Source organism: Pseudomonas sp. G5001, from assembly GCF_013385475.1.
In the GTDB taxonomy this organism is placed as follows: Bacteria; Pseudomonadota; Gammaproteobacteria; order Pseudomonadales; family Pseudomonadaceae; genus Aquipseudomonas.
In genome coordinates this window covers 678,438-736,108 of sequence record NZ_JACAPZ010000005.1, presented here as the reverse complement: position 1 = coordinate 736,108, position 57,671 = coordinate 678,438, and the positions used below count along the sequence as shown (strand labels likewise).

Genomic DNA, 57,671 nt, shown 5'->3' with positions numbered 1-57,671 from the left:
CAGCGCGATGTTCCACTATCAGCCGGAAGACAACCCGAACAAGGTTATCAACGTCGGCTACCGCTATCGCAACGACCAGGTGGTGTACAACCAGCTGACCGGCAAATGGCAGTTTGGTGGCGACTACGGGCAGCCAGGCGACCCGAACTTCGTGAAGGATTACTACAAAATCCAGCAACACGACTTCTCGATGATGTGGCCGATCGTTCCGCAGTGGAACCTGATCACCCGCTGGCAGTATGACTATGCCCGCAACCGTACCCTGGAGGCCTTCGGTGGTTTCGAGTACGACAACTGCTGCTGGAAACTGCGCGTCATCAACCGTTACTGGGTTTCCAACGACGAATACAGCCAGATCGCCCCGCTGAACGAAAAGGGTGACCACGGGCTCTTCTTCCAAGTTGTCCTCAAAGGACTCGGCGGCCTGACCGGCGCCAAGGTAGAGAGCTTCCTCGACAAAGGCATTGAAGGTTATCGTGAACGTGAAGACCAAGCTTTCTGATTGTCTGCGCCCGCTGATGCTGGGCGCGCTGTTCCTGGGTACCGCCGCAGCTCACGCTGCGGTTCAACCGCTGGACAAGGTAGTGGCCATCGTCGATAACGACGTGATCATGCAGAGCCAACTGGACCAACGGGTCAAGGAAGTTCAGCAAACCATCGCCAAGCGTGGCGGCGGCGTACCGCCGACCAGCGTGCTGGACCAGCAGGTGCTCGAGCGCCTGATCGTTGAAAACCTGCAACTGCAGATCGGCGATCGCTCCGGTATCCGTATCAGCGACGAAGAATTGAACCAGGCTGTCGGCACCATCGCCCAGCGCAACAACATGAGTGTTGATCAGTTCCGCGCAGCCCTGGCTCACGACGGCCTGTCCTATGAGGACGCCCGTGACCAGATTCGCCGGGAAATGATCATCAGCCGTGTACGTCAGCGTCGCGTGGCCGAACGGATTCAGGTGTCCGAGCAGGAAGTGAAGAACTTCCTCGCCTCCGACCTTGGCAAGATGCAGCTTTCCGAAGAACTGCACCTGGCCAACATCCTGGTGCCTACGCCCGACAGCGCCAACGCTGAACAGCTCAATGCTGCCGCAGCGAAAACCCAGGCTATCTATGACCGTCTCAAGCAAGGTGCCGACTTTGCCCAGATGGCCATTGCCCAGTCCGGCAGCGACAACGCCCTCGAAGGCGGTGACATGGGCTGGCGTAAAGCCGCGCAACTGCCACCACCGTTCGACCGCGAGCTGAGCGCCATGGAAGTTGGTGGCATCACCCAGCCTGCCCGTACGCCAGGCGGTTTCATCATCCTCAAGTTGCTCGGCAAGCGCGGTGGCGAAGAAGCGCAGATGAAGGACGAAGTTCACGTTCGTCACATCCTGGTCAAGCCAAGTGAGATCCGTACCGAAGCCCAAACCAAGGAACTGGCCCAGAAGCTCTATGACCGCATCGAAGCGGGCGAAGACTTCGGCGAATTGGCGAAGAGCTATTCCGAAGACCCGGGTTCGGCGCTTAACGGCGGCGATCTGAACTGGATCGATCCGAAGGCACTGGTTCCAGAGTTCCAGGACGTCATGGCCAAGACCCCGCAAGGCGTTCTGTCCAAGCCGTTCAAGACCCAATACGGCTGGCATGTGCTGGAAGTCCTTGGCCGTCGCGCCACTGACAACACCACCCAGGCCCGCGAGCAGCAAGCCCTGACCGTACTGCGTAACCGCAAATACGACGAAGAGCTGCAAACCTGGTTGCGTCAGATCCGTGACGAAGCCTACGTAGAGAACAAGCTTCCTGGTGCCGACCAAACAGGCACCGACCAGGCAGCCCAGTGATACCCAAGCGTTTCGCACTGACACCCGGCGAGCCGGCCGGCATTGGTCCTGACCTGTGCCTGCTGCTCGCCTCGCACCCCCAGCCACACCCCCTGATTGCCATTACCAGCCGCGACCTGCTCATTGAGCGGGCCGCGCAGCTGGGTGTGGTTGTCGATCTGCTGCCGGTGGGCCCGGGCAACTGGCCTGATCTGCCGGCACCGGCCAACAGCCTGTACGTATGGGATACCCCGCTGGCGACCAAGGTCGTGGCCGGGCAACTGGACAAGGCCAACGCTGCCTTCGTCCTGGAAACCCTGACCCGTGCCGGCCAGGGCTGCATCGACGGGGATTTTGCCGGGATGATCACCGCCCCGGTACACAAGGGTGTGATCAACGAATCAGGCATCGCCTTTTCCGGTCATACCGAATTCCTCGCTGAGCTGACCCATACCGAACAAGTGGTGATGATGCTGGCAACGGGCGACCTGCGGGTGGCGCTGGTGACCACTCACCTGCCCCTGCGCGAGATTGCCGACGCCATTACCCCCGAGCGACTGGAGCGTGTGACACGCATCCTGCACGCCGACCTGCAACAGAAATTCGGCATCGCCCAACCACGCATCCTGGTCTGTGGGCTCAACCCCCACGCCGGTGAAGGTGGCCACCTGGGCCATGAAGAAATCGACATCATCGAACCAACCCTGGAGCGTCTGCGCCTTGAAGGCATGGACCTGCGCGGCCCATTGCCTGCCGACACTCTGTTTACCCCCAAATATCTGGAGCACTGCGACGCAGTGCTGGCGATGTACCATGACCAGGGCCTGCCCGTGCTGAAGTACAAAGGCTTTGGCGCCGCGGTCAATGTGACACTGGGCCTGCCGATCATCCGCACCTCCGTCGACCATGGCACCGCCCTGGACCTCGCAGGCAGCGGCAAGATCGATACCGGCAGCCTGCACGTGGCCCTGGAAACCGCCTATCAGATGGCCGAGACCCGTATATGACCGAGCATTACCAACACCGGGCGCGCAAGCGTTTCGGGCAAAACTTCCTGCACGACGCTGGCGTGATCGATCGCATCCTGCGTTCCATCCATGCCAAGCCCGAAGACCGCCTGCTGGAAATCGGCCCGGGCCAGGGCGCCCTGACCCAAGGCCTGCTGAAAAGCGGCGGCCAACTGGACGTGGTTGAGTTGGACAAGGACCTGATCCCGATCCTCAACCAGCAGTTCGCCGGCATGCCCAATTTCAACCTGCACCAGGGTGATGCGCTGAAGTTCGACTTCACCAGCCTCAATGCAGCGCCCAACAGCCTGCGGGTGGTCGGCAACCTGCCGTACAACATCTCCACCCCGCTGATTTTCCACCTGCTGAACAACGCCGGCATCATCCGCGACATGCACTTCATGCTGCAAAAGGAAGTGGTCGAGCGCCTGGCAGCGGGTCCTGGAGGCGGTGACTGGGGTCGCCTGTCGATCATGGTTCAGTACCATTGCCGCGTAGAGCACCTGTTCAACGTCGGACCTGGCGCGTTCAACCCCCCGCCGAAAGTCGACTCCGCCATCGTGCGCCTGGTGCCTCACGCGGTGTTGCCACACCCGGCCAAAGATCACAAGTTGCTGGAGCGCGTGGTGCGCGAAGCCTTCAACCAGCGCCGCAAGACCTTGCGCAATACGCTGAAGGCTTTGCTCAGCAACGCTGAAATCGAGGCCGCCGGCGTCGACGGCAGCCTGCGCCCCGAGCAGTTGGACCTGGCCGCCTTCGTGCGCCTGGCTGACCAGCTCGCCATTCAGCCTGCGCCAGTGGCTGAATAAATAGTAGGAGCCGGCTTGCCGGCGATGGCGCACTCACGATCGCCATCGCTGGCAAGCCAGCGCCTACGGGCCTAGACTGACCGGCATCCGCTGTTCCCCCGCTTTTGCTTTTAAGGCCTCTTGCATGTCCGATCCTCGTTATCAGATCGACGTCAGCGTCGTCACCCGCTTTCTGGCGGAACAATCGCAACCCGAGCAGAACCGCTTTGCGTTCGCCTACACCATTACCGTGCAAAACAACGGCGAGCTGCCTGCCAAGCTGCTGTCGCGCCACTGGGTCATCACCGACGGTGACGGCCAGGTCGAGGAAGTCCGCGGCGCCGGCGTGGTCGGCCAACAACCGCTGATCGCCCCAGGCAAGAGCCACACCTACAGCAGCGGCACTGTGATGACCTCCCGTGTCGGCAACATGCAAGGCAGCTACCAGATGCTCGCCGACGACGGCAAACACTTCGACGCCATCATCGCCCCGTTCCGCCTCGCGGTGCCTGGAGCCCTGCACTGATGGCGACGTATGCCGTCGGCGACCTGCAAGGCTGCCTGGAACCGCTCAAGTGCCTGCTCGAGCGTGTGGCCTTCGACCCGGCCAAGGATCGCCTGTGGCTGGTGGGCGACCTGGTCAACCGTGGCCCGCAATCCCTGGAAACCCTGCGCTTCCTTTATGGCATGCGCGACTCCCTGGTGTGCGTACTGGGCAACCATGACCTGCACTTGCTGGCCGCCGGCAATAACATCGAGCGCCTGAAAAAGGGCGATACCCTGCGGGAAATCCTCGAAGCGCCGGATCGCACCGAGCTGCTTGACTGGCTGCGCCGGCAAAAACTCATGCACTACGACGAGAGCCGCGACACCGCCTTGGTGCATGCCGGCATTCCACCCCAGTGGACGCTGAAGAAAGCCCTCAAGTGCGCGAGTGAAGTCGAAGCAGCCCTGGCCGATGACAACCTGTACACCGCTTACCTGGATGGCATGTACGGCAACGAACCCGTTAAGTGGGACAACGAACTGACCGGCGTCGCGCGGCTGCGGGTGATCACCAACTACTTCACCCGCATGCGTTTCTGCACCGCCGAAGGCAAGCTGGACCTCAAGAGCAAGGAAGGCGCCGACACCGCCCTCCCCGGCTACAAGCCCTGGTTCGCCCACAAGGAGCGCAAGACCCGTGAAACGAAGATCATCTTCGGCCACTGGGCAGCCCTGGAAGGCAAGTGTGATGAACCTGGCGTGTTCGCCCTCGACACCGGCTGCGTATGGGGCGGCGCCATGACCCTGATGAACATCGACACCGGCGAGCGCTCAAGCTGCCAGTGCGACTCCCCCGTTCCCGAACAACTGCAGGCCGCGGCAAAGCGCTGAGCCGCGCTTTCATACAGGCCAAAGGAGCCCGCCATGACTGAATTCAAACGTATCCCTCCCGAGCAAGCCCAAGCCCTGCGCGAGCAAGGCGCGGTGGTTGTAGACATCCGCGACCAGCCGACCTACATCGCCGGCCATATCAGTGGCGCCCAGCACCTGGACAACCACAACATCGCCGACTTCATCCGCGCCGCCGACCTCGACGCGCCGGTCATCGTCGCGTGCTACCACGGCAACTCCAGCCAAAGCGCCGCCGCCTACCTGGTGAGCCAGGGCTTCTCCGACGTCTATAGCCTCGACGGTGGCTTTGAGCTATGGCGTGCGACCTATCCTGCAGAAATTGCCGCAGGCGACGCGCAATAATTTTTTTCAAACCCCGCTATCCCGCGTGACGCTTGGCCTCGCGCCGTTTCTGACGAACGGCGCGGCCAAACTAATTTCGTATCGCGCCTTGACCTCCCCGATTCCGAACTATCCTTAAGCGCAGGCCATCCAAAACAGGGGAGAGCCGGTACACCGGCGTGCGGGTCATCGGTAGCGTTTCAGGGTGTTCTGGGGGGAAAACGGCCATTGGTGTCCACCAATGGCTGCCAGCATCGACTGATTGATCCGGCGTCGGCTCCACGTATCGAGCGAGGTGACGACGTCATGAGTATTTTTAGCCACTTCCAACAACGCTTCGAGTCCACCCGCCAGGAAGAGCTCTCGCTTCAGGAGTATCTCGAACTGTGCAAAAAGGACCGCAGCGCCTACGCGTCTGCCGCTGAACGCCTGCTGTTGGCGATCGGCGAGCCGGAGTTGGTGGACACCGCAGCCAATTCGCGCTTGTCGCGGATTTTCTCGAACAAGGTGATCCGTCGCTACCCGGCCTTTGAAGACTTCCACGGTATGGAAGAATGCATTGACCAGATCGTCTCGTATTTCCGCCATGCCGCCCAAGGCCTGGAAGAGAAGAAACAGATCCTCTACCTGCTCGGCCCCGTCGGCGGCGGTAAGTCGTCCCTGGCCGAGAAGCTCAAACAACTGATCGAGAAGGTGCCGTTCTACGCCATCAAGGGCTCGCCGGTGTTCGAGTCGCCCCTGGGGCTGTTCAACGCCACGGAAGATGGCGCGATCCTCGAAGAAGACTTCGGCATTCCACGGCGCTATCTCAATACCATCATGTCGCCCTGGGCGACCAAGCGCCTGGCCGAGTTCGGCGGCGACATCAGCCAGTTCCGGGTGGTGAAGCTCTATCCCTCGATCCTCAACCAGATTGCCGTGGCCAAGACCGAACCGGGTGACGAGAACAACCAGGACATCTCGGCACTGGTGGGCAAGGTCGATATCCGCAAACTCGAAGAATTCCCGCAGAACGACGCCGATGCCTACAGCTACTCGGGCGCACTGTGCCGGGCCAACCAGGGTCTGATGGAGTTCGTGGAGATGTTCAAGGCACCGATCAAGGTGCTGCACCCACTGCTCACCGCGACACAGGAAGGTAACTACAACAGTACCGAAGGCCTGGGGGCGATTCCGTTTACCGGGATCCTGCTGGCCCACTCCAACGAATCGGAATGGCACACCTTCCGCAACAACAAGAACAACGAAGCCTTCATCGACCGGATCTACATCGTCAAGGTGCCTTACTGCCTGCGGGTCAGCGATGAAATCAAGATTTACGACAAGCTGCTGTTCAACAGCTCCCTGGCCAAGGCCCATTGCGCGCCTGACACCCTGAAGATGCTGGCCCAGTTCACCGTGTTGTCGCGCCTCAAGGAGCCGGAAAACTCCAACATCTACTCGAAGATGCGGGTGTATGACGGCGAAAACCTCAAGGACACCGATCCGAAGGCCAAGTCGATCCAGGAATACCGCGACACCGCCGGCGTGGATGAGGGCATGAACGGCCTGTCGACACGTTTTGCGTTCAAGATCCTGTCCAAGGTCTTCAACTTCGACCCGCACGAAATCGCCGCCAACCCGGTGCACCTGCTCTACGTGCTGGAACAGCAGATCGAACAGGAACAATTCCAGGCTGAAACCCGCGAGCGCTATCTGCGCTTCCTCAAGGAATACCTGGCACCGCGCTACATCGAGTTCATCGGCAAGGAAATCCAGACCGCGTACCTGGAGTCCTACAGCGAATACGGCCAGAACATCTTCGACCGCTATGTGCTGTACGCAGACTTCTGGATCCAGGACCAGGAATACCGCGACCCGGAAACCGGCGAGATTCTCAACCGCGTAGCCCTCAACGAGGAACTGGAAAAGATCGAAAAACCCGCCGGCATCAGCAATCCGAAGGATTTCCGCAACGAAATCGTCAACTTCGTGCTGCGCGCCCGGGCCAACAACAACGGCAAGAACCCTACCTGGCTCAGCTACGAGAAGCTGCGGGTGGTCATCGAGAAGAAAATGTTCTCCAACACCGAGGATCTGCTGCCGGTCATCAGCTTCAACGCCAAGGCCAGCAAGGAGGATCAGCAAAAACACAACGACTTCGTCACTCGCATGGTCGAGCGTGGCTACACCGACAAACAGGTACGACTGCTCTCCGAGTGGTACTTGCGGGTCCGCAAATCGCAGTAAGGCAGCGACAAGCGTGCAATGCCAGGCTCCCGGTACGCCGGACAGCCTGGCAATCGACCGCTTGTCTTTAAGCTTCCAGCTTGCCGCTTGAAGCTTGTAACTTGAAGCTGCCCGGAGGGCTCCTGCATGAGCTATGTGATCGACCGACGTCTCAATGGCAAGAACAAGAGCACGGTAAACCGCCAGCGGTTCCTGCGGCGTTACCGTGACCACATCAAAAAGGCCGTCGAAGAGGCCGTCAGCCGCCGTTCCATCACCGATATGGAGCATGGCGAACAGATCAGCATCCCCGGACGCGACATCGATGAACCGGTGCTGCACCACGGCCGGGGCGGCAAACAGACCGTCGTGCATCCCGGCAACAAGGAATTCACCAGCGGCGAACATATCCAGCGGCCCCAGGGCGGCGCGGGCGGCAAAGGCCCGGGCAAGGCCGGTAACTCCGGCGAAGGCATGGATGAGTTCGTGTTCCAGATCACCCAGGAAGAGTTCCTGGAGTTCATGTTCGAAGACCTGGAACTGCCCAACCTGGTCAAACGCAACCTGACCGGTACCGACACCTTCAAGACCGTGCGTGCCGGGATCAGCAATGAAGGCAACCCGTCACGGATCAACATCATCCGTACCCTGCGCTCGGCCCATGCGCGACGTATCGCCTTGTCTGGCAGCAGCCGGGCAAAACTGCGGGATGCCAAGGCGGAACTGGAACGCCTGAAACGCGAAGAGCCGGACAACTTCGGCGATATCCAGGAAATTGAAGCCGAAATCGCCAAACTCAGCGCGCGAATCCATCGCGTGCCGTTTCTCGACACCTTCGACCTGAAGTACAACCTGCTGGTCAAGCAACCCAATCCCAGTTCCAAAGCGGTGATGTTCTGCCTGATGGACGTGTCCGGCTCCATGACCCAGGCGACCAAGGACATCGCCAAGCGCTTCTTCATCCTGCTGTACCTGTTTCTCAAGCGTAACTACGACAAGATCGATGTGGTGTTCATCCGCCATCACACCAGCGCCAGGGAAGTCGACGAGGAGGAATTCTTCTACTCGCGGGAAACCGGCGGCACCATAGTCTCCAGCGCCTTGAAGCTGATGCAGGAAATCATGGCCGAACGCTATCCGGCCAACGAGTGGAACATCTACGCCGCCCAGGCTTCCGACGGCGACAACTGGAACGACGACTCGCCGATCTGCCGCGACATCCTGATCAACCAGATCATGCCGTTCGTGCAGTACTACACCTACGTCGAAATCACCCCGCGCGAGCATCAGGCCCTGTGGTTCGAATACGAACGCATCAGCGAAGCCTTCGCTGACACCTTCGCCCAGCAACAATTGGTCTCGGCCGGCGATATCTATCCGGTCTTCCGTGAACTCTTCCAGCGCAGGTTAGTGACATGACCGCCAAAGAGCATAAGCGCCAACCCATATCCACGGGGTCCGAATGGACCTTCGAACTCATCCAGGCCTATGACCGGGAAATCAGCCGCATCGCGGCGGGTTATGCCCTGGATACCTACCCCAACCAGATCGAAGTGATCACCGCCGAACAGATGATGGATGCCTATGCGTCCGTGGGCATGCCCCTGGGCTATCACCACTGGTCCTACGGCAAACACTTCCTCAGCACTGAAAAGTCCTACACCCGCGGCCAGATGGGCCTGGCCTACGAAATCGTCATCAACTCCGACCCGTGCATCGCCTACCTGATGGAAGAAAACACCATCTGCATGCAGGCACTGGTGGTGGCCCACGCGTGCTACGGGCATAACAGCTTCTTCAAGGGTAACTACCTGTTCCGCACCTGGACCGATGCCAGCTCGATCATCGATTACCTGGTATTTGCCAAGCAGTACATCATGCAGTGTGAGGAGCGCCACGGCATCGACGCGGTGGAAGACCTGCTGGACTCCTGCCATGCCCTGATGAACTACGGCGTCGACCGCTACAAACGCCCGTATCCGATTTCCGCCGAAGAAGAACGGCTGCGCCAGAAGGACCGTGAAGAGCATCTGCAAAAGCAGATCAACGACCTGTGGCGCACCATTCCCAAACGCGCCGGCAAGAACAACGACAAGGACAATGCGCGCTTCCCCGCCGAACCTCAGGAAAACATCCTGTATTTCATCGAAAAGCACGCGCCGTTGCTGGAGCCCTGGCAGCGGGAAATCGTGCGGATCGTGCGCAAGATCGCCCAGTATTTCTACCCACAACGCCAGACCCAGGTGATGAACGAAGGCTGGGCCACGTTCTGGCACTACACCCTGATGAACGACCTGTATGACGAAGGCCTGGTCACCGACGGTTTCATGATGGAGTTTCTGACGTCCCACACCAGCGTGGTCTTCCAGCCGGGCTTCGACAGCCCCTACTACAGCGGTATCAACCCGTATGCATTGGGCTTTGCGATGTACCGCGATATCCGGCGCATGTGCGAGCACCCCACCGAAGAAGACCGCCGCTGGTTCCCGGAGATTGCCGGCAGCGATTGGTTGTCGACCATCAAGTTCGCCATGAGCAGCTTCAAGGATGAGAGCTTCATCCTGCAGTACCTGTCCCCCCAGGTGATTCGAGACCTCAAGCTGTTCAGCATCATGGACGACGACCTCAAGGACGATCTGCTGGTGCCCGCCATTCATGACGAGCCGGGCTATCGCACCATCCGCGAAACCCTCGCGGCGCAGTACAACCTGGGCAACCGCGAACCCAATGTGCAGATCTACAGCATCGACGTACGCGGCGACCGCTCGCTGACCCTGCGCCACCAGCAGCACGACCGCAAACCGCTGGGAGAGTCCACTGAGGAGGTTCTCAAGCACCTGCACCGGCTGTGGGGGTTCGATATCCACCTGGAGACGCTGCAAGGCGACCAGGTGATGAAAACCCACCATGTTCCGCCCCGCAACGAACACGGCGATAACGATTACGGCCGCCTGGACCTGGCAGTCGTGCATCTGTGAAACGGCAAAGCCTCCATTGGCGGGCCGCAGGCGTTATCCTGTGCCGCTAATGGAGGCTTTTTCATGCAAATCTACAAAGTCGGTGGTGCGGTACGTGATCGCCTGCTGGGCATCCCCGTTACCGATATCGACCGTGTCGTAGTCGGCGCTACCACTGAAGAAATGCTCGCCCTGGGCTACAAGCCTGTGGGTTCGGACTTCCCGGTATTTCTTGACCCGAAAAATGGTGACGAGTACGCCCTCGCCCGCACGGAGCGCAAGAGCGGCCGGGGTTATGGCGGCTTTGTGTTTCACGCCAGCCCCGACGTTACCCTGGAAGAAGACCTGATCCGCCGCGACCTGACCATCAACGCCATGGCCGAGGATGACGCGGGCAACCTGACCGACCCTTATCACGGCCAGCAGGATCTGGACGCACGCATTCTGCGTCACGTTTCCCCGGCGTTTGCCGAAGATCCACTGCGTGTCCTGCGCGTTGCCCGCTTTGCTGCGCGCTATGCCGGCCTCGGCTTTACGGTAGCGCCCGAAACCCTGGAACTGATGCGCGAACTCAGCGCGTCGGGCGAACTGGAAGCCTTGACGCCCGAACGCAGCTGGAAGGAGATTTCCCGCGCATTGATGGAAAACCAGCCACAGGTGTTTACCCAGGTGCTGCGCGATTGCGGCGCCCTGAAAACCCTGATGCCGGAAATCGACGCACTGTTTGGCGTGCCGCAACCCGAGGCCCATCACCCCGAAATCGATACCGGCGTGCACACATTGAGCGTGCTGGAACAGGCGGCCATCCATGCCCAACCGTTGACCGTCCGCTGGGCCTGCCTGCTGCACGATCTGGGCAAGGGCCTCACGCCTGTGGATAAGTTGCCGCAGCACATCGCTCATGAGCAACGCGGCGTGAAGCTGATCAAGGCGATGAACGAACGCTTCAAGGTGCCAAGGGATTGCCAGGAGTTGGCGTTGCTGGTGGGCGAATATCACACCCATGGCCACCGCGCACTGGAGCTGAGGCCCTCGACATTGCTGGAGTTGCTGCAAAGCTTCGACGTTTACCGTCGCCCGCAACGCTTTGAAGAGTTTGTAGTGGCATGCGAGATGGACGCCCGCGGGCGCAAGGGCCTTGAGCAGAGAAGTTATCCACAAGCCGATTATTTGCGCGGTGCGGCGCTGGCGGCCAGAGGTGTGGCCGTCGCACCGCTACTGGAACAAGGCTTCAAAGGCCCCGAACTGGGCGAAGCGCTGAAACGCGAACGGCTCAAGGCGCTAAAAGCCTACAAGAGCGAGTCCGGCGTCAACGGCTGATCCCGCCATTCGAACGCGACCGGCGCCAGTACCTGGTCAATGTGTGCATCCTGCCACAGCGCGGCAAATGACTTGCCCACCTCAGGATGCACACGCTGCGGCGCCATCAACGACAGCGGCCACAGCACAAACGCGTTCTTCAGGATTTCGGCCCGGGGCAGGATCAGGCCATCGAAGTTACCCACCAGCTCGCCATACAGCAGCACGTCGATGTCCAGCGGCAAGCCCTTGCGATCCGGGGCGTAGCGGCCATTGTCGGCCTCGATGAATTTCAGCCGGCGGTCCAGTTCCATCAACGGCAGGTCGGTATACGCCGACACCACCAGATTGAAGAATGGCCCGCTCTTGATGCCCACAGGCTGGCTTTCAAACACCGGCGAACAGCGCATCTGCGTCAGGAAACCCGCCAGCGCATCAAGGCCAGCGTGCAAATGGGCCTCACGCTCGATGTTACTGCCAAGACCAAGGTAAACCTGAGTTAGCGACATCCGCGCTCGATCTCCACGCCCACACCCTTGGCGGCCGGTACGGCGCCGGGCTTGGTCAGTTTGAGGTGCAGCCAGGGAATCTGGAACTCACTCATCAACACTTCAGCCAGGCGCTCGGCGAAGGTTTCCACCAGCTGGAATTGCGCCTGCTCGGCAAAGGCCTGGATCCGCGCGGACACGCTCGCGTAATCCAGCGCCAGGGTCAGGTCATCACCGGCAGCGGCCGGGCGGTTATCCCAGGCGAAGCTCAGGTCCAGACGCAGGCATTGCCGGATACCGCGCTCCCAGTCGTAGGCCCCGATCACGGTGTCGACTTCCAGGCCTTCGATAAACACTCTGTCCAAGCACTCTTCTCCGCTGCACGACAAGGGCGCGATGCCCCGTTAGAATCAGGGCGTCCTCGCCCGGAATAGTTAGCATGTTTTGGTTACTGGCGACTCTCGCCTACCTGCTCGGCTCGCTGTCCTTCGCCATTTTGCTCAGCCGCCTGACGGGAAATCCCGACCCGCGAATGAGTGGCTCAGGCAATGCCGGCGCCACCAATATGTTGCGCCTGGCCGGCAAGAAACTCGCCGTACTCACGCTGTTCGGCGACGTCTGCAAGGGCCTGCTGCCGGTGCTGATCGCCGATCTCGCCGGGCTGTCGCTGCAACAGCAAGCCTGGATCGGCGTCTGCGCGGTGCTCGGCCACCTGTTCCCGCTGTACTTTCGCTTTCGCGGCGGCAAAGGCGTTGCGACGGCGGCCGGCATGCTGCTGGGGATCTACCCACCGGCGGCGCTGCTGGCCATCCTGGCCTGGCTGCTGACGTTCTACCTGACACGCACCAGCTCGCTGGCCGCCCTCATCGCCACGCCCCTGACCCTGCCGTTGCTGGCGTGGCAGGAACCGGAGGCGCTGGTGCCGATGAGCGTGCTCACGCTGCTGATCGTCTGGCGTCACCGGGGCAATTTACGCGACCTGTTTGCCGGGCGCGAACGGCATTTTTAAATACGCCCGGTGAACCCGGCTCACGTTCGCCCGTTACAGCGGCGGCAACTGCTCCATCGGCCAGCGCGCCTGCACGCTGATTGCCAGGCTTTCATGCTGCCCGGCCTGCAAACGCTGGCAACCGGCATAGGCGATCATCGCACCGTTGTCGGTGCAGAATTCGGGACGCGCATAAAACACGTCGCCCTTCATGTCGCCGAGCATTTTCTCCAGGGAGCTGCGCAGCGCCTTGTTCGCGCTGACGCCGCCCGCGATCACCAGGCGCTTCATGCCCGCCTGCTTCAGGGCCCGCTTGCACTTGATGGTCAAAGTCTCCACCACGGCCTGCTGGAACGCCAGCGAGATGTCGCAACGGGCTTGCTCACTGTCGTCTCCGGCGCTGACGCTCTGCTGCCAGGTGTTCAGGGCAGAGGTTTTCAGGCCGCTGAAACTGAACATCAGGCCAGGGCGATCGCACATCGGGCGCGGGAAGGTATAGCGCCCCGGAACGCCTTTTTCTGCCAAGCGGGCGATTTCCGGGCCGCCCGGATAATTGAGGCCCATCATCTTCGCGGTCTTGTCGAAAGCTTCACCGGCAGCGTCGTCCAGGCTTTCGCCCAGCAGCGTGTATTGACCGATCCCGTCGACCTGAACCAGCTGCGTATGGCCGCCTGAAACCAACAAAGCGACGAACGGGAACGCTGGCGGGTTTTCTTCCAGCATCGGTGCCAGTAAATGGCCTTCCATGTGGTGCACACCAAGGGCCGGAATGCCCCAGGCAAATGCCAGCGCCTGGGCGCAAGAGGCCCCAACCAGCAGGGCTCCGACCAATCCGGGGCCGGCGGTATAGGCAATGGCGTCGATCTCGGTCGGCACGCAGCCGGCCTCGTCCAGCACCTGGCGAATCAATGGCAGCATGCGTTTGACATGATCACGGCTGGCCAGCTCCGGCACCACGCCGCCATAGGCGCGATGCAGGTCGATCTGACTGAACAGTGCGTCGGCCAAAAGCCCGCGTTCACTGTCGTAAAGTGCGACACCGGTTTCGTCGCACGAGGTTTCTAATCCCAGAACTAGCATGGGTTTGCGCCTTGTAGAGGCTGAATTCGAAGGCGCGCATAATAGTCGCCACTCCCCCTCCCGACTAGCGGTTTTCGATCAGAGGCTTTGCATTCCGGGCAATGAGGGGTTAACATCCGCAACCCTTAAAAACCGACGACCTCAGCCGCGAATTTTTTGCGACGAGAACGTTGATTCCCGGTAATGAAAGAAGGTAGCTCTGGATGCCAGCCGTCAAAGTAAAAGAGAACGAACCCTTCGACGTAGCTCTGCGTCGTTTCAAGCGCTCCTGCGAAAAAGCCGGTGTTCTGGCTGAAGTTCGTAGCCGCGAATTTTACGAGAAGCCAACTTCTGAGCGTAAGCGTAAAGCAGCAGCCGCTGTTAAGCGTCACGCCAAGAAAGTTCAGCGCGAGCAGCGCCGCGCCGTTCGTCTGTACTAATACACAGACGTTCGTAGCAAGCTTCTGCCAAGCCCGGCCCTCAGCCGGGCTGTTGGCATTTGCGGATATCGCTTGATGCTTCACCGTTGACGCCGCACACGCGACTGAAACGAACTGCTTCACACGTCAGGACTGGCTCTTTTGCCAGCGGTGCACGTCTCTTCTGACGAGCCTAACAAGGCTACTGACGAGCACACTTATTTTTTAACAGGCGATCAACAGGTCGGCTGCGCCCACCGATGAGCTTCCGAGGCCCCCACATGGCCAAGACCGGACTCCCGGGCAACATTTCTACGCCGGGCACTGATCGGAACTAACGTCAGTGAATGTTCGGCAGATACACTTCCTGACAGACCAAGCAGACGACAGTAGATCGAGCCGCACAACACGCGCGCCTTGAGCACTTTGCGGGCCCTCTTTTACACGCAGTGATGACGAGAACGCCATGGCCGGGCTAATTCCCCAGAGCTTTATTGACGACCTTCTGAACCGCACCGACATCGTCGATGTTGTCAGCTCGCGCCTGCAGATGAAAAAGGCCGGTAAGAACTACACCGCCTGCTGCCCGTTCCACAAGGAAAAGACTCCGTCGTTCAGCGTCAGCCCCGACAAGCAGTTCTACTACTGCTTCGGCTGCGGCGCTGGCGGCAACGCCCTCGGCTTCATCATGGACCACGACAACCTGGACTTCCCCCAGGCCGTCGAGGAACTGGCGAAAGCCGCCGGCATGGAAATCCCCCGCGAAGAAAGTGGCCGCCCGCACAAACCGCGGCAACCCACCGATTCGCCGCTGTACCCGCTGCTTACCGCTGCTGCCGACTTTTACCGCCAGGCACTGAAAAGCCACCCGCAGCGCAAAGCCGCCGTCGATTACCTCAAGGGCCGCGGCCTGACCGGTGAAATCGCCCGCGACTTCGGCCTCGGCTTCGCCCCGCCGGGCTGGGACAACCTGTACAAGCACCTGAGCAGCGACACCCTGCAGCAAAAAGCCATGATCGACGCCGGCCTGTTGGTGGAAAACGCCGAGACCGGCAAGCGTTATGACCGTTTCCGCGACCGCGTGATGTTCCCGATCCGCGACAGCCGCGGCCGCATCATCGCGTTCGGCGGCCGGGTGCTGGGGGACGACAAGCCCAAATACCTGAACTCACCGGAAACCCCGGTGTTTCATAAAGGCCAGGAACTCTACGGCCTGTTTGAGGCGCGCAAGAACAACCGCAACCTCGACGAAATCATCGTGGTTGAAGGCTATATGGACGTGATTGCCCTGGCCCAGCAAGGTTTGCGCAACGCCGTGGCGACCCTGGGCACCGCGACCAGCGAAGAGCACTTGAAGCGCCTGTTTCGCGTGGTGCCCAACGTACTGTTCTGCTTCGACGGCGACCAGGCCGGCCGCAACGCAGCGTGGCGTGCCCTTGAGTCGACCCTGTCGAGCCTGCAGGACGGGCGGCGCGCACGCTTCCTGTTCCTGCCCGAAGGCGAAGACCCGGACACCCTGGTCCGCTCCGAAGGCACCGACGCGTTCCGCGCGCGCATCAACCAACACGCACAACCGCTGGCCGATTACTTTTTCCAGCAACTGACCGAAGAGTCCGACCCGCGCTCCCTCGAAGGCAAGGCCCACATGGTCACCCTCGCGGCCCCGCTGATCGACAAGGTTCCGGGCGCCAACCTGCGGACCCTGATGCGCCAGCGCCTGCTGGAAATCACCGGCTTGAGTGGCGAGGCCGTCAGCCAGCTGGCCCGCAGCGCGCCGCAAGAGGCGCCGCCGGCCTACGACCCGGGCATGGATTACGACGCCATGCCGGACTATTCCGACTTCCACCAACCGCAGGAGGCCTACACGCCCCAGCAGGAGTGGACACCGAAGAAACCCGGCGCCGGCGGCAAGAAATGGGACAAGAAACCCTGGGACAAAAACGGCAAACGTGGCGGTGACCGTGACGAACCGCGCGGCCCACGCGTCCCAGCAGCAGTAGAGCCGCCCACCATGGCAGCCCTGCGTACACTTTTGCACCACCCGCAACTGGCACAAAAAGTCGAGGATGCGGGGCACTTTGCGGCCGAAGACCACACCAATACGCAACTGTTGGTGGCCCTGCTCGAAGCCGTACAGAAGAATCCTAAGCTAAACTCATTCCAGCTGATTGCACGCTGGCACGGCACCGAACAGGGCCGTTTGCTGAAGGCATTGGCAGAAAAGGAATGGCTGATTGATGGCGATAACCTTGAACAACAGTTTTTCGACACCATTACTAGCTTGGTAGCTCGTCAACGCGAGCGAAACCTGGAACAACTTCTTCGAAAAGCGCGTCAGAGTGAATTGACCGCCGAAGAGAAAAATCAACTGCGCGACCTTTTAAGTCGCAATGTTTCCGCATCAAACCCGACCTCAGCTGGCGTGTGAGGTCATAGCTCGGGTATAATCCTCGGCTTGTTTTTTGCCCGCCAAGACCTTCAGTGGATAGGGTGTTATGTCCGGAAAAGCGCAACAGCAGTCTCGTATCAAAGAGTTGATCACCCTTGGTCGTGAGCAGAAGTATCTGACTTACGCAGAGGTCAACGACCACCTGCCTGAGGATATTTCAGATCCAGAGCAGGTGGAAGACATCATCCGCATGATTAATGACATGGGGATCCCCGTACACGAGAGTGCTCCGGATGCGGACGCCCTTATGTTGGCCGACGCCGATACCGACGAGGCAGCCGCTGAAGAAGCAGCCGCCGCGTTGGCAGCGGTCGAGACCGACATCGGTCGCACGACTGACCCTGTGCGCATGTATATGCGCGAAATGGGTACGGTAGAGCTGCTGACACGTGAAGGCGAAATCGAAATCGCCAAGCGTATCGAAGAGGGCATCCGTGAAGTGATGGGCGCAATCGCGCACTTCCCAGGCACGGTTGACCACATTCTCTCCGAGTACACTCGCGTCACTACCGAAGGTGGCCGCCTGTCCGACGTCCTGAGCGGTTATATCGACCCGGACGACGGCATTGCGCCACCTGCGGCTGAAATTCCGCCACCGATCGATGCCAAGGCTGCGAAAGCAGACGACGACACCGACGACGACGAAGCTGAAGCCAGCACCGATGACGAAGAAGAAGTCGAAAGCGGTCCGGATCCGATCATCGCAGCCCAGCGCTTTGGCGCGGTCTCCGATCAGATGGAACTGGCTCGCAAGGCCCTGAAGAAGCACGGTCGCGGCAGCAAGCAGGCAACTGCTGAATTGCTGGCCCTGGCTGAACTCTTCATGCCGATCAAACTGGTACCGAAGCAATTCGAAGGCCTGGTTGAGCGGGTTCGTAGCGCCCTTGAGCGTCTGCGTGCACAAGAGCGTGCGATCATGCAGCTCTGTGTCCGTGATGCGCGCATGCCGCGTGCCGACTTCCTGCGCCAGTTCCCTGGCAACGAAGTCGACGAAAGCTGGACCGACGCACTGGCCAAAGGCAAAAGCAAATACGCTGAAGCCATTGGTCGCTTCCAGGCCGACATCGTTCGTTGCCAGCAGAAGCTGACTGCATTGCAGACCGAAACCGGTCTGACGATTGCCGAGATCAAGGACATCAACCGTCGCATGTCGATCGGTGAGGCCAAGGCCCGCCGTGCGAAGAAAGAGATGGTTGAAGCGAACTTGCGTCTGGTGATCTCCATCGCCAAGAAGTACACCAACCGTGGCCTGCAATTCCTCGATCTGATCCAGGAAGGCAACATCGGCTTGATGAAAGCGGTGGACAAGTTCGAATACCGTCGCGGCTACAAGTTCTCGACTTATGCCACTTGGTGGATCCGTCAGGCGATCACTCGCTCGATCGCCGACCAGGCCCGCACCATCCGTATTCCGGTGCACATGATCGAGACGATCAACAAGCTCAACCGTATTTCCCGGCAGATGTTGCAGGAAATGGGTCGCGAACCGACCCCGGAAGAGTTGGGCGAACGCATGGAAATGCCTGAGGATAAAATCCGCAAGGTATTGAAGATCGCTAAAGAGCCGATCTCCATGGAAACCCCGATCGGTGATGACGAAGACTCCCATCTGGGTGACTTCATCGAAGACTCGACCATGCAGTCGCCAATCGATGTTGCTACCGTTGAGAGCCTGAAAGAAGCGACTCGCGACGTACTGTCCGGCCTCACTGCCCGTGAAGCCAAGGTACTGCGCATGCGCTTCGGCATCGACATGAATACCGACCACACCCTTGAGGAGGTTGGTAAGCAGTTCGACGTTACCCGTGAGCGGATTCGTCAGATCGAAGCCAAGGCGCTGCGCAAGCTGCGCCACCCGACGAGAAGCGAGCATTTGCGCTCCTTCCTCGACGAGTGATCACAAAAACCCCGGCCCAGGCCGGGGTTTTTGCTTCTACAGATTAAATCCTCGCTGCCTCCCCTCCCCCGCAATGCCCGTCTACACTCGAAACATTCCCCGTGCCATAACGAGACCGTTATGCCCAGATTGCCGACCGTGTTACTGCTGTCGCTGCTGACCTGGACCGCAACGGCTGGCGCGTTGACTCTCACCGATGAAGAGCGTGGCTGGCTGGCGGACCACCAAGAGTTGCGCCTGGGCGTCGACGCCTCTTGGCCACCCTTTGAATACCGCGATGAAGATGGTCGCTACCAGGGCCTGGCCGCTGATTATGTGCGGCTGATGCAGGATCGCCTTGGCGTCAGGATAAAACTGATCGAGCCGGTGAACTGGAGCGCCGTGCTGGAACAGGCCCGCAACAACCAGCTCGACCTGCTGCCGGGCATCATGTCCACACCGGAACGCCAGGGTTTCCTGTCGTTTACCCGGCCTTATCTCGACTTCCCCATCGTCATCCTCGCCCACGAAGGCGGCCCGCAACCACGCAGCCTCAAAGACCTGTACGGGTTGAAGGTGGCCGTGGTGGAAAACTACGCGCCCCATGAACTGCTGCGCACTCACCACCCGGACCTCAACCTGGTGGCCATGCCCAATGTCAGCGCTACGCTGCAGGCCCTGGCCACCGACAAGGTCGACGCCGTAGTGGGCGATCTGGCGTCCAGCGTGTGGAGCCTGCGCCAACTCAAGCTGGAAGGCCTGTACATCAGCGGCGAAACGCCTTACCGCTATCAATTGGCCATGGGCGTGCCGAAGGACGACAAGATGCTGGTGGGCATCCTCGATAAAGTCCTGGCCGACATCAGCCCGGCTGAGACCGAGGCCATCCAGCAGCGCTGGGTCGGCAACGTCATCGACCACCGCACGCTCTGGACGGATGTGCTGCTCTACGGGTTGCCTGCCGTGCTGTTGCTGAGCATCGTGCTGGCCGTGGTTATTCGGATCAATCGTCGGCTCAGCTCGGAAATTTCCCGCCGGGTCGCCCTCGAACAGGAACTGCGCAGCAGCGAATACCACTATCGCGGCCTGGTGGAGAGCCTTTCCGCGATCGCCTGGGAAGCCAGCATCAGCGATTTCACCTACAGCTACGTGTCGCCCCACGCCGAGGAACTGCTGGGTTACCCCCGTGCCCACTGGCTGATCCCGGGCTTCTGGCGCAACATCATCCACCCCGCGGACCTGACCCGCACCGAATCCTATTGCTACGCCGAAACCCGGGCCAACCGCGACCACAGTGTCGACTACCGGGTGATCACCGCCGATGGACGCTGCCTGTGGGTGCGGGACATCGTCAGCCTGATCGAACACGGCCACGAGCCCGTGCTGCGCGGCCTGATGATCGACATCAGCGAAGCCAAGCGCACCGAGGAAGCGTTGCAGCTTTCGGAACAGAAATTCGCCTCTGTGTTCCAGCAATGCCCGGACATCCTGGTCATCGCCCGGCTGTCGGACGGCTGCCTGATGGAGGTCAATAAGGCATTCGAAGACCAGATCGGCCTGAGCGCCGAAGCAGTCGTAGGAAAAACCGCCACTGAACTGAATATCTGGGGCATCCAGGGCGTAGGCCCCGGCCTGCTGCAACGGGTACAGACCACCAGCATCCGCAACCTGGAAATGCCCTTCCTGCGCAGCAACGGCCAGGCCTTCACCGGACTGATCTCCGCCGAACCCTTTCAACTGGATACCACCGAAGCTCTGGTCGTGGTGGTGCGTGACATCACCCAGCTGAAAGAAACCCAGCAGCGACTGCAGACCTCCGAAGAGAAATTCGCCAAGGCCTTTCATGCCTCTCCCGACGGCCTGCTGTTGTCCCGCCAAAGCGACGGTTTGCTGATTGAGGTCAACGAAGGATTCAGTCGAATTACCGGCTTCAACAGCGTGATGTCGCTGGACCAGTCAACCCTGGACCTCGGGATCTGGGTCGACCTGAACGAACGCAAAGATATGTTGGAGCGGCTGCAACGGGATGGATTTGTCCGCGACTTTGTCTGCCACATCCGCCGCAGCGACGGCGAAATTCGCCTGTGTGAAGTCTCCAGCCGCCCGCTGCCCATCGGCGACGACGACTGCATGCTGACCATCGCCCGGGACATCACCGAACGCCAACTGATGCAGGAAAAACTGCAACAGGCCGCCACCGTGTTCGAGAGCACGGCCGAAGGCGTACTGATCACCGACACCCGGCAAAATATCAGCGCCGTGAACCGCGCCTTCAGTGAGATCACCGGCTACAGCGAAGCCGAGGCCCTCGGCCAAACCCCGCGCCTGCTTGCCTCGGGCCTGCACGACAGCGCCTTCTACGCGGCCATGTGGCACCAACTGACGGCCAACGGCCACTGGCAAGGCGAGATCTCCAACCGGCGCAAGAGCGGCGAGCTGTACCCCAGCTGGCTGACCATCAGCGCCGTGCGCAACCGCGAGGAGTCGATCACCCACTTCGTCGCCGTGTTTGCCGACATCTCCAGCCTCAAGCACGCCCAGGCGCGCCTCGATTACCAGGCCCACCACGACCCGCTGACCGGCCTGCCCAACCGCACCCTGTTTGAAAGCCGCCTGCAAGCCGCCCTCAACAACCAACAGGAAACCGGCAGCCAGGGCGCCGTGCTGTTCCTCGACCTCGACCGCTTCAAACACATCAACGACAGCCTCGGCCACCCGATTGGCGACCTGCTGCTCAAGGACATCGCCGTTCGCCTCAAGGACCAACTGCGAGACGTCGACACCGTCGCGCGCCTGGGTGGCGACGAATTCATCATCCTGCTGCCCGGCCTGCAACAAGCCAGCGACGCCGAACACCTGGCCAATAAGCTGCTGGCCTGCTTCACCCCACCGTTCCAGGCGGGCGAGCATGAGTTCTTCATCAGCGCCAGCATCGGCACCAGCCTGTACCCACGGGACGGCAACGACGTCGCCACCCTGGTCAAAAACGCTGACGCCGCCATGTACCGCTCCAAGGCCAAAGGCCGCAACCGCGTCGAAAGCTACACCCAGGACCTCACTGCGCAAGCCAACGAGCGCGTGGCCCTGGAACACGAACTGCGCCGAGCGATCGAGCGCGACGAATTGTCTCTCTATTACCAGCCGAAACTCAGCCTCGACACCCAACAACTGATCGGCGCCGAAGCCCTGATTCGCTGGCGCCACCCCACCTTCGGCGAAGTGCCGCCCGAGCACTTCATTGCCCTGGCCGAAGAGAACGGCATGATCCTGCAGATTGGCGACTGGGTACTGGAGCAGGCCTGCCGACAGATGCACGACTGGCGAGAAATTTTTGATGACTTCGGCCCGCTGTCCGTCAACCTGGCGGGCGCGCAACTGCGCCACCCCAACCTGCTGGCGCGCATCGAGCAACTGCTGCGGGACAACCGCCTGGAGCCTGGCTGCCTGCAACTGGAGATCACCGAAAACTTCATCATGAGCCAGGCCGAAGAAGCGCTGGAGGTGCTGCACCAGCTCAAGCATCTGGGCGTGCAACTGGCCATTGATGACTTCGGCACCGGCTATTCGTCCCTCAGCTACCTGAAACGCCTGCCGCTGGACTTCCTGAAGATCGACCAATCCTTCGTCCGCGGCCTGCCCGATGACCCACACGATGCGGCGATCGTGCGCGCCATCATTGCCCTGGGGCACAGCATGCAATTCACCATCATTGCCGAAGGTGTGGAAACGCCGGCCCAGCAAGCGTTTCTGGCGGCTGAAGGTTGTGAGCAGATGCAAGGCTATATCGTCAGCCTGCCGCTGCCGCCGGACCTTTTCGCCGCTACTTTCCTTCGTATGAGCGTTTCGGACTTTTCGGATGGCACAGCGAAGAAACCATCGCTATAATCCGCGACCTACTGAGGGCCTATAGCTCAGTTGGTTAGAGCAGGGGACTCATAATCCCTTGGTCGTAGGTTCGAGTCCTACTGGGCCCACCATCTTGAAAGCCGCGCATTGCGCGGCTTTGTCGTTTCTGGCGCGCGTGAGTCGTGCAGCAATGAAACATTAGTTAGTTGTCCCGAACGGCTACGGCACTGACCATGATTCCCAGTCAACGCCAATTCAGCACGAGGGAAACTTGTTCCATGCATCAGCAAAAACGCTCGCCGCGCAACGCAATCCACGGCCTGGGCATACGTGCCACAGCCACCGTCGCAATCACCCTCGCCACCTTGAGCGGTGCACAAGCCGCCCCCGCCGCCACTGACTCCATCAAGGCATTCAAGCTCTGCACCGGCGCCGACAACAATTCGCACGTACTGGAAGGCACCATCGACCAGAGCATGCGCAATGACGTGACTGCCATTCACTTCAAGCAAACCCCGGCGCACGCCTCGTATGGCTGGCATAACGACCCGGAGCCTCAGTACGTGATGACGCTGTCCGGCACCCTTGCATTCGTGACTCGCGGCGGTGAGAAGTTCACGTTGCATCCGGGTGAAGTACTGATCGCCGAAGACAATACCGGCACCGGGCACCGCTGGAATCTGGTGGACGATCAACCGTGGCGGCGAGGATACGTGGTGCTGAAGCCGGGCGCGCCGGATTCATTTATCCCGAACGATGCTGCCGCTGCGAAGGTGTGCAAGGGGTCGTAGTCTCGCTGATCACACCTCCTCGAATAAAAGAAAGACTTACGCTTTGCGGTGTAAGCCTTTTTTGTACTGCGTGCTCTACCGGCCCGTTATCAAACGGAAAGTTCGCGCAAAGCCGCCGTCGCCAGGAACCCAGAGCGCGAGGCATAGCGATGGTCTTTTTGCACTCGCTCATCGATACGATTCAAAAGTTGCTCAGGCAGTGAGGCGTTGAACCTGACTGACTTGCCCAGGTAAGGAGTGAGATCAAAGTCGATCACCGCCCACACGCCACCCGCAAAGTCCGGATTCTCCAAATGGACGTCGACCTCTCTAGCCTGAGGAAGCCGCTCCTCATCAGCAACCAATCCCTCGAGGTGCAGCGCTAAAGCTTCGCGGACATTATCCAGAGCTTCGGAAAAGGTTGTGCCCGCAGAAAAGCAACCTGGCACGTCCGGGACGGTCACGCTGTAATCTGAATCAGCGTCTTTGTGTATCACCACTGGAAATTTCATTTTTCCTCCTTTGAATGAGCCGCAGCGGGATCATTCACCACATAACCTACGGTCATCACTTCAGGCCTGCTGATTTCAAAATGCTGTGCAAGGTCCCCTTGGCTATCTCTGATTTAGGATGAGGAACCGTCACCCGGCCGGGCTTGGTTGAGTGCTTGAATTGATGGTGACTGCCTTTCGCCGCCACCTCAAACCATCCATCCGCCATCAGCAAGTCAATTACCTCTCTGCTTCTCATCGCGCCCGCTCCACAGTGTGTATCTTACACACCGAAGGTATCCTGCAGCATCTTTTATACACACAGGACACACCAATGAAAAAAGCCCGCTCATTTCTGAACGGGCTCATGCGAAGAATATGATGACTACGCCTATCGCCGCTTCGCCAGCGAACTAATGTCAGTTTTTGTGCCTTGACTGACTCTCAGCTTACCAACGCATTAACAATGACTTGCGCCGTACCTAGCAACGGCGCATCCCCTCTAAACGCCCCAATTACCTGCAACCCCACCGGCAACTCCCCTTCCCCACGCATCACCGGTACATTCACCTGCGGCAAGCCAAACGCGCCCCAGAACTTGATGAAGTCCGACGGGCCCGTGGTCGCCAACCCCACCGGCGCCAGCATCCCGCAGGAAACACTCAACATCGCATCAAACGGCTGGCAGATCTGCGCGAGCTGCGGGGCGAGTTGTGCGAGGCGTGCCTTCGCAGCCGACTCCTGTTCCCAGCTTGTAGCCTTCGCACGCTCAATCATGGCCAACGTCGAGTCGCTGAGTAGTTCGGGATGAGACTGAAACTCCTTGGCCAATGAACGGGCACCTTCGCAATCGTTGATCAACTGGTGATCGTCGAATACTCCGTCGAACGCCTCGGGCAACACGACTTCACTGACAAGAGGCCCCAACCTAGCTATCGCTAGCTCAATCGCCTGGGCCACCACCGGCTGCACATCCGACCAGCGAGAAGTACGGCAGAAACCAAGCCGCAAAGGCCGACGACCGACCTCAACAGCCGGAAACCCTCGAATCAACACCTGCGCCACCCGCTCAAGATCACGCACCGAGCGCCCATACCAACCCACCGTATCGAAGCTCGGCGCCAGGGGTTTCACGCCTTCCAGCGAGACCAGTCCAAACGACGGTTTGAAGGCAAACAACCCGCAATAAGCCGCAGGCTTGAGCAACGACCCCGCCGTTTGGGTACCCAACGCCAACGGGAAAAACCCGGCCGCCATCCCCGCAGCAGAACCCGCGCTGGAGCTACCCGGAGTGCAGGACAAATCCAGCGGATTACGCGTCGGCCCCGTGTTCATGTAGGCAAATTCGGTGGTGTGGGTCTTGCCCATGATGATCGCGCCCGCCTGGCGTAGCAGCGTCACCACATGGGCATCCCGCGATGGACGATTACCCTGGTAAATCGGCGAATAGAATTCCGTTGGGTGGTCGGCGGTATCGAAGATGTCCTTGATCCCCACGGGCAAGCCTGCCAGCGGACCGGAACAGCCTTCAAGCTGCAACGCCTGCTCGCGCACCGCCTCAGCGTCGAAGGATACAAACGCCTGGATATCTGGTTCGTCGACACCTATGCGCGCAAGAAAGTGTTCAGCAACCAAAGCCGGCGTAATCGCCCCCGAACCCACTGCCTCGGCGATGCCCGTCGCATCCAGGCCATTCATCAAAGCGCCCTCATTTGGCAAACAACTGCCCAATGTCCTTGAACGCCTTGAACTCCAACGCGTTGCCGCACGGGTCAAACAGGAACAACGTCGCCTGCTCGCCCACCTGGCCTTTGAAACGAATGTGCGGCTCCAGCACAAATCGGGTATTGCGTGCCTGTAACCGCTCCGCCAGCGCATGCCAATCATCCCAGCTCAGCACCACGCCAAAATGCGGCACCGGCACGTCGTGACCGTCTACCGCATTGGTGTGCGCCGCCTCTTGAGAAGCGGTTTTCGGATGCTCATGAATCACCAATTGATGCCCAAAGAAGTCGAAGTCGACCCAGTGATCACTGGCACGTCCCTCCTCCAACCCAAACACCTCGCCATAAAACTGCCGCGCAGCCGCCAGGTCGAATACCGGAATTGCCAGGTGAAAAGGAGCCAGTGCCATCAGGTCTAACCTCTATGGGTATTAAGTCCTTGCGAGTCTAGCCTTGCCGTAACCGATGGAAAGACGATAGTTTTCGCAGCGAGCTCAAATTATTTTGATCAATCGAGACGCCCATGCTGCGGGAACTGAAAACCTTTATCGCCGTTACCCGCCATGGCACGTTCGCCGCAGCGGGCATGCATATCGGGCTGACACAATCGGCAGTGAGTGCGCAGATCCGTCAGTTGGAGCAGGTGCTCGGCGTGCAGTTGTTCGACCGAACCGGACGCCAGGCCACGCTGAACGCGGCGGGGATCCGCGCGCTGCCGCTGGCCAGGGAAATTCTCGAGACGTTCAACCGCATGGCCGTGCCGGTGGATGCCAACGAATACCGTGGCGAATTGAAAGTCGGCGCCATCACCACCGCCCAGACCGGGCTGCTGCCCCAGGCCCTCGTGCGCTTGCGCCAGGCTGCGCCGACGGTCGAATGCAAATTAGTGCCAGGGGTTTCCCTGGAGTTGCTCAGCCAGGTAGACGCAGGCGAGCTGGATTCGGCGATCATCATTCGCCCGCCCTTTGATTTGCCCAAGGAACTGCACGTACAGGTGCTGCGCAAGGAGCCGTTTGTGTTGATCGTGCCGCACACGGTCAAGGGTGATGACCCGCTGCAACTGCTCGCCGCTCATCCTCACGTGCGCTACGACCGGGCTTCGTTTGGCGGGCGGCTGGTCAGTCGCTTTCTGCGGGATCAGCGGCTGGACGTGCAAGTGGCGCTGGAACTGGACGAGATTGAGGCGCTGGTCAAAATGGTCGAATGCGGCCTGGGCGTTTCACTGGTTCCCCACGCCGGACTATGGCTGGACCGATCCCCGCAGGTGCGTGTCATCCCGCTGGGCGAGCTGACCTTTAACCGGGAAATCATCTTGCTGAGCCGCTACAGCCAGCGCAACCTTCCGGTGCCACAACTCTTTGCCCGATGCCTGCTGGCAGACACGATCTAAGACGCAAAAAAAAGCCGCACATCCGTGCGGCTTTTTCACGCCCTATTTCTTGGGCAACGCGTAGGCAATCACATAATCCCCACGGTCCGGCGACTGTCGCGCGCCGCCAGCGGTGAGCACGATGTACTGCGTGCCGGTCTTGGGCGACACGTAGGTCATCGGCCCCGACTGGCTACCCACCGGCAGCCGTGATTTCCAGATCTCGTTGCCGTTGCCGGTGTCGAAAGCGCGCAGGTAGAAGTCCTGGGTGCCAGCAAAAAACAGCAAGCCGGACTGGGTGGCCAGGGACGCGCCGAGGGTCGGCATGCCGATTGGAATCGGCATGTGCATGCGGATGCCCAGCGGCCCGGTGTCTTCAACCGTGCCCACCGGCACTTGCCACATCAGCTTGTGGGTTTTCAGGTCGATGGCCGACAGGGTGCCGAACGGCGGCTTCTGACACGGAATGCCCGCCGCCGAGAGGAAGCGCTCGCGCATTGCACCGAACGGCGTACCTTCTTGCGGCACCACGCCCATTTCGATGCCACTGGCACCGGCGGCGATCTTGTCGCGCGGGATCATGTAGTTGGCCAAACCCAGGCGCATGTCGTTGACGAACATGTAGTGGGTGTTCGGGTCCACCGACACGCTGCCCCAGTTCATTCCGCCCAGGGAGCCCGGGAATTGCAGCGCGCGGTCCAGGCCTGGCGGCGTATAGACGCCCTGGTGGCGCATGCCCTTGAACTGGATGCGGCACATCAACTGGTCAAACGGCGTGGCGCCCCACATGTCGGATTCGGTCAGTTGCTGATTGCCGATCGAAGGCATGTCCACCGAGAACGGCTGGGTCGGCGAATAACGTTCGCCGGGCACATCGCCCTGGGGCACCGGACGCTCTTCGACCCGGGCGATGGGCACGCCGGTTGCGCGGTTGAGCAGGAAGATTTCACCTTGCTTGGTGACTTGGGCCAGTGCCGGTTGCACGCCGCCGTTGCCATCCGGAATGTCGTAGAGCAGCGGCTGTGCCGGCAGGTCGAAGTCCCACAGGTCGTGGTGAGTGGTCTGGAAGTGCCAGCGCACCTGGCCGGTCTTCACGTCGATGGCGACGATGGAGGAGCTCCACTTGTCGTCATAGGCGGTACGTTCACCGGCGAAGAAGTCCGGGGTGGCGTTACCGGTGGGCAGGTAGACCAGGCCGAGCTTGGCGTCGTAGGACATGGCCGACCATACGTTCGGCGTGCCACGGGTGTAGGTCTCTCCTGCAGGTGGGCGTTTGGTGGTGTTCGGGTTGCCCGGATCCCAGGCCCACACCAGTTCGCCGCTGTGCACGTCAAAGGCGCGCACCACGCCTGGCGGTTCACCGGTGGAGAAGTTGTCTGCCACACGCCCGCCCACGATCACCACATTGCCCGCCACCAGTGGCGTCGAGGTTTGCTGGTAATAACCGGGCTTCACTTCGCCCATGTCGGTCTTCAAGTCGACGGTGCCGTGGTCGCCGAAGTCTTCGCAAGGCGCGCCGGTTTCAGCATTGATCGCAATCAACCGGGCATCGCCGGTCGGCAGAAACAGACGTTTCACACAGGCTTTGGCGCCGGCGGGTTGCTCGCTGGCACTGCTGTCGAAATACCCCAGGCCACGGCAACGCTGCCAGTTGGGGCCGCTGCCCTGGGGGTCGAATTTCCAGCGTTGGGCACCGGTATCGGCGTCCAGGGAAAACACTTTGCCGTAGGCGGTGCACACGTAAACGCTGTCACCGATCTGCAGCGGGGTGTTCTGGTCTTCGGCACCGGCGCCATTGCTCTCGGGGATATCGCCGGTGTGGAAGGTCCAGGCCACCTGCAACTTGTCGATGTTGCCTTTGTTGATCTGGTCCAGCGCGGCAAACCGATTGCCGGCGGTGGTGTTGCCCCAGTGGGCCCAGTCTTTTTGCTCGGTGCCCGGCGTTACCGCAGTCACCGCAGGCTCACTGCTGGCCTTGACCACGTGGGTCGGTACAAACATGTACGCCAGGGTGGCGACCACGCCCAGGCCCAGCAGCCCGGCAACGCCATAGGCGCCGCGCCCGGGTGTCGATCCCGAGGCGCGGGCGAGCTGTGGATAAATCAGCGCGACTACCAGGCCGATGACGGCGAAGGTCAGGACTCGCGAAACCAACGGCCAGTATTCCAGACCGGTATCCCACACCGCCCAGATCGCAGTCAGCACCAATGCCACGGCGTACAGCCATGCGCCCTGAGGCCGGCGCTTGGCGATCAGCACACCAGAGACCAGCATCGCCAGGCCCATCAGCAGGAAATACCAACTGCCGCCCAACACTACGAGGTAACCGCCACCGCCTGCCAAACCCAGGCCGATCAAGGCGATCAGCAGGCCCAGCCCAACCAGCAACCATCTGCTGCCGGTGGCAGCCCCAAAGTTATTCATCGCGCAAACGTCCTTCCTGTATACCTAACGCAAAATAATGTACCAAACAGTTACTTTTCACAATCTGGCACAAAATAATGTGTTCGATCAGCGGCGAAAATAAATTCCCGGCGGGGCGGGCAGTATCGCCAGGACCGAGCCTGTAACATGCTCGCCCATTGATGCCCGCGCCGGAGAACACCTTGTCCGCCTCTCACCCTCCCGTCCTCGATGAAATCGATCGCCAGTTGATCGCCGCCTTGCAGATCAACGCGCGTGAAAGTGTGGCCATGCTTGCCCGGCAACTGGGCATCGCGCGCACCACCGTCACCTCACGCCTGGCGCGCCTGGAAAAAACCCAGGTGATTACCGGCTATGGCGTGCGCCTCAGCCAGCGGGTGGTGGACGGTGGTTTGCAGGCCTACGTGGGGATCACCGTGCAACCGCGCTCCGGCAAGGAAGTGCTGCGCCGGATCAGTGCCATGGCGCAGGTTCAGCAATTATGTGCGGTAAGCGGCGAGTTTGATTACGTGGCCTGGCTGCGCACCGATTCGCCGGAACAGCTGGATCAACTGCTGGACCAGATCGGCAGCGTCGATGGCGTGGAGAAGACCACCACCTCGATCATCCTCAGTAACAAACTGGATCGCGGCCAACCAATCTGACCAGCAAGCTCGTCACTCTGACTAAAAACAATTCAATCCGACGACACATTGCGTCTTATTAACGAACGCTACGCTCCCTAGAATGGCTGCCATCTTTTCCTATACTCAGCGGGTCGCGCCCCGCCGAGCCGCCAGCAAGGTCAGCCATGAGCATTCCTTCCAGCACCATCAGCAAGACCAATCGCCACCCCGCCACCGGTAAAAAGCCGATCACCATCTTTGGCCCGGACTTCCCGTTTGCCTTTGATGACTGGATCGAGCATCCGGCGGGCCTGGGCAGCATTCCGGCGGCCAACCACGGCGCCGAAGTGGCGATCGTCGGCGCCGGGATTGCCGGGCTGGTAGCCGCCTATGAGCTGATGAAGCTGGGCCTTAAACCCGTAGTGTATGAAGCCTCGAAAATGGGTGGCCGCCTGCGCTCCCAGGCGTTTGAAGGCGCCGAAGGCATCATTGCGGAACTGGGTGGCATGCGCTTCCCGGTGTCCTCCACCGCGTTCTACCACTATGTGGACAAGCTCGGGCTGGAGACCAAACCCTTCCCCAACCCGCTGACGCCGGCTTCCGGCAGCACGGTCATCGACCTCGAAGGCCAGACGCACTACGCACAGAAACTCGCTGACCTTCCTGCACTGTTCCAGGAAGTGGCTGACGCCTGGGCCGACGCCCTGGAAGCCGGCTCGCAGTTCGCCGATATCCAGCAAGCCATCCGCGACCGTGACGTACCGCGCCTGAAAGAGCTGTGGAATACGCTGGTTCCGTTGTGGGACGACCGCACCTTCTACGACTTCGTGGCGACCTCCAAAGCGTTCGCCAAGTTGTCCTTTCATCACCGCGAAGTGTTCGGCCAGGTCGGTTTCGGCACCGGCGGCTGGGACTCGGACTTCCCCAACTCGATGCTGGAAATCTTCCGCGTGGTGATGACCAACTGCGACGATCACCAGCATCTGGTGGTCGGCGGCGTCGCCCAAGTGCCCATGGGCATCTGGCGCCATGTGCCGGAGCGTTGCGCCCACTGGCCCGAAGGCACCAGCCTCAGTTCCCTGCACAACGGTGCGCCACGGGCCGGGGTCAAGCGCATTGCCCACGCGCCGGACGGCCGTTTCGCCGTCACCGACAACTACGGTGACACCCGCGAATACGCCGCCGTGCTGACCACCTGCCAGAGCTGGCTGCTGACCACCCAGATCGAGTGCGACGAAACCCTGTTCTCGCAAAAGATGTGGATGGCCCTGGACCGCACCCGCTACATGCAGTCGTCGAAGACCTTCGTGATGGTCGACCGGCCATTCTGGAAGGACAAGGATCCGGAAACCGGCCGCGACCTGATGAGCATGACGCTGACGGATCGCCTGACCCGCGGCACCTATCTGTTCGACAACGGCGACGACAAGCCGGGGGTGATCTGCCTGTCCTACTCCTGGATGAGCGATGCGCTGAAAATGCTTCCGCAACCCATCGAGAAACGCGTGAAACTGGCTCTGGATGCGCTGAAGAAGATCTACCCGAAAGTCGACATCGCCGCGCGGATCATCGGCGACCCGATCACCGTGTCATGGGAAGCCGACCCGCATTTCCTCGGCGCTTTCAAAGGCGCACTTCCCGGTCACTATCGCTACAACCAACGGATGTATGCGCACTTCATGCAGAAGGACATGCCGGCGGAGCAACGCGGTATTTTCATCGCCGGTGACGACGTGTCCTGGACCCCGGCGTGGGTTGAAGGCGCCGTGCAAACCTCGCTGAACGCGGTGTGGGGCATCATGACTCACTTCGGTGGCAGCACTCACCCGCAGAACCCGGGGCCGGGGGATGTGTTCGACGAGATCGGGCCGATCGCACTGCCCGAGTAAGGAGTTGCCCATGCGTGTTGCCCTGTATCAATGCCCACCTTTGCCGCTGGACGTGGCCGGTAATCTCAAGCGCCTGCATCAGTTGGCGCAAGAGGCCACCGACGCCGACCTGCTGGTACTGCCGGAGATGTTTCTCACCGGCTATAACATCGGCGTGGAAGCGGTCGGCGCCCTGGCTGAAACCCAGGACGGCCCATCCGCACAGTCCATCGCCGCGCTGGCGAAAAACTCGGGCGTGGCGATTCTGTATGGCTATCCGGAGCGCGGTGCAGACGGGCAGATCTACAACGCCGTGCAGTTGATAGACGCCAACGGCCAACGCCTGTGCAACTACCGCAAGACCCACCTGTTTGGCGACCTCGACAACTCGATGTTCAGCGCCGGGGACGATGATTTTCCGCTGGTGGAATTGAACGGCTGGAAGCTGGGTTTCCTGATTTGCTATGACCTGGAATTCCCGGAGAACACCCGGCGCCTGGCGCTGGCCGGGGCGGAGTTGATCCTGGTGCCGACGGCCAATATGGTGCCCTTCGATTTCGTCGCCGATGTGACCGTGCGGGCGCGGGCTTTTGAAAACCAGTGTTATGTGGCCTACGCCAATTACTGCGGGCAGGAAGGCGAGATCCAGTATTGCGGGCAAAGCAGCATCGCCGCGCCGGATGGCCAGCGGATTGCCCAGGCCGGTCTGGATGAAGCGCTGATCGTGGGCACACTCGATCGGCAGTTGATGGTCGACTCACGCGCGGCCAATCGCTACCTGCTGGACCGTCGTCCCGAGCTTTATGGGGCGTTGCACAAGCACTGATCCCGGCTGCTTTGCGCTAGCATAGGCACTTCCTACGTTTCGGAAGTGCTCATGCCTGCGCCGGCCCACCCTCATCACCTTCAATTGACCCTGGCCAGCGGCCTGCGGGTTTCCTTGCATCATGCGCCGCGCTTGAAGCGCGCCGCGGCTGCCTTGCGCGTTGCAGCGGGCAGCCACGATGTACCCCTGGCGTGGCCGGGACTGGCGCATTTTCTTGAGCATTTATTGTTCCTGGGCACCGGACGTTTTCCTGCAAGCGACGGGCTGATGGCCTACGTCCAGCGTCAGGGCGGGCAGGTGAATGCCAGCACCCGCGAGCGCACTACCGACTTTTTCTTTGAGGTGCCTGTTTCGGCATTTGAAGCCGCACTGGAGCGCCTGGGGGACATGCTCGCCCATCCGCGCCTGGCCCTGGAAGACCAGTTGCGTGAGCGCGAAGTATTGCAGGCGGAGTTTATTGCCTGGTCGCAAGATGCCACGGCGCAACAGCAACAAGCGTTGCTGGGAGGTGTTGCGGCGGGTCATCCGTTGCGCGCGTTTCATGCGGGCAACCGGGATAGCTTGGCGGTAGAGCGTGAGGATTTTCAGCAGGCGTTGCGGGATTTTTATGAAGGTTTCTATCATTCCGGGCAAATGACCTTGAGCCTTGCGGGCCCTCAGTCGCTGGTGGAGCTGGAGGCATTGGCGCATCAGTTTGGCGCTGCGCTGAAGACTGCACCTCTGCGGCGACAGACGCCGGCGCCAGCGTTGCTGGCCGGCAATCAACGTACTTATCAACACACCGATGAACACCACTGGCATCAGGTGGTGGCAAGCGAGGCTTCCCCTGAGGCGCTGGATTTCCTCTGCCTGTGGCTGAACACTTCGGCGCCCGGCGGGTTGCTCGCCGAGTTGCAGTCGCGGCAGTTAGTCAGCGCCATTAACGCAACGGCGCTGTATCAATTTGCCGGACAGGCGTTGCTGGATATCAAGTTCACCCTGGACACTCAGGGTGCGCAGCAGACGACACTGATCGAAGAACTGCTGCACCACTGGCTGAGCTTTTTCGCACACAGTGACTGGGCGCCCCTGCGGGAAGAGTACGCCTTGCTGCTTGCTCGCAAACAACAGGTCAGTGGTGCCCTGGCATTGGCCCGGCAGGACAAGGAACTGGTCCTGTCCGAGCAGAGCGCCAGCTCCCTCAAGACCCTGCTGGACTCGCTGCAATTGCCGCCGTCCCGGCACGCCTGGCAACTGCCGCCCACCAATCCGTTCCTGCAGCCGGCAGCCAAGGAAGAGCGCCTGGGGCTGATTCGCGGGCAAACCAGCGCCCATCGCGGCCTGCGCACGTTCGCCCAGGATCGCTCCCGTGGGCGAAAGGACCTTTCGGCGCTGACCTTCAGCCAGGCCTTGCCAGGCGACACAGATGAAGGCGCGCTCTACCTGCGCTGGCATCTGGATTCGCCGCTGGATGCAGAGCTTTTCCCACGGCTGCGTGAGAACGCCAGCCAGGCTGGCGTCCAGTTGTCTTTCGAGACAATCGGCGGTCACTGGCAGCTGAAGATGCTAGGGCTGCACGAACCCATGCCCGCGATATTGGAGGAAGTGGCACGCGAGCTGACCCGGCTCGACGAAAATGCCGGAGCGTCATCCTCCCCGGCGCCGGCAATGGCGATCCGGCAGTTACTCAAGGCATTGCCCGGGTATTGCGCCGACATCCCAGCTGCACAGCAGGTTGCTGGGCGAGACCGATGGTCAACCGCTCGCTGGCAAGGGCTCGCCGTGGGGCTGCCCGCCGCCTGCGAGACGGCGATAAAAAGTGCAGCCGGGAAACTGCCCGGCCAACCGCAAGCGGCTATCAGCGAACTGCCGTCAATCAGCAGCCAGCATAGTTGGCACGAAGTCAGGACCGATTCCAGCGACGCCGCGTTGCTGCTGTTCTGCCCGACAGCCACACGCTCCCTGGCGGACGAGGCTTGCTGGCGTCTACTCGCACATCTGGTGCAAGCGCCGTTCTACCAGCAACTGCGTGTTGAGCTTCAATTGGGCTACGCGGTGTTCAGCGACATCCGGCAGTACAGCGGGCAAACCGGCCTGCTGTTTGGGGTGCAATCCCCAAGCGCGTCTCTTGCGCAAATACTTGATCACCTGCAGGCGTTCCTGAAGCAACTGCCCGCGCTGATCAACGCCAGCGAACTGCCGAACGATCTGGCCCGGCAATTTTCCCTCGACGCCCTACCCACTTCCCAAGCCGCTGAACTGCTCTGGCACGCGCACTTGGCAGGCCACCCGTCGGATTACATCCAGCAGCTGCAAGATTTCATCCAGACCCGCACCCGTGAGGATTTAATGGTATCTGCACAGCAACTCAATGCTGCTGCAGGCGGATGGTGCTGTGTGGCCAATGGCGCTTGTGCCGCCGGCTCCTGGCAACGACCTGGCTGATCATTGCCGCTTCGGTAAAAGGCTTTTTCCCGCAGGACAGCGCTATCTTCAAAAGAAGTACGTAACATTCACATGCACACATCTGAACATCTCCGCTTGGAGGTGGACTATATGTATTACTTGGTAGTAAACGTCCCTTCCCTTCGTAGGAGTAAGAACATGACCTGGTCCAAACCTGCTTACACTGATCTGCGTATCGGCTTTGAAGTCACCATGTACTTTGCCAGCCGCTGATTGGCTTTGTATCGCAATGCAACGCCTCGGCTCGCCCGGGGCGTTTTTATTTTTGAGTTGTGTGTAATGGAGCGGCCATGTTTGTCCAGATTCTAGGTTCCGCCGCGGGCGGTGGTTTCCCGCAATGGAACTGCAACTGCGTGAACTGTGCAGGTTTTCGCGACGGCAGCCTGCGGGCCGAGGCGCGTACCCAGTCGTCCATCGCGATTTCCGATGACGGCGTGAACTGGGTGCTGTGCAACGCCTCGCCAGATATTCGCGCCCAGCTTCAAGGCTTCGCCCCGATGCAACCGGGCCGCGCGCTGCGGGATACCGGCATCAGCGCGATCATCCTGATGGACAGCCAGATCGACCACACCACCGGCCTGCTCAGCCTGCGCGAAGGCTGCCCGCACCAGGTGTGGTGCACCGACATGGTCCATGAAGACCTGAGCACCGGCTTCCCGCTGTTCACCATGCTGACCCACTGGAACGGCGGCCTGGCCTGGAACCGCATCGAGCTGGACGCCAGCTTCACGATCCCCGCCTGCCCCAACCTGCGCTTCACACCATTGCCCCTGCGCAGCGCGGCACCGCCCTACTCACCTCACCGATTCGACCCACACCCGGGCGACAACATCGGCCTGATCGTCGAAGACCTGCGCACCGGCGGCAAGCTGTTCTATGCGCCGGGCCTGGGCAAGGTTGACGCACCGTTGCTGGAAATAATGGCCGGCAGCGATTGCCTGCTGGTGGACGGCACGATGTGGGACGACGACGAAATGCAGCGCCGTGGCGTCGGCACCCGCACCGGTCGCGAGATGGGCCACCTGGCACAAAACGGCCCCGGCGGCATGCTGGAAGTGCTGGAGCAGTTGCCCAAGCAGCGCAAGGTGCTTATCCACATCAACAACACCAACCCGATCCTGGATGAAGACTCGCCCGAGCGAGCCGAGCTGCTGCGACGCAATGTGGAAGTGGCGTACGACGGCATGAGCATTGAATTGTAGGAGCGAGCCAAATGACTGACACACCGCTGACCACCGCCGAGTTCGAACAGGCCCTGCGCGCCAAGGGCGCCTTCTACCATATCCATCACCCGTATCACGTGGCGATGTACGAAGGCCGCGCCACCCGCGAGCAGATCCAGGGCTGGGTCGCCAACCGTTTTTATTATCAGGTGAACATTCCCCTCAAGGACGCCGCGATCCTGGCCAACTGCCCGGACCGGGAGATTCGTCGTGAGTGGATCCAGCGCCTGCTGGATCACGACGGCGCTCCCGGCGAAGACGGCGGCATTGAAGCCTGGTTGCGCCTGGGACAGGCCGTCGGCCTCGACCCGGATCAACTGCGCTCCCAGGAGTTGGTACTGCCGGGCGTACGATTTGCGGTAGACGCCTACGTCAACTTCGCCCGCAGGGCCAGCTGGCAGGAAGCCGCCAGCAGTTCCCTGACCGAGTTGTTCGCCCCGCAGATCCACCAGTCGCGCCTCGACAGCTGGCCCCAGCATTACCCATGGATCGACCCCGCCGGCTACGAGTATTTCCGCACCCGCCTGGGCCAGGCTCGCCGGGATGTGGAGCACGGTCTGGCCATCACCCTGCAGCACTACACCACCCGCGAAGGCCAGGAGCGCATGCTGGAAATTCTCCAGTTCAAACTGGACATTCTTTGGAGCATGCTCGATGCAATGAGCATGGCTTATGAACTGAAACGCCCGCCGTATCACAGCGTGACCGATCAGCGTGTATGGCATAAGGGGATCACCCTATGAGCTTCGATCGCAGCAAAAAACCGACCTGGCGCCAGGGCTATCGTTTCCAGTACGAACCGGCGCAAAAAGGCCATGTGCTGCTGTACCCGGAAGGCATGATCAAGCTCAACGACAGCGCCGCCTTGATCGGTGGCTTGATCGACGGCGAGCGCGATGTCAGCGCAATCATCGCCGAGTTGGACAAGCAGTTCCCTGGCGTGCCCGAGCTCGGTGAAGACATCGAGCAATTCATGGAGGTTGCCCGTGCTCAGCACTGGATCGAACTTGCCTGACCTGCCACCCAAGCCGGAAATCGGCCTGCCGCTCTGGTTGCTGGCCGAGCTGACCTACCGCTGCCCGCTGCAATGCCCGTACTGCTCCAATCCGCTGGATTTTGCCGAGCAGGGCAAGGAACTGAGCACGGAACAGTGGATCAAGGTATTTCGTGAAGCCCGGGAAATGGGCGCTGCGCAACTGGGGTTTTCCGGCGGTGAGCCGCTGGTGCGCCAGGACCTCGCCGAACTGATCGCCGAGGCGCGCAAGCTGGGTTTCTATACCAACCTGATCACCTCCGGCATCGGCCTCACCGAGCAGAAGATCAGCGACTTCAAGAAGGCCGGCCTGGACCATATCCAGATCAGTTTCCAGGCCAGTGACGAGCAAGTGAACAACTTGCTGGCCGGCTCGAAAAAAGCCTTCGCACAAAAACTCGAAATGGCCCGGGCAGTGAAAGCCCATGGCTACCCGATGGTGCTGAACTTCGTCACCCATCGGCACAATATCGACAAGATCGACCGCATCATTGAGCTGTGCATTGCCCTGGAAGCGGACTTTGTCGAGCTTGCCACCTGCCAGTTCTACGGCTGGGCCCAGCTCAATCGGGTCGGCCTGTTGCCGACCCAGGAACAGCTGGTGCGCGCCGAACGCATCACCAACGAATACCGCGCCAAGCTCGAAGCCGAAGGCCACCCGTGCAAGCTGATATTCGTCACGCCGGATTACTACGAGGAACGCCCGAAAGCCTGCATGAATGGCTGGGGCAGCATCTTTCTGACAGTAACGCCGGACGGTACTGCCCTACCGTGCCACGGAGCCCGACAGATGCCGGTGCAATTTCCCAATGTGCGCGACCACAGCATGCAACACATCTGGTACGACTCGTTTGGCTTCAACCGCTTTCGCGGCTACGACTGGATGCCCGAGCCGTGCCGTTCATGTGACGAGAAGGAAAAGGACTTCGGTGGGTGCCGCTGCCAGGCGTTCATGCTGACCGGGGATGCCAGCAATGCTGACCCGGTGTGCAGCAAATCGGAGCACCACGGCATGATCCTCCAGGCCCGCGAAGAAGCGGAGCACGCCACCCAGACCATTGAGCAACTGGCCTTTCGCAATGAGCGCAACTCACGGCTGATCGCGAAAGGCTGAGGTCTTTTAGCGTTTGGCGATGATGTACACCGCGTGCACGATGCCGGGAATGTAACCGCACAAGGTCAGCAGGATGTTCAGCCAGAACGCGCCAGCGAAACCCACTTGCAGGAACACACCCAGTGGCGGCAGCAGAATAGCGATGATGATGCGAATGATATCCATGGGTTCAGCTCCAGAAAATCGGCTCGTGTGAGCCGTACAAGCTAATCGACCTTGGCCGTTGGTAAGGGTTCAGTGGGATCTGGCACTCAGCCATCGTCTAATTCGCGGACAAAAAAACGCCCCCAGCCAAAAGAATCAGGCTGGAGGCGCCGCGTATACCGCGAGACGGTTCAGGAAATATGGGGCTTAAACGGCAATGCCCTTGCGGCATTGCAGCTGTGCAGTGCGCACCCGGGAGAAGGTACGGGCCAGACGCAGGAGCATTTCGTCGACGTTGCTTTTGCTCAATGTGAGCGCCGGGGTGAAGCGCAGGCAATCGGGTTGCGGCGCGCTCAGGATCAGGCCTTCACTGAGCGCGGCGTTTACCACCGCATCTGCCGAATCCTCCGACAGAGTCAGTCCCCACATCAGGCCCTGGCCGCGCAGTTCACCCTGGTCATAGCGATGCGCCAGGCGGGCAAGCCCTTCGCCCAGATAAGCGCCAACCTCGCAAACGTGCTCCAGAAATTCGTGAGTCAGTACGGTATCGAGCACCGCTATACCAGCGGAAGCCATCAGCGCGTTGCCATGGTGGGTGCCTTCCAGCTCACCGATTTCAAAACAACACGCCTTTCCCCGCGCGAGCAACGCCGCCAGTGGCACACCACCACCCAAGCCCTTGCCCAGGCAGATGATGTCGGCACGTACGCCGTAGTGCTGTTCGGCGAGCAACGTGCCGCAACGGCCAGTGCCGGTTTGCACTTCGTCGAGGATCAACAGGATGCCCAGCTCGCGGCACAGGCGTTCGACACCCTTGAGATAGTGCTCGGTCGCGGGAATGACGCCGGCATCGTTCTGGATCGGTTCCAGCATGATTGCCACGGTTTGCGCATCCACCGCCGCGTGCAGCGCCGGCAGGTCGTTGAACGGCACGTGGCTGAAGCCTGGCAACTGGGGCTCAAAACGGTTTTCACTGGCGGCTGCCGAGGCCGACATCGCGGCAAAGCTGCGGCCATGGCAACCGTTGCTCGCGGTGATGATGCGATAGGCGCCGCCACGGTGCAGTTGGCCCCATTTGCGCGCCAGCTTGATAGCCGCTTCGCAGGCTTCGGCGCCGCTGTTGAGCAGGTAGGCCTGGTCGCTGCCGGTGCGATGGCACAGGCGGTCGGCGAGGTTCAGTTGAACGCGGTTGTGCAGGCTGTTACCGGGATTGATCAGCGATTGGGCCTGATCGGCCAGCGCCTTGGTCACTGCCTGTGGGCTATGGCCCAGGCTGTTGGCGCCGCCACCCTGGCTGAAGTCGAGATAGGCGCGGTCTTCGCTGTCCCACAGCCAGGAGCCTTGGCCGCGTACAAACACCTGGGGCGGGCGGGCCACACTGGGCATCAGGCAATCGCTGGAAAGATCGTCTCGCAGAGCCGGGGTCTTCGCCTCGAGGACCAGATCATCCAGGCTGGGGGCGGGGCGACGCAGGTTGAACAGGTTCATGGATGAACCCCTTTGGCAATCGCACCTTGGTCGGTATTACCGATAAACCCATGGCGGAGGTTTTTTGCCTTGCCTATGCAAACACCGTCAACATAAACACTACTCATCGTGCTTTCCGGCCCTGTAAGCCCTGTGAATAGGCGCTAGACTAGGCGCCTTGGGGGCACTCGGCCATTTCGATTTTCCAGCATTTTCGATAAGCATTACTTATGGATTTCAAGCAACTGCGTTATTTCGTCGCGGTGTACGAAGAAGGCCATGTGGGGCGGGCAGCGGAGCGCCTGTCGATCTCCCAGCCAGCGTTGTCGCAGCAGATTCGCCAGCTCGAGCAAAACCTTGATGTGAGCCTGTTCGAACGTAGCAGCAAGCGCCTGCTGCCGACCCTCGCCGCCCACACTTTGTATAACCACGCCCTGCCCTTGCTCGACGGTATGCAGCATGCGGTGGAAGCGCTGCGTAACTTCAAGGGCCAGGCACTGCGCACCTTGGCGATCGGCGTGCTGCAAACCGTGCACACCAGCCTGGTGCCGCAGATGCTCGAACGGGTGCGCAAGGCCCAGCCGCATCTGGTCGTACAGATCTACGAGCTGACCGGGATGGAAATCGAACGCCGGCTGCTCAACGGCTCGCTGGATATCGGCATCAGCTACCTGCCGCCACGCCAGCCGGGGCTGCACGGCGTGCTGCTGTATGAAGATGAACTGAAGGTGGTCATCCCGGCTGATCACCCGCTGCGGGAATTCAAGAAAGTCTCCCTGAAGCAAGCCGCCGAGTTACCCATGTTGCTGCTGGGGGAAGAGTTTCAGGTGCGCCAGATATGGCAAGGTCAATTGGCCAACCTGGGCCGACGCCCGCAAGTGCAGGCCGAGTTGAATACGATGGCGGGGATTCTCGACAGCCTGCCCCATACCAAGCTGGCGACGGTGCTTCCCGGACGCTCCCAGGATGAACACAACAGCAAGGCGTTGCTGTGGAAACCCTTGAGCGAACCACGGGTGCCGTTGAAAGTGGGGTTGGTGTGCCGGGATGTGCAGCGCCAGCAGGCGACGCTGGAATTGTTGCGCACGCTGCTGGAAGACGTGATGAACGCGCCCGCCTGACTTTTTCGCAGGCAAAAGAAAACCCCGCCGAAGCGGGGCTTTGCAGACTGTTTCCCTGACATCCATTTCACTCCGCCTTCCTGGCAGAATCCTACGTGTCCGTGTTGTTGCTTTGCGCTTCCTGCGCGACGTCCATGTGAAGTAGATTATCCGTGGATCCAATTTGGCGATAGAGGACGAATAGCAGCACGTCATGTAAGAGAATGCTTACACGCCCTCCAAGCCCTTAGAACAGTGCTTCATCCAGCAAAAACAGCGATTCGCTACCGGCTTTTACCGAGGCGCTGAGGGACGCGATCCGCGGCAGCAAGCGCGCAAAGTAGAAACGCGCGGTGCCCAGCTTGCTCGCGTAGAAGTCTTCCTGAGCCTCTTTACCCAGAGCCGCCTTGGCCATCAGGGCCCACATGTAGGCATAAGCCATGTAGCCGAACGCGTGCAGGTATTCCACGGATGCCGCGCCGATTTCATTCGGGTTGGATTTGGCGCGGTCCAGCAGCCAGGCGGTCAGTTCGTCCAGGTCATCCACGGCCGCGTCCAGCGGCTTGGTGAATTCGGCCAGTTCGGCGCCGGCAGTGGCGGTGAAATGGCGGATCTCATCAGCGAACAGCTTGTAGAACGCCCCACCGCTGCCGACGATCTTGCGTCCCACCAGGTCCAGGGCCTGAATGCCGTTGGTGCCTTCGTAGATCTGGGTGATGCGCACATCACGCACCAGTTGCTCCTGGCCCCATTCGCGAATGTAGCCGTGGCCGCCGAAAATCTGCTGGCCGTGCACGGTGGTTTCCAGGCCCAGGTCGGTCAGGAACGCCTTGGCAACCGGAGTCAGCAGAGCAACCAGATCGTCCGCGCGTTTGCGGGCGGTGGCGTCTTCGCTGAACTTGGCGGTGTCGAGCTGCATCGCCACATAGGTGGAGAACGCACGGCCACCTTCGTTCGAGGCTTTCATGGTCAGCAGCATGCGCCGCACGTCCGGGTGGACGATGATTGGGTCAGCGACCTTGTCCTTGGCTTTCGGACCGGTTGGCGAACGGCTTTGCAGGCGGTCGCGCGCATATTCGATAGCGTTCTGATAAGAGCGCTCACCGGAGGCCAGGCCCTGGATGCCCACACCCAGGCGCTCGTAGTTCATCATGGTGAACATCGCGGCCAGGCCACGGTTCGGCTCGCCCACGAGGTAGCCCACGGCTTCGTCGAAGTTCATCACGCAGGTCGCAGACGCCTGGATGCCCATCTTGTGTTCGATGGAGCCGCAGGTCACCGGATTGCGCGCCCCCAGGCTGCCGTCGGCATTGACCATGAACTTGGGCACCAGGAACAGCGAAATACCCTTGGGACCCGCCGGTGCGTCCGGCAGCTTGGCCAGCACCAGGTGGATGATGTTCTCGGTGAGGTCGTGCTCGCCACCGGTGATGAAGATCTTGGTGCCGCTGACCTTGTAGGAACCGTCTGCCTGAGGCTCGGCCTTGGTCCGAATTATCCCAAGGTCAGTGCCGGCATGAGGTTCGGTCAGGCACATGGAACCGGCCCACACGCCGGAGTACATATTCGGCAGATAAGTGGCCTTGAGCTCTTCACTGGCGTGGGTGTTGATCGACACGCAGGCGCCGGAGGTCAGCATCGGGTAGAGGCCGAAGGCCAGGCCCGAGGAGTTGATCATCTCTTCTACCTGGGCCGACACTGCCTTGGGCATGCCCATGCCGCCGTACGCCGGGTCGCCGCCAACACCTACCCAACCGCCTTCAGCGTAGGTTTTGTAGGCGTCCTTGAAGCCAGCCGGGGTGAAGACCGCGCCATTCTCCCAGCGGCAGCCTTCTTCGTCGCCGCCGCGGCTGAGCGGGGCGACGGTCTTGGAGGTGACTTTGCCGGCTTCTTCGAGGATTGCCTCAACGGTCTCGGCGTCGACGGTTTCCGCCAGCGCGGGCAGTTGGGCCCAGAGTTTGGCGACCTCGAAAACTTCGTTGAGGACGAAGCGCATATCGCGCAGCGGCGCTTTGTAGTCAGCCATGGCAAACCTCGTGAGAACTTTAACGTTATTCGGGTGGGGTCGGTTTTACAGACCCCGAGTGTAACCGAACAACTTTTGTGACACATAGGGTCTGCTTGTGACCAACAAGTATTTTACGGTCACTAAAGCGCAAACAGCTCCGCCGGCAGACTCATCAGGCACTCACTGCCCGCCTCCACCGCCGCCCGGTGCGCGGCCGTGCGCGGTAGCAGGCGCTTGAAGTAGAACTCGCAGGTCGCCAGCTTGCCTCGGGCGTAATCGGCATCACCGCTACCGCTGTCCAACTGCTCCTGCGCCACCAGCGCCATGCGCAGCCACAAGTAGGCAAGGATGATGTAGCCGCTGTACATCAGGTAATCCAGGGCTGCAGCGCCGACTTCATCCGGGTTTTTCATGGCTGCCATGCCTACCTTGACCGTCAGCTCACCCCACTGCTGATTCAACTGGTTGAGCTGAGCCACATGGGCCTTGAGTTGCGGATGTTCGGCGTTGGCCGCGCAGAACTTGTGGACGATTTTGGTAAAGCCGCGCAGCAGCTTGCCCTGGCTGCCGAGCACCTTGCGCCCGAGCAAATCCAGGGCCTGGATGCCGTTGGTCCCTTCATAGATCGGCGCAATCCGGCAATCGCGAACCAGTTGCTCCATGCCCCATTCACGAATGAAGCCATGGCCACCGAACACCTGCATGCCGTGGTTGGTCACCTCCAGCCCGGTTTCGGTCATGAACGCCTTGCAGATCGGCGTAAGGAAGGCCAACAGGTCTTCGGCTTCCTGGCGTTGCCCCTCGTCGCCACTCAGGTGTGCGGTATCGAGCAACTGTGCCGAGAAGTAGGTCAATGCGCGGTTGCCTTCATTGAAGGCTTTCATGGTCAGCAACATGCGCCGCACATCCGGGTGGACGATGATCGGATCAGCGGCTTTTTCGGGTGCCTTGGCGCCGGTCAGCGAGCGCATCTGCAAGCGGTCGTTGGCGTACTTGATCGCACCCTGGAAGCTCGCTTCCCCCAGGCAAAGGCCCTGCATGCCGGTGCCCAGGCGCGCATGGTTCATCATGGTGAACATGCAGTTGAGGCCCTTGTTCGCCTCACCGATCAGGAAACCCCGGGCGCCATCGAAGTTCAGCACACAGGTGGCCGACGCCTTGATGCCCATCTTGTGCTCGATGGAGCCGCAACTCATCGTGTTGCGCTCGCCCGAGTCGGCATGGAACTTGGGCACGATAAACAGCGAGATTCCCTTGGTGCCGGCCGGCGCATCCGGCAGCTTGGCCAGCACCAGGTGGATGATGTTGTCACTCATGTCATGCTCGCCGGCCGAGATGAAAATCTTGCTGCCGGTGACTGCATAACTGCCGTCGGCCTGCGGTACGGCGCGGGTCTTGATCAGGCCAAGGTCGGTGCCGCAATGGGCTTCAGTCAGGCACATGGTGCCGGTCCACTGGCCCGCGGTGAGTTTGCTCAGGTAGGTGTTTTTCTGCTCTTCAGTGCCGTGGGCACGGATCGCCGACATCGCACCGTGGGTCAGGCCAGGGTACATGCCCCAGGACGTATTGCTGGAGGAGATCATCTCCGCGAGCACCAGGCCCAGGGACATTGGCAAGCCCTGCCCGCCGTAGGCCGGGTCAGCCGCCAAACCGTGCCAGCCGCCTTCCACGTACTGCGCGAAGGCTTCCTTGAAGCCCTTGGGCGTGGTCACCACACCGTTGTCGAAATGGCAGCCTTCTTCATCGCCGGAGCGGTTCAACGGCGCCAGGACGTTTTCGCAGAACTTCGCACCTTCCTCGAGGATCGCGCCGACCATGTCCGGGCTGGCATCGCTTGCACCCAGCGCGGCGTAGTGGCCGTGGAAGTCAAAGACGTGATCGATCAGAAAGCGCATGTCGCGCAGGGGAGCTTTATAGTCAGGCATGGCAATGTCTCCGGCAGCAGATGCCTTCAACCTACTGCCCCACGGCCCACCGGACAATCACTGTAGGGCCGCTGAATACACCACCATCACTCAACCGGCAGCGCTGTCCATGCGGACCGCGCCGCGGCGGGTCTGCCCCGCAGCGACCACGCAGTTACGCCCCGCGCCCTTGGCGTTGTACAGCGCCTGGTCGGCGGATTTGAGCACTTCTTCAGGGCTGCGCTGCTCGGCCTGGCGTTCGGCCACACCGATGCTGACGGTCACCGACACGCTGGAAGCGCCATTGCCCACACGACGCTGGCGCCCCTGCTGGTCGTCGTGGGGACGGTCCGGGTTACGCAGTTTGATGTCGTAGTTGGCGATGATTTCACGGATCTCTTCCAGGTGCGGCAGGCATTCATCCAGGGTCTTGCCGGCGAATACCACGGCAAATTCCTCACCGCCATAGCGGTAGGCCCGGCCGCCGCCGTTGACCTTGGACAACTTGCTGGCCACCAGGCGCAGTACCTGGTCGCCCACGTCGTGGCCATGGGTATCGTTGAAACGCTTGAAGTGATCGACGTCGCCCATGGCCAGCACATAATTGCGCCCCAGGCGCTGCATGCGCTCATTGAGCGCGCGGCGGCCCGGCAACCCGGTCAGCTCGTCACGGAAGGCCATTTGATAAGCCTCGTGGGCCACCCCGGCAGCAATCATCAGCATCACCTGGCTGCACATGATGTTCAGGGTGAACGGCAGGATGAACGTCTGCGGCAACATCCAGAACAACCCCAGCAACCCTACCAGCTGCGCGGCGTGCAGCGGTCTTGGTTGATACCAGTACTGCGCGGCCAGGGTCACAAAACCAATCAGGAACATCGGATAGGACAGCTGGATCAGGCTCATCCAGCGGCCATGCAAGGCGGGCCAGCGAATTTCAGCCAACCAGCTCAACAAGGCATGGGGAAAACTTTGTTCAAGGGCAAGCGCCACGCTGCCTACCGCAAACAGCACCGCGCAGCGTGCGACGAAGTCACGAAACAGGTGGGTTTTTTCTTGCCAGACCGCGTAGATGCCGAACAGCAACGGTAACAACAGGCAACACAGATGGAAGACCACGGCCGCGTCGTCCCGCACGCGACCGTTATCGCGGTAGTAATCGGTCTGGGTATCCAGCAGGAAATAGACCACATACACCGTGATCATCAGGAACAGCTCTCGCTGGCGCCGGTAGACCGCGCAGTACGAGCCGCCCAGCAGCAGCACGAGGGTCGGCAGCACATTGAACAGTGAAGTGAAGAACACATTGAGATCCTTCACATACGCAGCCGAGAGCCCCGCCAGCAGTAAAAGCAGTGAAGGTAAAAAATGACTGAAACGTACAGCAGACGCGCGCGACAAGGGTAAAGCTCCGACCCACAAAAAAGATGGCACAGTGCCTTCACTGATCACAGTTAAGCACATTCAATGTGATGCGTATCACATTGCCATCACTGTAACGGCCGCTCGGAGCAATCCCTGAGTGCGGTACTGTGGTTTTTTATCGCGCAAAAAAAACCGCCGCTCCCGAAGGAGCGGCGGCTTTTGAAGCGAACTGGCCGAGGCTTAGTAGCCCAGGTCGAAGTTCTCTTCTTTCATGTCCATCAGGTTGTTGGCGCCCGACAGCATGGTTGCAACGTGGGTGCGGGTACGCGGCAGGATGCGCTGGAAGTAGAAACGCGCAGTCTGCAGCTTGGCGGTGTAGAAGCCTTCTTCGCTGGTGCCGGCAGCCAGTTTCTCGGCGGCCAGGCGGGCCATGTCGGCCCAGAAGTAAGCCAGGCAGGCATAACCGGAGTACATCAGGTAATCCACCGAAGCGGCACCGACTTCTTCGCGGTCTTTCATGGCCGCCATGCCGACCTTCATGGTCAACTCGCCCCACTCTTTGTTCAGTGCCGCCAGCGGTGCAACGAATTCCTGTACGGCTTCGTTGCCTTCGTTGGCCTGGCAGAACTTGTGGACGATCTTGGTGAAGCCCTTCAGCGCTTCGCCTTGGGTCATCAGCACTTTACGGCCCAGCAGGTCGAGGGCCTGGATGCCGGTGGTGCCTTCGTACAGCATCGAAATGCGGCTGTCGCGAACGTTCTGCTCCATGCCCCACTCGGCGATGAAGCCGTGGCCGCCGTAGATTTGCACGCCGTGGTTGGCGGCTTCAAAACCGACTTCGGTCATGAACGCCTTGGCAATCGGGGTCATGAAGGCCAGCAGTGCGTCAGCCTGTTTCTTGGCTTCGTCGTCAGTGCCGTACTTGACCACGTCAACCTGCTTGGCGGTGAAGTACACCATCGCGCGGTTGCCTTCGGCGAAGGCTTTCATGGTCAGCAGCATGCGGCGCACGTCAGGGTGCACGATGATCGGGTCGGCGGCCTTGTCTGGCGCTTTCGGGCCAGTCAGGGAGCGCATTTGCAGGCGGTCGCGAGCGTATTTGAGGCCGCCCTGGAAGCCGATTTCAGCGTGGGACAGGCCTTGCAGCGCGGTGCCCAGGCGAGCGGTGTTCATAAAGGTGAACATGCAGTTCAGGCCTTTGTTCGCCGGGCCGATCAGGAAACCGGTGGCCGCGTCGAAGTTCATCACGCAGGTGGCGTTGCCGTGGATACCCATCTTGTGTTCCAGGGAACCACAGGACACCGCGTTGCGTTCGCCAATCGAACCGTCGGCGTTCGGTACGAACTTGGGAACGATGAACAGCGAAATGCCCTTGGTGCCAGCCGGTGCGTCCGGCAGGCGAGCCAGCACGATGTGGACGATGTTGTCGGCCATGTCGTGTTCGCCGGCCGAGATGAAGATCTTGGTACCGGAAACCTTGTAGGAACCATCAGCCTGAGGCTCGGCCTTGGTGCGCAGCATGCCCAGGTCGGTGCCGCAGTGCGGTTCGGTCAGGCACATGGTGCCGGTCCACTCGCCCGACACCAATTTGGTCAGGTAAGCCTCTTGCTGCTCGGGAGTGCCGTGCTCGGAAATGGTGTTCATCGCGCCATGGGACAGGCCCGGGTACATGCCCCACGACCAGTTGGCTTCGCCGACCATTTCGCTGACCGCCAGACCCAGGGATTCCGGCAGGCCCTGGCCACCGTGCGCCACGTCGTGGGCCAGGCTTGGCCAGCCGCCTTCAACGAACTGTTTGTAGGCTTCTTTGAAACCGGTAGGGGTCTTAACGCCTGACTCGCTCCAGGTGCAACCTTCGATATCACCCACGCGGTTCAGCGGTGCCAGTACCTGCTCACAGAACTTGGCGCCTTCTTCGAGAATGGCGTCAACCATGTCCGGGGTAGCGTCCTGGCAAGCCGGCAGGCTCTGATAGTGCGCTTCATAGCCAAGCAGTTCGTCACGAACGAAGCGAATATCACGCAAGGGGGCCTTGTAGTCAGGCATAGCGATAAACCTCTGCTGATGTATCTGGGATGAACAACCGCATGGATGTGTTGTGGCGGTCAAACAGTTGTTTGAAACATACGTTTACGACCAATCCTTGTCAAGCGTCGCGCAAACGCCGTTTGTCATGACGCAGGTCAACGTCAGGCACGGCAAGGCCTGCAGCGAAATGCCGCATGACGATTCAGGAGGAAAAAGATTATTGAGCGGTGAAGATCAATGTGGGAGCTGGCTTGCCTGCGATGCGGGCGCCGCGGTGTATCAGGAGGATCGAGGTGACGCTATCGCAGGCAAGCCAGCTCCCACAGAGAAGCCAGCTCACACGATAAGAGGGGGGGTTATGCGTAAGTATCGATCAAGGTGCCGAGCATTTCGTCGGAAGCCTTGGCGACTTTGGCGCCCAGTTCAACCTGGAACTTGCCTTGGGCCATCTCGACCATGTTGCTCGCCGAGTTGCTGGCCTGATTGGCGTCTACCGAACGCAAACGATCATTTTGCGCGTCCGAAGGCTGGGAAGTGGCGGCGCTGGCAATCTTGCCGGCGGCCTGGTCGACACGGTTCTGCCCGGTCTGAATCGCGCTCAGTCCCGAGTAAAACGCACTGCTACCAGAGATTTCCATGGCGTGAACCTGCCTATAAGAGAATCGTGAACTGTTATTGAAGCAGACCTACCGGCAAAACGCCCGTCAAAAACACTAATGGCATAATGCCTTCGCGATAGGCAAAACTAGTCAAGCAGGTCCAGTTGCAAGTACGCGGCGACCGCTTCGGCGCTGGGATGCTTGAGCTTGGGCACCCTTCCCAGGCATGGCGCGGGGAGTCGTTCAGCCAGGGTCGCGAGGTTTTCTTCCAGACGAGAGGTCTTGGGGTCGATGATATTGGCCACCCAGCCCGCCAGCGGCAACCCGTCCCGGGCGATGGCTTCTGCGGTCAACAACGCGTGGCTGATACACCCCAACCGCACACCCACCACCAGGATCACCGGCAGCTTCAGCGCCTGGGCCAGGTCCGACAAATTGTCCTGGTCCGCCAATGGCACACGCCAGCCGCCCGCACCTTCGATCAAGGTGAAGTCCGCCTGTTTGGCGAGAACGTGCTGCATGGGTTTCAACAACGACTGCACCGTCAGCGCCACGCCGGCTTCACGGGCCGCCAGATGCGGCGCGATGGCCGGCTCGAAGGCCACCGGGTTGACCTCGGCATAACTCAACGGCAACGAACACTCGGCCAGCAACGCCAGGGCGTCCGAATTGCGCAGGCCCTTGGGCGTCAGCTGGCACCCAGAGGCTACCGGCTTGCCCGCCGCCGTACTTTTGCCGGCTTGCCGCGCGGCATGCAGCAGGCCAGCAGCGACGGTGGTCTTGCCGACGTCGGTGTCGGTCCCCGTGATGAAGTAAGCGGCATTCATAGAGGTTTCTCCAGGACGGCGTACACCACTTGATAAGTTGCCGGCAGGCCCTGGGCCTGGCGGAACTGCTCGTAGGCTTGCACCAGTGCAACAATCCGCGCCCGGCCCGTCAACCCTCCTGGGCGCCCCGGGTTCAGATTGTGCGCACCCAACGCTTTCAGTTCATGGGTCAGGCTGCGCACGTCGGGGTAATGCAACACGTGGGGACACTGCTCCAGGCTGCGCACCCGCAAACCACTGGCTGCGCACAGTTGCTCATAAGCACTGAACGGCCGGAAGCGGTTCACATGAACCATGCCATCCGCTGCGCGCCAGCTTTCGCGCAACTCATCCAGCGTACCCACGCAGAGGCTGGCAAACGCCAGCACGCCGCCGGGCTGCAATACGCGCTGCGCTTCGCTGAGCACTGCGGCGAAATCCGAACACCACTGCACTGCCAAACTGGAGTAGATCAGCCCGCAACTGGCGTCCTGCAAGGGCAAGCGCTCGGCATCGCCAGCGATGAAATGTTGTGCACCGCCCAGCGGCCGGGCGTGTTTGAGCATGCCCTCGGCGATATCCAGGGCCAAACCCTGGCTACCCGCAAATGACTGGCCCAGCACACGACTGAAATAGCCCGTGCCACTGCCCAGGTCCAGCCAGCGTTGTGGAGAAAGACCTTCGGGCAAACGCCGCAACAGCTCGCTGCCCACCGCACGCTGCAACTCGGCAACGCTGTCGTAACTGGCGGCTGCGCGGGAAAAGGAGGCCGCTACCTGGCGCTTGTCTGGCAAGCCGCCAGGCAGCACATGGGACAAATCAGTCATCACCGCACTCATGCAAAAAAGCCTGGATGGCCCCCGCCACACCGTGGGGGTCCTCCAGTAGAAAAGCGTGACCGGCCTGTTCAATCAGGCCGATTTCAACGTCAGGCAACAAGGCGAACAACTCACCGGCCACTTCAGCCGGAACCAGCCCGTCCAGCCCGGCAAACAGATGCAACTGCGGCCCTTGAAAGTCGACCAACGCCTGACGGGTGTCCAATCGGCCCAACAGCTCCAGACCACTGAGCAAGGTCTGCGCGGAGGTTTTAGGGGCACCCGCCAGCAATAGCCGAGCAAGTGATCGGGGATCGCTGGAGCCCCGGGCGCAAAGCAGACTGAAGCGTTTTAACGTCGCAACCGGATCAAGGCGGCAACCGTCAAGAAACGCAATAAAATCCTCTTCGTGCATGCCATGGTCCCAGCGGGACCAGGCCACGAAGCTTGCGTTGCTGGCAAAGGTGAGCAAACCGCAACAATGATCACCGCGCCGGGCGGCCAACTCGGCAGCAAGCATGCCGCCGAGGGACCAACCACCCAGCCAGACGTCTTGGGGCAAGGTCGAATCCAGCTCATCGAGCCACTCTTGAAGGTCGTCCGACTCCACGTCCGGCAACGGTTCGATCTGCACCTGCAAGTGTTCATCCAGCCCCTGCAACGCCGCCGCCAGCGGTTCCAGCGGCGAAACGCCGAGGCCCCAGCCAGGCAGCAATATCAGTCGATCACGCATGGTCGGGCTCCTGGCCTAACAAGCGGAAACACTCTTCCAATGCGCTTAACAATAGCTGCACCTGGGCGTTGCTGTGGGCCGCCGTCAGGGTCACCCGCAGGCGAGCGCTACCGGCAGGCACGGTCGGTGGCCGAATCGCCGTCACCATCAGCCCGCGCTCGCGCAGCATCTGCGACAAACGCACCGCGCGGGCACTGTCGCCAATCATGATCGGCTGGATCGGCGTGAAACTGTCCATCAGTTCCAGGCCAATCTGCTCGGCGCCCTGGCGGAACTGGCGGATCAGCCCATTGAGATGCTCACGGCGCCAATGCTCGGTGCGCAGCAATTCCAGGCTTTTCAGCGTGGCGCAGGCCAATGCCGGCGGTTGGCTGGTGGTGTAGATATACGGGCGGGCGAACTGGATCAGGCTTTCGATCAGCTCTTCGCTGCCCGCGACAAACGCGCCGGCAGTACCGAAGGCTTTGCCCAGAGTGCCCACCAACACCGGAACGTCTTCCTGGCTCAAGCCAAAATGCTCGACGATCCCGCCACCGTTGGCGCCCAAAGGCCCGAAGCCATGGGCGTCATCCACCATCAACCATGCGCCCTTGGCCCGGGTTTCACGGGCCAGTGAGGGCAGATCCGCCAGGTCGCCGTCCATGCTGAACACGCCGTCGGTCACCACCAGCGTATTGCCGGTGGCTTTCTCCAGGCGCTTGGCCAGGCTTTCAGCATCGTTGTGCAGGTAACGATTGAAGCGCGCACCCGAGAGCAAACCGGCATCCAGCAACGAGGCGTGGTTAAGGCGGTCTTCCAGCACCGTATCGCCCTGCCCCACCAGCGCGGTGACGGCGCCAAGGTTGGCCATGTAACCGGTGGTGAACAGCAGCGCCCGCGGGCGACCGGTGAGGTCGGCCAGGGCCTCTTCCAGTTCATGGTGCGGCGTGCTGTGGCCGATCACCAGATGCGAAGCGCCGCCACCCACGCCCCAGCGAGCCGCGCCCGCGCGCCAGGCTTCAATCACTTGCGGGTGATTGGCCAGGCCCAGGTAATCGTTGTTGCAGAACGCCAGCAACGGCTGGCCGTCGACCACCACGTCAGGGCCTTGCGGGCTCTGCAGCAGTGGACGTTGGCGATACAGGTGTTCGGCACGACGAGCCGCAAGACGCGCGGCGAGATCGAAAGACATGAGACCTCGGTAGATCAGGGTGAACGCGGTCAAAAATGTGGGAGCGGGCTTGCTCGCGAAAGCAGTGGATCAGTCAGCTTATGTATTGGCTGACACACCGCCTTCGCGAACAAGCCCGCTCCCACATTTGGATGGCATTCCAAAGTGGACTTATCAAACAGCCGCGTTGTAAAACTGCTCGCTGCTCTTCTGCTCCACCAGCGCCTGCTCGATCGCCGCCTGGTGCACTTCATCGGCGTGCTCTTCACGAGCTTCCGGCAAGATGCCCAGGCGCGAGAACAGTTGCATGTCCTTGTCCGCCTGCGGGTTGGCAGTGGTCAGCAGCTTGTCGCCGTAGAAAATCGAGTTGGCGCCAGCAAAGAATGCCAGGGCCTGCATCTGCTCGTTCATCGCCTCACGCCCGGCCGACAGCCGCACATGGGACTGCGGCATCAGGATGCGCGCCACCGCCAGCATGCGGATGAAGTCGAACGGGTCGATGTCGTCGGCGTTTTCCAGCGGCGTGCCGGCAACTTTCACCAGCATGTTGATCGGCACCGATTCCGGATGCTCCGGCAGGTTGGCCAACTGGATCAGCAGGTTGGCGCGGTCGTCCAGGGACTCGCCCATGCCGAGGATGCCGCCGGAGCAGATCTTCATCCCCGAATCACGCACGTACGCCAGGGTTTGCAAGCGCTCGCCGTAGGTGCGGGTGGTGATGATCGAACCGTAGAACTCCGGCGACGTGTCGAGGTTGTGGTTGTAGTAATCGAGGCCGGCCTGGGCCAGGGCTTCGGTCTGGTCCTGGTCGAGACGGCCGAGGGTCATGCAGGTTTCCAGGCCCATGGCTTTCACGCCTTTGACCATCTCCAGCACGTAGGGCATGTCTTTGGCCGACGGATGCTTCCAGGCGGCGCCCATGCAGAAACGGGTCGAACCGATGGCCTTGGCGCGAGCGGCCTCTTCGAGGACCTTCTGCACTTCCATCAGCTTCTCTTTTTCCAGGCCCGTGTTGTAGTGGCCCGACTGCGGACAATATTTGCAATCTTCCGGGCAGGCGCCGGTCTTGATCGACAGCAGCGTGGAAACCTGGACGCGGTTGGCGTCGAAATGCGCGCGGTGCACGGTCTGCGCCTGGAACAACAGGTCGTTGAAGGGCTGTACGAACAGCGCTTTGACTTCGGCTAAAGACCAATCGTGACGCAGGTTGGCAGTGATGCTGGCGCTCATGGGCGATTCCTTGATTATGCTTTGGCAAGCCCTGTGGGAGTAATACCCACAGGTACGACACGGATGCTCGGCATATTTAAGGAAGATTCATGCACTGTCAACTTGAGAACAAACACGAGGTTTACATCTGGTTAAAAAGCAACCAAGCCTGTTTAATCTGCGATGAAAGCAGCGGAACGGCCGATCCTGTCTGCGGCGCCTGCGAAACCGAGCTGCCCTGGCTGATGGAACATTGCGAGGTGTGCGCACTGCCGTTGCCGGCGACGGGCCTGGTGTGCGGCCAGTGCTTGAAGCAACCTCAGGCGTTCAAGCAGGTCGTCGCGCCGTGGACCTACAGCTTCCCCATCGACAGCCTGATCAGCCGTTTCAAGCATCAGGCCCGCTGGCCGCTGGGGCACCTGCTTGCGCACCTGTTGGGACAATTCCTGCAACACCGCTATGAAGATGCCGCGCTGGCTCGCCCCGACTGCCTGCTGCCCGTGCCCCTGGCCCGCAAACGCCTGCGGGAACGGGGGTTCAACCAGGCGGCGATGCTCGCCCGCTGGCTGAGTGAGGACCTGAACATCCCCTGGGATGAGCACCTGCTGTCACGGCCGCGTGAAACCGTGGCGCAGCAAGACCTCGACGCCAGGACCCGCAAGCGCAACCTGCACCAGGCCTTCGCCCGGGCCGACGGCGCGCAAGTCAAAGGCCGGCACTTGGCGCTGATCGACGACGTACTGACCACCGGCGCCACCGCCAGCAGTCTCGCCCGCCTGTTGATGGATGCCGGCGCCCGACAGGTGGATGTGTATTGCCTGGCACGGACGCCCAAGCCCGGCACATGACTTGACTCGCGGGCGCCCTGCCCGCAACGTCTGCCCATTCCATCGAAGCGTGTAACCATGTCCCTGCCAACCCTCTTGAGCCAACACATCGTCCGTCGCCCGCAGCGCATTGCACTGCTGCAACATATTGCCGAACAAGGCTCCATCACCCGCGCCGCAAAGAGTGCGGGGCTGAGCTACAAGGCGGCCTGGGACGCCATCGACGAACTGAACAACCTGGCGCAAAAGCCCCTGGTGGAACGCAGCGTCGGCGGCAAGGGCGGTGGCGGCGCCAGGTTGACGGCCGAGGGTGAGCGGGTATTACGCCTTTACCAACGCCTGCAGGTACTGCAAGCCCAGGTGCTGGATTGCGCCGAAGACGCCAGCGACTTCAACCTGCTGGGCCGCCTGATGCTGCGCACCAGCGCACGTAACCAGTTGCACGGCCGGGTGATCGCCATCGACAACCACGGCCGCAATGACCTGATTCGCCTGGAGCTGGCAGCCGGGCTGCGCCTGGATGCGCAGATCACCCACGACAGCACCTTGCGCCTGGAGCTGGAGATCGGCACCGAAGTCGTCGCCCTGATCAAGGCCGGCTGGCTTGAAGTACTGGCCGTCATGCAGGCAGCAACACCTGGACACAATTGCCTGGAAGGAAAAATCGACGCCATTCTCGATGCCGAAGACGGCCCCAGCGAGGTGCGGATCACCTTGCCCAACGGCCAGGTTCTCTGCGCCCTGGCCCGGCCCGACGCGCTTGCACAGATTAATGCCGCCGAAGGCCGGCAGGTGAAGGTGCAGTTCTCCCCCAGCAACGTGCTGCTGGGCACTCCGGTGTAGTGCTTCAAACTGCAACAATTTCGTCACGACTGCTCCCTAAGGTGGCTGCAAAAACCCGCAGGGAGCCTGAAATGAGCCTATTAGAAGAAAACCAAGCCACCGACCTGGAACAGATGGTCGGCCTCACCCGCCGGCGTTTTATCGGCGCCGGCGCCCTATGCGGTGCGGCGATGTTCCTCGGTGGCAACCTGCTGACCCGCAGCGCCCTGGCGGTCAACGTCGCGTCGAACAGCCCGTTGCTGGGGTTCGCCAGCATCGCCTCGGCCACCAGCGACACCATCACCCTGCCGCCCGGCTACAGCGCTTCGGTACTGATCAGCTGGGGCCAGCCGCTGCACAAGAACGCGCCGGCCTTCGACCCCAGCGGCAACGGCACGGCCAAGGCCCAGGAACAGCAGTTCGGCGACAACAACGACGGTATGAGCCTGTTCGCCTTCCCCGGTGACGACAACCGCGCGCTGATGGCGATCAACAACGAATACACCAACTACCGCTACCTCTACGCCCACGGTGGCGCGCCGCAATCGGCCGAAGACGTGCGCAAGGCGTTGGCCAGCGAAGGCGTGTCGGTGATCGAAGTACGGCGCAAAGGCGACACCTGGCAGTTCGTCCAGGACTCGCGCTACAACCGGCGCATCCACGGCAACTCGCCCATCCGCTTCGGCGGCCCCGCGGCGGGCCATGCCTGGCTGAAAACCAGCGCCGACAAAACCGGCAAAAAAGTCCTCGGCACCTTCCAGAACTGCGCCAACGGCAAGACCCCGTGGGGCACGTATCTCACCTGAGAAGAGAACTTCACCGACTGCTTCGGCAGCAGCAACCCGCAACAGACCTTCGACGCCGGGCAGAAACGCTATGGCGTGGTCGCCGCCAGCAAAGACATCAACTGGCACCCCCACGACCCGCGCTTCGACATGGCCAAGAATCCCAACGAACTCAACCGCCATGGCTGGGTAGTGGAAATCGACCCGTTCGACCCGCAATCCACACCGGTCAAGCGCACCGCCCTCGGCCGCTTCAAGCATGAAAATGCTGCGCTGGCGGAAACCCGCGACGGCCGCGCCGTGGTGTACATGGGCGACGACGAGCGCGGCGAGTTCATCTACAAGTTCATCAGCCGCGACAAGATCAATCACAAGAATCCCAAGGCCAACAAGGACCTGCTGGACCACGGCACCTTGTATGTGGCGATTTTCGACGCGGGCGACGGCAATGCCGACCATCCCAAGGGCCAGGGCCAATGGGTCGAGCTGACCTACGGCAAGAACGGCATCGACGCCAACAGCGGTTTTGCCAGCCAGGCCGAAGTGCTGATCCACGCGCGCCTGGCCGCCAGCGTGGTGAAAGCCACCCGCATGGACCGCCCGGAATGGATCGTGGTCAGCCCCACCGACGGCCAGGTGTATTGCACCCTGACCAACAACGCCAAGCGCGGCGAAGACGGCCAGCCGGTGGGCGGCCCGAACCCGCGGGAGAAAAACGTCTACGGGCAGATCCTGCGCTGGAAGGCCAATGCCAACGACCATGGCGCGCCGGACTTCAGCTGGGATTTGTTCGTGGTGGCCGGCAACCCGACCGTGCATGCCGGGACGCCAAAGGGCGGCTCGTCCAACATCAACCCGCAGAACATGTTCAACAGTCCGGACGGCCTGGGCTTCGACAAGGCCGGGCGGTTGTGGATCCTCACCGATGGCGACTACAGCAACGGCGGCGACTTTGCCGGGATGGGCAATAACCAGATGCTGTGTGCCGACCCGTCGACCGGTGAAATTCGGCGGTTCATGGTGGGGCCGGTGGCCTGTGAAGTGACCGGGATCAGCTTCTCGCCGGACCAGAAAACCCTGTTTGTGGGGATTCAGCATCCGGGGGAAACCGG

50 protein-coding genes, 1 tRNA gene and 1 pseudogene (2 of these 52 cut by a window edge) are annotated in these 57,671 nt (G+C 61.0%); 32 read left to right on the top strand and 20 right to left on the bottom strand.

Going from position 1 to position 57,671, the window contains the following annotated elements:
* From HX805_RS04775 to HX805_RS04725, 11 genes are all read left to right on the top strand, one after another.
* Positions 1 to 502: the end of an LPS-assembly protein LptD gene (locus tag HX805_RS04775; protein ID WP_177020665.1), read on the top strand. Its footprint begins 2,309 nt before the window's first position; the window shows 502 of its 2,811 coding nt (coding positions 2,310-2,811); its start codon lies off the left edge, out of view; it ends in the stop codon at positions 500 to 502.
* Complete coding sequence (locus HX805_RS04770; RefSeq protein WP_003210991.1) at positions 483 to 1,820, top strand: peptidylprolyl isomerase; 1,338 nt, start codon at positions 483 to 485, stop codon at positions 1,818 to 1,820. Before HX805_RS04775 ends, HX805_RS04770 begins: the two co-directional genes overlap by 20 nt.
* On the top strand, positions 1,820 to 2,806 hold the full coding sequence (gene pdxA, locus HX805_RS04765) for a 4-hydroxythreonine-4-phosphate dehydrogenase PdxA (protein WP_177116655.1): 987 nt from the start codon (positions 1,820 to 1,822) through the stop codon (positions 2,804 to 2,806). The genes HX805_RS04770 and pdxA overlap by 1 nt, the downstream gene beginning before the upstream one ends.
* Complete coding sequence (gene rsmA / locus HX805_RS04760; RefSeq protein ID WP_003210994.1) at positions 2,803 to 3,615, top strand: 16S rRNA (adenine(1518)-N(6)/adenine(1519)-N(6))-dimethyltransferase RsmA; 813 nt, start codon at positions 2,803 to 2,805, stop codon at positions 3,613 to 3,615. Before pdxA ends, rsmA begins: the two co-directional genes overlap by 4 nt.
* 124 nt (positions 3,616 to 3,739) lie before the next feature.
* Positions 3,740 to 4,120 (top strand): Co2+/Mg2+ efflux protein ApaG, encoded by a 381-nt coding sequence (apaG, locus tag HX805_RS04755; RefSeq protein WP_003210996.1) that lies wholly within the window; start codon positions 3,740 to 3,742, stop codon positions 4,118 to 4,120.
* Positions 4,120 to 4,971, top strand: coding sequence for a symmetrical bis(5'-nucleosyl)-tetraphosphatase (locus HX805_RS04750; protein WP_003210997.1), 852 nt, complete (start codon positions 4,120 to 4,122; stop codon positions 4,969 to 4,971). Before apaG ends, HX805_RS04750 begins: the two co-directional genes overlap by 1 nt.
* A 33-nt stretch (positions 4,972 to 5,004) precedes the next feature.
* Positions 5,005 to 5,334, top strand: coding sequence for a thiosulfate sulfurtransferase GlpE (gene glpE, locus HX805_RS04745; protein ID WP_003210998.1), 330 nt, complete (start codon positions 5,005 to 5,007; stop codon positions 5,332 to 5,334).
* A 285-nt stretch (positions 5,335 to 5,619) separates the two neighbouring features.
* On the top strand, positions 5,620 to 7,542 hold the full coding sequence (locus HX805_RS04740; RefSeq protein WP_003210999.1) for a PrkA family serine protein kinase: 1,923 nt from the start codon (positions 5,620 to 5,622) through the stop codon (positions 7,540 to 7,542).
* A 126-nt stretch (positions 7,543 to 7,668) separates the two neighbouring features.
* The gene (locus HX805_RS04735; RefSeq protein ID WP_003211000.1) at positions 7,669 to 8,940 is read left to right on the top strand and encodes a YeaH/YhbH family protein; all 1,272 of its coding nucleotides are present in this window, start codon (positions 7,669 to 7,671) and stop codon (positions 8,938 to 8,940) included.
* The gene (locus HX805_RS04730) at positions 8,937 to 10,499 is read left to right on the top strand and encodes a SpoVR family protein (protein WP_003211001.1); all 1,563 of its coding nucleotides are present in this window, start codon (positions 8,937 to 8,939) and stop codon (positions 10,497 to 10,499) included. Before HX805_RS04735 ends, HX805_RS04730 begins: the two co-directional genes overlap by 4 nt.
* Positions 10,500 to 10,562: 63 nt before the next feature.
* Positions 10,563 to 11,798, top strand: a complete 1,236-nt coding sequence (locus tag HX805_RS04725) for a multifunctional CCA addition/repair protein (protein WP_177116646.1) — start codon at positions 10,563 to 10,565, stop codon at positions 11,796 to 11,798.
* Here HX805_RS04725 and folK read toward each other — a convergent pair.
* Both folK and folB read right to left on the bottom strand, forming a co-directional pair.
* Entirely contained in the window at positions 11,768 to 12,286 is a 519-nt protein-coding gene (gene folK, locus HX805_RS04720; protein ID WP_003211005.1) for a 2-amino-4-hydroxy-6-hydroxymethyldihydropteridine diphosphokinase, read from the bottom strand. The two genes, HX805_RS04725 and folK, sit on opposite strands and share 31 nt — an antisense overlap.
* The gene (gene folB, locus HX805_RS04715; RefSeq protein ID WP_003211007.1) at positions 12,277 to 12,630 is read right to left on the bottom strand and encodes a dihydroneopterin aldolase; all 354 of its coding nucleotides are present in this window, start codon (positions 12,628 to 12,630) and stop codon (positions 12,277 to 12,279) included. Before folB ends, folK begins: the two co-directional genes overlap by 10 nt.
* A 74-nt stretch (positions 12,631 to 12,704) precedes the next feature.
* Between folB and plsY the strand changes: the two genes are divergently transcribed.
* Positions 12,705 to 13,274, top strand: coding sequence for a glycerol-3-phosphate 1-O-acyltransferase PlsY (gene plsY / locus HX805_RS04710; RefSeq protein WP_003211009.1), 570 nt, complete (start codon positions 12,705 to 12,707; stop codon positions 13,272 to 13,274).
* A gap of 33 nt (positions 13,275 to 13,307) precedes the next feature.
* Here plsY and tsaD read toward each other — a convergent pair whose 3' ends face one another.
* Positions 13,308 to 14,333, bottom strand: coding sequence for a tRNA (adenosine(37)-N6)-threonylcarbamoyltransferase complex transferase subunit TsaD (gene tsaD, locus HX805_RS04705; RefSeq protein WP_087694726.1), 1,026 nt, complete (start codon positions 14,331 to 14,333; stop codon positions 13,308 to 13,310).
* Positions 14,334 to 14,536: 203 nt separating this feature from the next.
* Between tsaD and rpsU the strand changes: the two genes are divergently transcribed.
* The 6 genes from rpsU to HX805_RS04675 all read left to right on the top strand — a co-directional run bounded on the left by rpsU (position 14,537) and on the right by HX805_RS04675 (position 23,693).
* Positions 14,537 to 14,752 carry a 30S ribosomal protein S21 gene (gene rpsU, locus HX805_RS04700; protein ID WP_002551877.1) on the top strand — a complete coding sequence of 72 codons (216 nt, stop codon included), beginning with the start codon at positions 14,537 to 14,539 and terminating at the stop codon, positions 14,750 to 14,752.
* Positions 14,753 to 15,197: 445 nt separating this feature from the next.
* Complete coding sequence (gene dnaG / locus HX805_RS04695; RefSeq protein WP_003211012.1) at positions 15,198 to 17,159, top strand: DNA primase; 1,962 nt, start codon at positions 15,198 to 15,200, stop codon at positions 17,157 to 17,159.
* Positions 17,160 to 17,226: 67 nt separating this feature from the next.
* The gene (gene rpoD, locus HX805_RS04690) at positions 17,227 to 19,077 is read left to right on the top strand and encodes an RNA polymerase sigma factor RpoD (RefSeq protein ID WP_003211014.1); all 1,851 of its coding nucleotides are present in this window, start codon (positions 17,227 to 17,229) and stop codon (positions 19,075 to 19,077) included.
* Between the two features lie 120 nt (positions 19,078 to 19,197).
* The gene (locus HX805_RS04685) at positions 19,198 to 22,941 is read left to right on the top strand and encodes a bifunctional diguanylate cyclase/phosphodiesterase (RefSeq protein ID WP_087694728.1); all 3,744 of its coding nucleotides are present in this window, start codon (positions 19,198 to 19,200) and stop codon (positions 22,939 to 22,941) included.
* Positions 22,942 to 22,956: 15 nt separating this feature from the next.
* A tRNA-Ile gene (locus tag HX805_RS04680) sits at positions 22,957 to 23,033 on the top strand.
* Positions 23,034 to 23,180: 147 nt separating this feature from the next.
* Complete coding sequence (locus HX805_RS04675; protein ID WP_177022285.1) at positions 23,181 to 23,693, top strand: cupin domain-containing protein; 513 nt, start codon at positions 23,181 to 23,183, stop codon at positions 23,691 to 23,693.
* An 89-nt stretch (positions 23,694 to 23,782) separates the two neighbouring features.
* Here HX805_RS04675 and HX805_RS04670 read toward each other — a convergent pair whose 3' ends face one another.
* From HX805_RS04670 to HX805_RS04655, 4 genes are all read right to left on the bottom strand, one after another.
* Entirely contained in the window at positions 23,783 to 24,184 is a 402-nt protein-coding gene (locus tag HX805_RS04670; RefSeq protein WP_003211020.1) for a type II toxin-antitoxin system HicB family antitoxin, read from the bottom strand.
* A 55-nt stretch (positions 24,185 to 24,239) separates the two neighbouring features.
* Positions 24,240 to 24,422 (bottom strand): type II toxin-antitoxin system HicA family toxin, encoded by a 183-nt coding sequence (locus HX805_RS04665; RefSeq protein WP_003211022.1) that lies wholly within the window; start codon positions 24,420 to 24,422, stop codon positions 24,240 to 24,242.
* A 185-nt stretch (positions 24,423 to 24,607) separates the two neighbouring features.
* A complete protein-coding gene (locus tag HX805_RS04660) occupies positions 24,608 to 25,861 on the bottom strand; it encodes an amidase (RefSeq protein WP_177116645.1) in 1,254 nt (417 codons plus the stop codon).
* A 10-nt stretch (positions 25,862 to 25,871) separates the two neighbouring features.
* Positions 25,872 to 26,297, bottom strand: coding sequence for a VOC family protein (locus HX805_RS04655; protein ID WP_010167388.1), 426 nt, complete (start codon positions 26,295 to 26,297; stop codon positions 25,872 to 25,874).
* A 113-nt stretch (positions 26,298 to 26,410) separates the two neighbouring features.
* On the opposite strand from HX805_RS04655, the gene HX805_RS04650 reads away from it, so the two are divergent.
* Positions 26,411 to 27,277 carry a LysR substrate-binding domain-containing protein gene (locus HX805_RS04650; protein WP_177080664.1) on the top strand — a complete coding sequence of 289 codons (867 nt, stop codon included), beginning with the start codon at positions 26,411 to 26,413 and terminating at the stop codon, positions 27,275 to 27,277.
* Positions 27,278 to 27,319: 42 nt separating this feature from the next.
* Here HX805_RS04650 and HX805_RS04645 read toward each other — a convergent pair whose 3' ends face one another.
* Positions 27,320 to 29,680 carry a glucose/quinate/shikimate family membrane-bound PQQ-dependent dehydrogenase gene (locus HX805_RS04645; protein ID WP_177080663.1) on the bottom strand — a complete coding sequence of 787 codons (2,361 nt, stop codon included), beginning with the start codon at positions 29,678 to 29,680 and terminating at the stop codon, positions 27,320 to 27,322.
* 161 nt (positions 29,681 to 29,841) lie between these two features.
* Here HX805_RS04645 and HX805_RS04640 point away from each other — a divergent pair, with 161 nt between their 5' ends.
* The 9 genes from HX805_RS04640 to pqqE all read left to right on the top strand — a co-directional run bounded on the left by HX805_RS04640 (position 29,842) and on the right by pqqE (position 38,794).
* Positions 29,842 to 30,324, top strand: coding sequence for an Lrp/AsnC family transcriptional regulator (locus HX805_RS04640; protein WP_102604402.1), 483 nt, complete (start codon positions 29,842 to 29,844; stop codon positions 30,322 to 30,324).
* A 167-nt stretch (positions 30,325 to 30,491) separates the two neighbouring features.
* On the top strand, positions 30,492 to 32,174 hold the full coding sequence (locus tag HX805_RS04635) for an NAD(P)/FAD-dependent oxidoreductase (RefSeq protein ID WP_032899288.1): 1,683 nt from the start codon (positions 30,492 to 30,494) through the stop codon (positions 32,172 to 32,174).
* Positions 32,175 to 32,184: 10 nt separating this feature from the next.
* Positions 32,185 to 32,979: a carbon-nitrogen hydrolase family protein gene (locus tag HX805_RS04630; RefSeq protein WP_003211036.1), complete on the top strand. Its 795-nt coding sequence runs from the start codon at positions 32,185 to 32,187 to the stop codon at positions 32,977 to 32,979.
* 51 nt (positions 32,980 to 33,030) lie between these two features.
* A complete protein-coding gene (gene pqqF / locus HX805_RS04625; protein WP_177080661.1) occupies positions 33,031 to 35,403 on the top strand; it encodes a pyrroloquinoline quinone biosynthesis protein PqqF in 2,373 nt (790 codons plus the stop codon).
* Between the two features lie 159 nt (positions 35,404 to 35,562).
* Positions 35,563 to 35,637, top strand: a complete 75-nt coding sequence (pqqA, locus tag HX805_RS04620; protein WP_003194766.1) for a pyrroloquinoline quinone precursor peptide PqqA — start codon at positions 35,563 to 35,565, stop codon at positions 35,635 to 35,637.
* A gap of 77 nt (positions 35,638 to 35,714) precedes the next feature.
* Positions 35,715 to 36,626: a pyrroloquinoline quinone biosynthesis protein PqqB gene (gene pqqB / locus HX805_RS04615; RefSeq protein ID WP_003211040.1), complete on the top strand. Its 912-nt coding sequence runs from the start codon at positions 35,715 to 35,717 to the stop codon at positions 36,624 to 36,626.
* A gap of 11 nt (positions 36,627 to 36,637) precedes the next feature.
* A complete protein-coding gene (gene pqqC, locus HX805_RS04610) occupies positions 36,638 to 37,390 on the top strand; it encodes a pyrroloquinoline-quinone synthase PqqC (protein WP_003211042.1) in 753 nt (250 codons plus the stop codon).
* On the top strand, positions 37,387 to 37,662 hold the full coding sequence (gene pqqD, locus HX805_RS04605) for a pyrroloquinoline quinone biosynthesis peptide chaperone PqqD (RefSeq protein ID WP_003211043.1): 276 nt from the start codon (positions 37,387 to 37,389) through the stop codon (positions 37,660 to 37,662). Before pqqC ends, pqqD begins: the two co-directional genes overlap by 4 nt.
* Positions 37,655 to 38,794, top strand: coding sequence for a pyrroloquinoline quinone biosynthesis protein PqqE (pqqE, locus tag HX805_RS04600; protein ID WP_008434380.1), 1,140 nt, complete (start codon positions 37,655 to 37,657; stop codon positions 38,792 to 38,794). Before pqqD ends, pqqE begins: the two co-directional genes overlap by 8 nt.
* Positions 38,795 to 38,800: 6 nt before the next feature.
* Here pqqE and HX805_RS04595 read toward each other — a convergent pair whose 3' ends face one another.
* Positions 38,801 to 38,959, bottom strand: coding sequence for a YqaE/Pmp3 family membrane protein (locus HX805_RS04595; protein ID WP_003211049.1), 159 nt, complete (start codon positions 38,957 to 38,959; stop codon positions 38,801 to 38,803).
* Positions 38,960 to 39,145: 186 nt separating this feature from the next.
* Positions 39,146 to 40,426, bottom strand: a complete 1,281-nt coding sequence (locus HX805_RS04590) for an aspartate aminotransferase family protein (protein ID WP_177116644.1) — start codon at positions 40,424 to 40,426, stop codon at positions 39,146 to 39,148.
* A gap of 209 nt (positions 40,427 to 40,635) precedes the next feature.
* Between HX805_RS04590 and HX805_RS04585 the strand changes: the two genes are divergently transcribed.
* Complete coding sequence (locus HX805_RS04585; protein ID WP_003211052.1) at positions 40,636 to 41,526, top strand: LysR family transcriptional regulator; 891 nt, start codon at positions 40,636 to 40,638, stop codon at positions 41,524 to 41,526.
* 226 nt (positions 41,527 to 41,752) lie between these two features.
* Here HX805_RS04585 and HX805_RS04580 read toward each other — a convergent pair whose 3' ends face one another.
* The 10 genes from HX805_RS04580 to bioB all read right to left on the bottom strand — a co-directional run bounded on the left by HX805_RS04580 (position 41,753) and on the right by bioB (position 54,146).
* Complete coding sequence (locus tag HX805_RS04580; RefSeq protein WP_177116643.1) at positions 41,753 to 43,531, bottom strand: acyl-CoA dehydrogenase C-terminal domain-containing protein; 1,779 nt, start codon at positions 43,529 to 43,531, stop codon at positions 41,753 to 41,755.
* A 122-nt stretch (positions 43,532 to 43,653) separates the two neighbouring features.
* Positions 43,654 to 45,438 (bottom strand): acyl-CoA dehydrogenase C-terminal domain-containing protein, encoded by a 1,785-nt coding sequence (locus HX805_RS04575; RefSeq protein WP_087694737.1) that lies wholly within the window; start codon positions 45,436 to 45,438, stop codon positions 43,654 to 43,656.
* Between the two features lie 90 nt (positions 45,439 to 45,528).
* Positions 45,529 to 46,818, bottom strand: coding sequence for a diguanylate cyclase (locus HX805_RS04570; RefSeq protein WP_023659318.1), 1,290 nt, complete (start codon positions 46,816 to 46,818; stop codon positions 45,529 to 45,531).
* A 204-nt stretch (positions 46,819 to 47,022) separates the two neighbouring features.
* The gene (locus HX805_RS04565; RefSeq protein ID WP_087694738.1) at positions 47,023 to 48,828 is read right to left on the bottom strand and encodes a phenylacyl-CoA dehydrogenase; all 1,806 of its coding nucleotides are present in this window, start codon (positions 48,826 to 48,828) and stop codon (positions 47,023 to 47,025) included.
* A 338-nt stretch (positions 48,829 to 49,166) separates the two neighbouring features.
* Entirely contained in the window at positions 49,167 to 49,448 is a 282-nt protein-coding gene (locus HX805_RS04560; protein ID WP_008434375.1) for a hypothetical protein, read from the bottom strand.
* A 107-nt stretch (positions 49,449 to 49,555) separates the two neighbouring features.
* Positions 49,556 to 50,236, bottom strand: coding sequence for a dethiobiotin synthase (gene bioD / locus HX805_RS04555; protein WP_008434374.1), 681 nt, complete (start codon positions 50,234 to 50,236; stop codon positions 49,556 to 49,558).
* Entirely contained in the window at positions 50,233 to 51,042 is an 810-nt protein-coding gene (gene bioC, locus HX805_RS04550) for a malonyl-ACP O-methyltransferase BioC (protein WP_087694740.1), read from the bottom strand. Before bioC ends, bioD begins: the two co-directional genes overlap by 4 nt.
* Positions 51,035 to 51,766 carry an alpha/beta fold hydrolase gene (locus tag HX805_RS04545; RefSeq protein ID WP_177116642.1) on the bottom strand — a complete coding sequence of 244 codons (732 nt, stop codon included), beginning with the start codon at positions 51,764 to 51,766 and terminating at the stop codon, positions 51,035 to 51,037. The genes bioC and HX805_RS04545 overlap by 8 nt, the downstream gene beginning before the upstream one ends.
* On the bottom strand, positions 51,759 to 52,937 hold the full coding sequence (gene bioF / locus HX805_RS04540) for an 8-amino-7-oxononanoate synthase (RefSeq protein ID WP_087694742.1): 1,179 nt from the start codon (positions 52,935 to 52,937) through the stop codon (positions 51,759 to 51,761). Before bioF ends, HX805_RS04545 begins: the two co-directional genes overlap by 8 nt.
* A gap of 153 nt (positions 52,938 to 53,090) precedes the next feature.
* Positions 53,091 to 54,146, bottom strand: coding sequence for a biotin synthase BioB (gene bioB / locus HX805_RS04535; protein ID WP_003211072.1), 1,056 nt, complete (start codon positions 54,144 to 54,146; stop codon positions 53,091 to 53,093).
* Between the two features lie 89 nt (positions 54,147 to 54,235).
* Between bioB and HX805_RS04530 the strand changes: the two genes are divergently transcribed.
* From HX805_RS04530 to HX805_RS04520, 3 genes and pseudogenes are all read left to right on the top strand, one after another.
* Entirely contained in the window at positions 54,236 to 54,973 is a 738-nt protein-coding gene (locus HX805_RS04530; protein WP_177116641.1) for a ComF family protein, read from the top strand.
* Between the two features lie 57 nt (positions 54,974 to 55,030).
* A complete protein-coding gene (locus tag HX805_RS04525; protein ID WP_177116640.1) occupies positions 55,031 to 55,795 on the top strand; it encodes a TOBE domain-containing protein in 765 nt (254 codons plus the stop codon).
* Positions 55,796 to 55,866: 71 nt separating this feature from the next.
* Positions 55,867 to 57,671 (top strand): annotated as a pseudogene (locus HX805_RS04520) (PhoX family phosphatase); it runs 94 nt beyond the window's last position.

What these genes read in the sequence shown, in the direction of transcription:
- rsmA (WP_003210994.1), top strand. Translation starts at nt 2,803, where the DNA reads ATGACCGAGCATTACCAACACCGGGCGCGCAAGCGTTTCGGGCAAAAC.
- apaG (WP_003210996.1), top strand. Translation starts at nt 3,740, where the DNA reads ATGTCCGATCCTCGTTATCAGATCGACGTCAGCGTCGTCACCCGCTTT.
- HX805_RS04750 (WP_003210997.1), top strand. Translation starts at nt 4,120, where the DNA reads ATGGCGACGTATGCCGTCGGCGACCTGCAAGGCTGCCTGGAACCGCTC.
- glpE (WP_003210998.1), top strand. Translation starts at nt 5,005, where the DNA reads ATGACTGAATTCAAACGTATCCCTCCCGAGCAAGCCCAAGCCCTGCGC.
- HX805_RS04740 (WP_003210999.1), top strand. Translation starts at nt 5,620, where the DNA reads ATGAGTATTTTTAGCCACTTCCAACAACGCTTCGAGTCCACCCGCCAG.
- HX805_RS04735 (WP_003211000.1), top strand. Translation starts at nt 7,669, where the DNA reads ATGAGCTATGTGATCGACCGACGTCTCAATGGCAAGAACAAGAGCACG.
- HX805_RS04730 (WP_003211001.1), top strand. Translation starts at nt 8,937, where the DNA reads ATGACCGCCAAAGAGCATAAGCGCCAACCCATATCCACGGGGTCCGAA.
- HX805_RS04725 (WP_177116646.1), top strand. Translation starts at nt 10,563, where the DNA reads ATGCAAATCTACAAAGTCGGTGGTGCGGTACGTGATCGCCTGCTGGGC.
- folK (WP_003211005.1), bottom strand. Translation starts at nt 12,286, where the DNA reads ATGTCGCTAACTCAGGTTTACCTTGGTCTTGGCAGTAACATCGAGCGT.
- plsY (WP_003211009.1), top strand. Translation starts at nt 12,705, where the DNA reads ATGTTTTGGTTACTGGCGACTCTCGCCTACCTGCTCGGCTCGCTGTCC.
- tsaD (WP_087694726.1), bottom strand. Translation starts at nt 14,333, where the DNA reads ATGCTAGTTCTGGGATTAGAAACCTCGTGCGACGAAACCGGTGTCGCA.
- rpsU (WP_002551877.1), top strand. Translation starts at nt 14,537, where the DNA reads ATGCCAGCCGTCAAAGTAAAAGAGAACGAACCCTTCGACGTAGCTCTG.
- dnaG (WP_003211012.1), top strand. Translation starts at nt 15,198, where the DNA reads ATGGCCGGGCTAATTCCCCAGAGCTTTATTGACGACCTTCTGAACCGC.
- rpoD (WP_003211014.1), top strand. Translation starts at nt 17,227, where the DNA reads ATGTCCGGAAAAGCGCAACAGCAGTCTCGTATCAAAGAGTTGATCACC.
- HX805_RS04685 (WP_087694728.1), top strand. Translation starts at nt 19,198, where the DNA reads ATGCCCAGATTGCCGACCGTGTTACTGCTGTCGCTGCTGACCTGGACC.
- HX805_RS04675 (WP_177022285.1), top strand. Translation starts at nt 23,181, where the DNA reads ATGCATCAGCAAAAACGCTCGCCGCGCAACGCAATCCACGGCCTGGGC.
- HX805_RS04670 (WP_003211020.1), bottom strand. Translation starts at nt 24,184, where the DNA reads ATGAAATTTCCAGTGGTGATACACAAAGACGCTGATTCAGATTACAGC.
- HX805_RS04665 (WP_003211022.1), bottom strand. Translation starts at nt 24,422, where the DNA reads ATGAGAAGCAGAGAGGTAATTGACTTGCTGATGGCGGATGGATGGTTT.
- HX805_RS04660 (WP_177116645.1), bottom strand. Translation starts at nt 25,861, where the DNA reads ATGAATGGCCTGGATGCGACGGGCATCGCCGAGGCAGTGGGTTCGGGG.
- HX805_RS04655 (WP_010167388.1), bottom strand. Translation starts at nt 26,297, where the DNA reads ATGGCACTGGCTCCTTTTCACCTGGCAATTCCGGTATTCGACCTGGCG.
- HX805_RS04650 (WP_177080664.1), top strand. Translation starts at nt 26,411, where the DNA reads ATGCTGCGGGAACTGAAAACCTTTATCGCCGTTACCCGCCATGGCACG.
- HX805_RS04645 (WP_177080663.1), bottom strand. Translation starts at nt 29,680, where the DNA reads ATGAATAACTTTGGGGCTGCCACCGGCAGCAGATGGTTGCTGGTTGGG.
- HX805_RS04640 (WP_102604402.1), top strand. Translation starts at nt 29,842, where the DNA reads ATGCCCGCGCCGGAGAACACCTTGTCCGCCTCTCACCCTCCCGTCCTC.
- HX805_RS04630 (WP_003211036.1), top strand. Translation starts at nt 32,185, where the DNA reads ATGCGTGTTGCCCTGTATCAATGCCCACCTTTGCCGCTGGACGTGGCC.
- pqqF (WP_177080661.1), top strand. Translation starts at nt 33,031, where the DNA reads ATGCCTGCGCCGGCCCACCCTCATCACCTTCAATTGACCCTGGCCAGC.
- pqqB (WP_003211040.1), top strand. Translation starts at nt 35,715, where the DNA reads ATGTTTGTCCAGATTCTAGGTTCCGCCGCGGGCGGTGGTTTCCCGCAA.
- pqqC (WP_003211042.1), top strand. Translation starts at nt 36,638, where the DNA reads ATGACTGACACACCGCTGACCACCGCCGAGTTCGAACAGGCCCTGCGC.
- pqqD (WP_003211043.1), top strand. Translation starts at nt 37,387, where the DNA reads ATGAGCTTCGATCGCAGCAAAAAACCGACCTGGCGCCAGGGCTATCGT.
- HX805_RS04595 (WP_003211049.1), bottom strand. Translation starts at nt 38,959, where the DNA reads ATGGATATCATTCGCATCATCATCGCTATTCTGCTGCCGCCACTGGGT.
- HX805_RS04590 (WP_177116644.1), bottom strand. Translation starts at nt 40,426, where the DNA reads ATGAACCTGTTCAACCTGCGTCGCCCCGCCCCCAGCCTGGATGATCTG.
- HX805_RS04585 (WP_003211052.1), top strand. Translation starts at nt 40,636, where the DNA reads ATGGATTTCAAGCAACTGCGTTATTTCGTCGCGGTGTACGAAGAAGGC.
- HX805_RS04580 (WP_177116643.1), bottom strand. Translation starts at nt 43,531, where the DNA reads ATGGCTGACTACAAAGCGCCGCTGCGCGATATGCGCTTCGTCCTCAAC.
- HX805_RS04575 (WP_087694737.1), bottom strand. Translation starts at nt 45,438, where the DNA reads ATGCCTGACTATAAAGCTCCCCTGCGCGACATGCGCTTTCTGATCGAT.
- HX805_RS04565 (WP_087694738.1), bottom strand. Translation starts at nt 48,828, where the DNA reads ATGCCTGACTACAAGGCCCCCTTGCGTGATATTCGCTTCGTTCGTGAC.
- HX805_RS04560 (WP_008434375.1), bottom strand. Translation starts at nt 49,448, where the DNA reads ATGGAAATCTCTGGTAGCAGTGCGTTTTACTCGGGACTGAGCGCGATT.
- bioD (WP_008434374.1), bottom strand. Translation starts at nt 50,236, where the DNA reads ATGAATGCCGCTTACTTCATCACGGGGACCGACACCGACGTCGGCAAG.
- bioC (WP_087694740.1), bottom strand. Translation starts at nt 51,042, where the DNA reads ATGACTGATTTGTCCCATGTGCTGCCTGGCGGCTTGCCAGACAAGCGC.
- HX805_RS04545 (WP_177116642.1), bottom strand. Translation starts at nt 51,766, where the DNA reads ATGCGTGATCGACTGATATTGCTGCCTGGCTGGGGCCTCGGCGTTTCG.
- bioF (WP_087694742.1), bottom strand. Translation starts at nt 52,937, where the DNA reads ATGTCTTTCGATCTCGCCGCGCGTCTTGCGGCTCGTCGTGCCGAACAC.
- bioB (WP_003211072.1), bottom strand. Translation starts at nt 54,146, where the DNA reads ATGAGCGCCAGCATCACTGCCAACCTGCGTCACGATTGGTCTTTAGCC.
- HX805_RS04530 (WP_177116641.1), top strand. Translation starts at nt 54,236, where the DNA reads ATGCACTGTCAACTTGAGAACAAACACGAGGTTTACATCTGGTTAAAA.
- HX805_RS04525 (WP_177116640.1), top strand. Translation starts at nt 55,031, where the DNA reads ATGTCCCTGCCAACCCTCTTGAGCCAACACATCGTCCGTCGCCCGCAG.